General features: G+C 45.3%; 38 protein-coding genes (2 of these 38 only partly in view). 33 read left to right on the forward strand and 5 right to left on the reverse strand.

From position 1 onward, the window contains the following. Window positions 1–42: the beginning of a hypothetical protein gene (locus QF041_RS21005; protein ID WP_307415513.1), read on the reverse strand. It extends 585 nt beyond the left edge of the window; the window shows 42 of its 627 coding nt (coding positions 1–42); it begins with the start codon at window positions 40–42; its stop codon lies off the left edge, out of view. A 598-nt stretch (window positions 43–640) separates the two neighbouring features. Here QF041_RS21005 and QF041_RS21010 point away from each other — a divergent pair. From QF041_RS21010 to QF041_RS21045, 8 genes are all read left to right on the forward strand, one after another. Then, the gene (locus tag QF041_RS21010; protein ID WP_307415514.1) at window positions 641–2,764 is read left to right on the forward strand and encodes a 5'-nucleotidase C-terminal domain-containing protein; all 2,124 of its coding nucleotides are present in this window, start codon (window positions 641–643) and stop codon (window positions 2,762–2,764) included. A gap of 387 nt (window positions 2,765–3,151) precedes the next feature. Further along, window positions 3,152–9,124: a DUF7601 domain-containing protein gene (locus tag QF041_RS21015; protein ID WP_307415515.1), complete on the forward strand. Its 5,973-nt coding sequence runs from the start codon at window positions 3,152–3,154 to the stop codon at window positions 9,122–9,124. A gap of 23 nt (window positions 9,125–9,147) precedes the next feature. Further along, window positions 9,148–9,924 carry a class B sortase gene (srtB, locus tag QF041_RS21020; protein WP_307415516.1) on the forward strand — a complete coding sequence of 259 codons (777 nt, stop codon included), beginning with the start codon at window positions 9,148–9,150 and terminating at the stop codon, window positions 9,922–9,924. Window positions 9,925–10,299: 375 nt separating this feature from the next. After that, a complete protein-coding gene (locus tag QF041_RS21025; RefSeq protein ID WP_249913142.1) occupies window positions 10,300–10,845 on the forward strand; it encodes a 50S ribosomal protein L25 in 546 nt (181 codons plus the stop codon). Between the two features lie 416 nt (window positions 10,846–11,261). Next, window positions 11,262–11,879: a hypothetical protein gene (locus QF041_RS21030; protein ID WP_307415517.1), complete on the forward strand. Its 618-nt coding sequence runs from the start codon at window positions 11,262–11,264 to the stop codon at window positions 11,877–11,879. Between the two features lie 12 nt (window positions 11,880–11,891). Then, on the forward strand, window positions 11,892–12,170 hold the full coding sequence (locus QF041_RS21035; RefSeq protein WP_307415518.1) for a hypothetical protein: 279 nt from the start codon (window positions 11,892–11,894) through the stop codon (window positions 12,168–12,170). A 28-nt stretch (window positions 12,171–12,198) separates the two neighbouring features. Further along, the gene (locus QF041_RS21040; RefSeq protein WP_307415519.1) at window positions 12,199–12,759 is read left to right on the forward strand and encodes a DUF4303 domain-containing protein; all 561 of its coding nucleotides are present in this window, start codon (window positions 12,199–12,201) and stop codon (window positions 12,757–12,759) included. A gap of 271 nt (window positions 12,760–13,030) precedes the next feature. Continuing rightward, window positions 13,031–13,372 carry a hypothetical protein gene (locus QF041_RS21045; RefSeq protein ID WP_047841001.1) on the forward strand — a complete coding sequence of 114 codons (342 nt, stop codon included), beginning with the start codon at window positions 13,031–13,033 and terminating at the stop codon, window positions 13,370–13,372. 84 nt (window positions 13,373–13,456) lie between these two features. Here the strand turns inward: QF041_RS21045 and QF041_RS21050 are convergent, their stop codons facing one another. Further along, the gene (locus QF041_RS21050; protein ID WP_307415520.1) at window positions 13,457–14,179 is read right to left on the reverse strand and encodes a YheC/YheD family protein; all 723 of its coding nucleotides are present in this window, start codon (window positions 14,177–14,179) and stop codon (window positions 13,457–13,459) included. Window positions 14,180–14,377: 198 nt separating this feature from the next. On the opposite strand from QF041_RS21050, the gene QF041_RS21055 reads away from it, so the two are divergent. The 7 genes from QF041_RS21055 to QF041_RS21085 all read left to right on the forward strand — a co-directional run bounded on the left by QF041_RS21055 (window position 14,378) and on the right by QF041_RS21085 (window position 24,711). After that, on the forward strand, window positions 14,378–14,851 hold the full coding sequence (locus QF041_RS21055) for a DinB family protein (RefSeq protein WP_307415521.1): 474 nt from the start codon (window positions 14,378–14,380) through the stop codon (window positions 14,849–14,851). Window positions 14,852–15,024: 173 nt separating this feature from the next. After that, on the forward strand, window positions 15,025–16,119 hold the full coding sequence (locus QF041_RS21060) for a bifunctional glycosyltransferase family 2/GtrA family protein (RefSeq protein ID WP_307415522.1): 1,095 nt from the start codon (window positions 15,025–15,027) through the stop codon (window positions 16,117–16,119). Beyond that, complete coding sequence (locus tag QF041_RS21065) at window positions 16,119–18,410, forward strand: glycosyltransferase family 2 protein (protein ID WP_307415523.1); 2,292 nt, start codon at window positions 16,119–16,121, stop codon at window positions 18,408–18,410. Before QF041_RS21060 ends, QF041_RS21065 begins: the two co-directional genes overlap by 1 nt. Window positions 18,411–18,421: 11 nt before the next feature. Next, complete coding sequence (locus QF041_RS21070) at window positions 18,422–20,275, forward strand: hypothetical protein (RefSeq protein ID WP_307415524.1); 1,854 nt, start codon at window positions 18,422–18,424, stop codon at window positions 20,273–20,275. A gap of 200 nt (window positions 20,276–20,475) precedes the next feature. Beyond that, on the forward strand, window positions 20,476–21,615 hold the full coding sequence (locus QF041_RS21075) for a 5-methyltetrahydropteroyltriglutamate--homocysteine S-methyltransferase (protein ID WP_307415525.1): 1,140 nt from the start codon (window positions 20,476–20,478) through the stop codon (window positions 21,613–21,615). Between the two features lie 361 nt (window positions 21,616–21,976). Then, entirely contained in the window at window positions 21,977–23,920 is a 1,944-nt protein-coding gene (locus QF041_RS21080) for a DUF6242 domain-containing protein (RefSeq protein WP_307415527.1), read from the forward strand. A 26-nt stretch (window positions 23,921–23,946) separates the two neighbouring features. Continuing rightward, on the forward strand, window positions 23,947–24,711 hold the full coding sequence (locus tag QF041_RS21085; protein WP_307415528.1) for a leucine-rich repeat domain-containing protein: 765 nt from the start codon (window positions 23,947–23,949) through the stop codon (window positions 24,709–24,711). A 157-nt stretch (window positions 24,712–24,868) separates the two neighbouring features. On the opposite strand, the gene QF041_RS21090 is transcribed toward QF041_RS21085, so the two are convergent. Beyond that, window positions 24,869–25,960 carry a GntR family transcriptional regulator gene (locus QF041_RS21090; protein WP_307417022.1) on the reverse strand — a complete coding sequence of 364 codons (1,092 nt, stop codon included), beginning with the start codon at window positions 25,958–25,960 and terminating at the stop codon, window positions 24,869–24,871. 432 nt (window positions 25,961–26,392) lie between these two features. On the opposite strand from QF041_RS21090, the gene QF041_RS21095 reads away from it, so the two are divergent. The 7 genes from QF041_RS21095 to QF041_RS21125 all read left to right on the forward strand — a co-directional run bounded on the left by QF041_RS21095 (window position 26,393) and on the right by QF041_RS21125 (window position 36,314). Next, window positions 26,393–28,009: a xylulokinase gene (locus QF041_RS21095; RefSeq protein WP_307415529.1), complete on the forward strand. Its 1,617-nt coding sequence runs from the start codon at window positions 26,393–26,395 to the stop codon at window positions 28,007–28,009. Window position 28,010: 1 nt separating this feature from the next. After that, window positions 28,011–28,706 (forward strand): L-ribulose-5-phosphate 4-epimerase, encoded by a 696-nt coding sequence (locus QF041_RS21100; RefSeq protein ID WP_036611813.1) that lies wholly within the window; start codon window positions 28,011–28,013, stop codon window positions 28,704–28,706. Between the two features lie 253 nt (window positions 28,707–28,959). Next, complete coding sequence (gene araA / locus QF041_RS21105) at window positions 28,960–30,378, forward strand: L-arabinose isomerase (RefSeq protein WP_017691494.1); 1,419 nt, start codon at window positions 28,960–28,962, stop codon at window positions 30,376–30,378. Between the two features lie 160 nt (window positions 30,379–30,538). Next, window positions 30,539–31,309, forward strand: coding sequence for an AAC(3) family N-acetyltransferase (locus QF041_RS21110; RefSeq protein ID WP_307415530.1), 771 nt, complete (start codon window positions 30,539–30,541; stop codon window positions 31,307–31,309). Between the two features lie 338 nt (window positions 31,310–31,647). Then, a complete protein-coding gene (locus tag QF041_RS21115) occupies window positions 31,648–33,342 on the forward strand; it encodes a histidine kinase N-terminal 7TM domain-containing diguanylate cyclase (RefSeq protein ID WP_307415531.1) in 1,695 nt (564 codons plus the stop codon). Window positions 33,343–33,681: 339 nt separating this feature from the next. Continuing rightward, the gene (locus QF041_RS21120) at window positions 33,682–34,860 is read left to right on the forward strand and encodes a DUF262 domain-containing protein (RefSeq protein WP_307415532.1); all 1,179 of its coding nucleotides are present in this window, start codon (window positions 33,682–33,684) and stop codon (window positions 34,858–34,860) included. After that, window positions 34,857–36,314 (forward strand): ATP-dependent nuclease, encoded by a 1,458-nt coding sequence (locus QF041_RS21125; protein ID WP_307415533.1) that lies wholly within the window; start codon window positions 34,857–34,859, stop codon window positions 36,312–36,314. Before QF041_RS21120 ends, QF041_RS21125 begins: the two co-directional genes overlap by 4 nt. Before the next feature lie 89 nt (window positions 36,315–36,403). Here the strand turns inward: QF041_RS21125 and QF041_RS21130 are convergent, their stop codons facing one another. Then, window positions 36,404–36,745 (reverse strand): helix-turn-helix domain-containing protein, encoded by a 342-nt coding sequence (locus QF041_RS21130; RefSeq protein WP_307415534.1) that lies wholly within the window; start codon window positions 36,743–36,745, stop codon window positions 36,404–36,406. Between the two features lie 173 nt (window positions 36,746–36,918). Between QF041_RS21130 and QF041_RS21135 the strand changes: the two genes are divergently transcribed. The 8 genes from QF041_RS21135 to QF041_RS21170 all read left to right on the forward strand — a co-directional run bounded on the left by QF041_RS21135 (window position 36,919) and on the right by QF041_RS21170 (window position 46,562). Beyond that, window positions 36,919–37,722 (forward strand): DNA-binding protein, encoded by an 804-nt coding sequence (locus tag QF041_RS21135; RefSeq protein ID WP_307415535.1) that lies wholly within the window; start codon window positions 36,919–36,921, stop codon window positions 37,720–37,722. A gap of 185 nt (window positions 37,723–37,907) precedes the next feature. Then, window positions 37,908–39,065, forward strand: coding sequence for a WXG100 family type VII secretion target (locus QF041_RS21140; protein WP_307415536.1), 1,158 nt, complete (start codon window positions 37,908–37,910; stop codon window positions 39,063–39,065). Window positions 39,066–39,563: 498 nt separating this feature from the next. After that, entirely contained in the window at window positions 39,564–41,114 is a 1,551-nt protein-coding gene (nikA, locus tag QF041_RS21145) for a nickel ABC transporter substrate-binding protein (protein WP_307415537.1), read from the forward strand. Further along, the gene (gene nikB, locus QF041_RS21150; protein WP_307415538.1) at window positions 41,114–42,061 is read left to right on the forward strand and encodes a nickel ABC transporter permease; all 948 of its coding nucleotides are present in this window, start codon (window positions 41,114–41,116) and stop codon (window positions 42,059–42,061) included. Before nikA ends, nikB begins: the two co-directional genes overlap by 1 nt. Next, the gene (gene nikC, locus QF041_RS21155; protein ID WP_186327902.1) at window positions 42,058–42,912 is read left to right on the forward strand and encodes a nickel transporter permease; all 855 of its coding nucleotides are present in this window, start codon (window positions 42,058–42,060) and stop codon (window positions 42,910–42,912) included. The genes nikB and nikC overlap by 4 nt, the downstream gene beginning before the upstream one ends. Next, a complete protein-coding gene (locus QF041_RS21160) occupies window positions 42,909–43,709 on the forward strand; it encodes an ABC transporter ATP-binding protein (protein ID WP_036671813.1) in 801 nt (266 codons plus the stop codon). The genes nikC and QF041_RS21160 overlap by 4 nt, the downstream gene beginning before the upstream one ends. Beyond that, on the forward strand, window positions 43,706–44,677 hold the full coding sequence (locus QF041_RS21165) for an ABC transporter ATP-binding protein (protein WP_307415539.1): 972 nt from the start codon (window positions 43,706–43,708) through the stop codon (window positions 44,675–44,677). The genes QF041_RS21160 and QF041_RS21165 overlap by 4 nt, the downstream gene beginning before the upstream one ends. A 379-nt stretch (window positions 44,678–45,056) precedes the next feature. Beyond that, on the forward strand, window positions 45,057–46,562 hold the full coding sequence (locus tag QF041_RS21170; RefSeq protein WP_237178362.1) for a malate:quinone oxidoreductase: 1,506 nt from the start codon (window positions 45,057–45,059) through the stop codon (window positions 46,560–46,562). A gap of 252 nt (window positions 46,563–46,814) precedes the next feature. Here QF041_RS21170 and QF041_RS21175 read toward each other — a convergent pair whose 3' ends face one another. Further along, a complete protein-coding gene (locus QF041_RS21175) occupies window positions 46,815–49,904 on the reverse strand; it encodes a hybrid sensor histidine kinase/response regulator (RefSeq protein ID WP_307415540.1) in 3,090 nt (1,029 codons plus the stop codon). Between the two features lie 177 nt (window positions 49,905–50,081). Here QF041_RS21175 and QF041_RS21180 point away from each other — a divergent pair, with 177 nt between their 5' ends. The 3 genes from QF041_RS21180 to QF041_RS21190 form a co-directional block, all read left to right on the forward strand. Then, complete coding sequence (locus tag QF041_RS21180) at window positions 50,082–51,218, forward strand: response regulator (protein ID WP_307415541.1); 1,137 nt, start codon at window positions 50,082–50,084, stop codon at window positions 51,216–51,218. Between the two features lie 178 nt (window positions 51,219–51,396). Next, window positions 51,397–55,197 (forward strand): DUF8202 domain-containing protein, encoded by a 3,801-nt coding sequence (locus QF041_RS21185; protein WP_307415542.1) that lies wholly within the window; start codon window positions 51,397–51,399, stop codon window positions 55,195–55,197. Between the two features lie 318 nt (window positions 55,198–55,515). After that, on the forward strand, window positions 55,516–57,671 hold the 5' portion of the coding sequence (locus QF041_RS21190) for a DUF8202 domain-containing protein (RefSeq protein WP_307415543.1). 2,032 nt of this gene lie beyond the right edge of the window; the window shows 2,156 of its 4,188 coding nt (coding positions 1–2,156); the start codon lies at window positions 55,516–55,518; its stop codon lies beyond the right edge, outside the window.

Here is a 57,671-nt window from a genome sequence, read left to right on the forward strand (position 1 = left end):
CATAAGAATGCGAAAAGATCTGGGAAAAAGTCGTTTGTTCATTGGACACGCTCCTATTTTTCTTATAATGGTTAAAGTTAAATGCATAGAACAACAAATCCTTACAGCTATTGCATGTTTCTGCGTTGCATTCAGTCAGGAGCGGTGATGTAGATGTAACATGTCCCCATCTGGTGTAAAACGGGAACTACGATCTAAAATGCTCCCAACGGTCACCTCCTTTAATAGAAAGTGTGAAAATCTTTGATACATATTATGTAATGGGATGTGTGTTTTTTAGGAGATGGAAGCTAAGTGTTCTTTAGTAGAGGAGTTGCATCATCAGGTGAAAATAAATACTTTATTTTCCATTATAGCAACAAAAAATATAAAAGCCATATTTTTCTATATGGAATTTTGAATCTATCCCTCACGCCCATTGCGTTATAACTTTTCGTTTCCTGAGCTAGAAAAAAACCTGGTATTCGCTTGAATAAATTGAAGCTAAACACTAATTTTGGTGCAGGTCGAGACATAGGTAGTCATCTCCTCTATCAGTCTCTCAACTTTTTACATCAATTTTATATATTTAATGATTTTTATGAATTGAACTATGGTAAAATATCTCAGGATCTAAAATTGGAGAGGGGTTTTTTCATTCATGTTTTGGAAAAAAGTTTTGGGTAAAAGCACACTGCGTGTAGCTACCGCTGCACTATTACTCACGCAACTATTGGGCGCAGCAGGTTCTGTCTCTGCCGCAGGTAACGATGTAGAAGTACACTTGATTGGAATCAATGATTTCCACGGTCAGTTAGATACCACATCAATCGTGGGTGATAAGAAGGCAGGAACGGCTCCAATTCTAGCAACCTATCTCAAAGAAGCTCAAGCCAAATATGAACACTCCCTACTCTTCCATAATGGAGACTCTGTTGGTGCATCTGCTCCAGCCTCATCCTTGGATCGTGACGAGCCTACCATGGAATGGATGAATATGATGGGCTTTGATGTAGGTTCCTTAGGGAATCATGAATTCGACCAAGGTGTCGCTGCTTTAAAGGCACAGATCTTTGGTGGCCTTGATCCAAAAGAAGGTAAGGTAACGCATGCCGGTGCAAAATTTGATTACGTCAATGCAAACGTGATTGAAACTGCCACAGGAAAAACATTGATTAAGCCGTATGTGATTAAAGAAGTGGGCGGAGTCAAAATTGGATTTATCGGACTAGTCACGAAATCCACACCTGCCAAAGTATCTCCATCTGGGACAGCTGGCGTACGTTTCTTAAGCCCAGAAGAAGAAGTGGAAGCCGTTAATAAATATTCCAAAGAGTTGCAAGACCAAGGTGTAGAAACGATCATTGTTTTGGCCCATGATCCAGCAACAACCAAAGAAGGCGTAACCACTGGAGAAGCAGCTGATCTGGCAAAAGCTTTACCGGCGGACTCCCCTGTTGACGTTATCGTTGCAGGTGACAATCATGCATTGGCTAACGGTGTAGTGAATGGAAAGTTGATCGTTCAAGCTTATTCCTATGGTACGGCGTTTGAAGATATCAAGCTGATGATTGACCCTGCTACCGGGGATGTAACTGAAAAATCAGCGACTGTTACAACGACTTTCCAAGAGGGTGTAAAAGAAGACCCTGAATCTTTAGCTATTATTAAAAAATCATTGGACAAGCATCCTGAGCTGACGAAGCCAGTAGGTACAACGGATGGTTCTGTTACCCGTACAGATGCTTATAATAACGAAGCCCCTCTAGGCAACCTCATTGCAGATTCAATGCGTGAAGCAGACTTTGGGGATAAGGCAAGTGCTGCTGACTTTGCATTTATGAATCCAGGCGGTATTCGTGCGGATCTGCCACAAGGCGATGTGACCTTTGCTGATCTTGCCAAAATCCAACCGTTTGGTAATACTCTAGTAAAACTTGAGCTGACTGGCGAACAGGTTAAAACCTTGTTGCAGCAGCAATGGGGTACCAATGCTGACGGTACACCTAATACCAAAACACTCCAAATCTCTGGTTTGAAATACACTGCAGATTTCAATAAGCCAGTCGCAGAACGTGTTACTGGTCTTAGTCTGGAAGATGGAACAACGATTGATCCTGCAAAAACATATACGGCTGTAGTTAACAACTTTATGGCTGCAGGTGGAGATAACTATAAAGTGCTGCTGGATGCTAAGTCATCCCTGGCAGGTCCTATCGATCTGGATGTATTCTACCAATACATCGTAGACACGTATAAAGGCGGTAGCATCGAAGCTAAAAATGAAGGACGTATCACAAACCTGGCTGCATCTACCGAGCCAACAGAAACACCTGTAACAACAGAAGTCATTTCTCGTGCTGAATTTGTAAGTGCTCTGGTCGACATGTTGAAACTTAACGAAGTAGCTACAGCACCTGCATTCAAAGATGTTGCGGCTAATGCTGCATATGCAGATGCGATTGCTGAAGCTACGCATGCTGGATTCATTCAAGGTTATGGTGGAAACTTCTATCCTGATCGGGATATCACGCGTGAAGAAGCAGCTACCATTCTTGCTAAATTGGTAAAAGATCAAGCGACTGATAAAGACGCTGCTACAATTATTGCTAGTTTCGAAGATGGTAAATCCGTGTCTGCCTATGCAATTAAACCTATGGCAAAACTGATTGACAAAGGTATTTTTGCTGGAACAGATAAAAAATCACTTCAACCTAAACAAGGTCTGACTACTAACGATGCAAAAGCATTAATTGAAAAAGCTGTTGCAGCAAAAGCTTCATAATGTAGAAACTTATTCAAACTTTATATTAAAACAGAGAAACACATCCTATCGGGCGAATGAGCATTCCTCTACGGATAAACCCTCTCATCAAGTAATTCTTTAATTGGTGAAAAGGGTTTATCCAAGAGAATGCCATATCCCAATTTAGGATGTTTTTTTATGCTTAAAATCCACGATTCTATGGAGAAGTCCATGTCTGAATTGGCTCTATGCTCTGGTTACCGCTTAGTGTTCAGAATTTGGTAAGGGCTCTAAAGTAAAATGGTAAGGCAAGCCATATGAACTTGATGAATTTTATCAGTTTCTGTTGTAAGGGTGGAATGGCCAAAGGAAAGGAAAAAAGTTTCTGGTCGCTGCAAAAATTTTAGAAGTGGAGGAGATTTTCGTTTGAAACAAAAACGCAATATAGGTAAACCGTTATTGTCTTTATTTCTGGCAATGTTGCTCGTCTTGCAGACAGTGATATACTCCACCGCCGCATATGCGGAGAGTGTGCCAACCGATTCCGGAATGGAAGCGGTCATTGAATCTGACTCACCGAGTGCCGACGAACCACTTTCGGTACCTGAGGCAATGTACGAAGCACCGAGCAATTTCGTAGCGATAGCGGCAGTCCCAACGGACAAAACAGCGGTATTTATGGAATCTAATTCAACCTTCCCGCTGGAAGTGACACAGGGGAATGCTGTTATTAATCCGAACGGTATTATTCAGGGTAGACAGCCCTTTACGCTCAAATCGGAAGGTCTCAAGGTACCAGTGAATGGTGATGACCCAAATCCAACTAATGCAGATCCTGAGAAATACATCCAAAAGGGTGACTGGATCGAGCTGAAAAGAGAAGATTACTTCAAGGAAGTGATGCTGCCAACAGCTACTAAAACCTTGAATGCACAGACGGAATCAGGTGCAAAACAGCTGGGTACCGCGTATTTCACTCCAAATAGCATCAAGATTGTATTTAATGGTGATGATTATTTTTTCAATGGTGTTGGACGAGGTATTGCTTTCAGCTTTGAATCTACTGCCAATGCAGATATAACGGGACTAGCGTATGGCGATAAAAAGCCGATCAACATCTTTGGTGGTGCATATCAGCTAGAGAACCCAGATGTTACAGCAGAGTATAACATTACTTTAAGCTCGCCTGGAATGATCAGATGGGATCAGTATAGCTATCGCGGAATTCAACCAGCACAATTTGTTGAGGGAGCTGTTACCTGGCAGTCAACCGTATCTGCGTTTGATCAGTTTGATAAAACAATCAAATTGCCACTAGACGGAAAGACCTTTTATACGAATCCCTCAACGTACAATACCAGCCCTGGAAATGTCCGCGGCACCTATATGGAGGAATCATTTAAAGTAAATGACCAAAATGTAACTCCAGTCGTTGGTCCAGATGGATCGCTGACTTACACTTTTCCACAGGGAACAGGTCTAGATCCAAAGGTTGAATATAAAACATGGATTTCTAAGGAAGCTTATTATTACGAGTATCGGAATCCGCCAGCCAATCTTGGTCGCGGCCACCGGGATATGAATGGCAAGGTGGAACTGAGAAAAGACAATGATACGTTGGTGCAGTCAGGTTTGGAGATTTCCTTTGCTCCCGACTGGATTCAAGCCAGCGCTTCGTATGACCATGCGAATGAAACCATTACATGGAAGATCGCGGTTAACCAATATAACAAAAAAGGGTTAAAGGACTTTACCATCACAAATGTATTACCGGCTGGGCTGGAATTTGAATCAGCTGCATGGCAGACATGGGTAGATGGCGCTGTATCTGAAGAAACGCCAATTACACCAGATTCGAACGGCGTTTATTCCTTCGGGGATATTAATGGAAAAGTCGAATTGTTGATTAAAAGCAAGGCGATAAGTGGTTCCAGCTTCCAAATTGATCCTCGTGCCAACTGGAATTTGGATACACCAGGTGGTATACAGAACAACGATGTAATGACGGGTAAAAGACCTATTGCCGTGACGGATGAGGCAATCGTCAGCATTGGCGCACACACGTTTACAAAAACAGGCGCAGTATCACCCGAGGATTATAACCTGGGCAGTATCACGTGGACCGTTAATCTAGCACCACAGTATGCCTTACCTAACGCGGCAATATACGATGTCCTTGTGCATGGCGGTGACTTGAACGTCTTGGACAACGCTGTAGATGAAACCAGCGAGGTGAGTGCGGAGACAATTGCGAAAATTAAAGCAAATATCACTTCTGCGCAGCTTTGGAAGCAGTACAAAGCGGGAACTCTGAAGTCGAATGCAACCGGTTTGACGATGAAAGCTATTCCATTAACCGTGGACGGTAAAGTGGTGGCGGATTTGATCAAGGTGACCGGATACACCGAAGAAGCTGCATCCTTCAGCTTCCGTGCACTTGAGACCAACCCAAACATTCTCTTCAGACAGGATATTAACGCAGGGAAAATAAGCTCGAATCGGGCTTTGCTCATTGATGGCGAAAGCGTAAAAGAAGCAAATAGCAGTGCCAACCTACACCTGCGTATGTTGAACAAGGATATGCTCTTTGCTTCGAGGCCATTAAAAGTAGATGGTACTTTTGAAAATGTGACGCCGAATAACGTTAGCAGTTACATTAGAAATGATAACAATGAAGCATGGACAATTTCTGGCTATGACAGGACAACCAAAACGGTCACATTCCGTTTAGGGGTTAATATGCCTGGATATAACACAGAAGAAATGGCTAAGGATGGCGGTAATCGAGTCATTAGTAATATTAAGTTAGTGGATACACTTCCTGAAGGCTGGGAATTCGTTCCTTTCTCTGAAACTAAGGATTTTGAGCTTTGGAAAGGAATTTCGGACAATGGTTCAGGCAATGAATATGGTGTTAGAAACGATGCTAGAACTCTAATTGAACCAGGTACTAGTTCTCATGTAGTCCATTTTTCACACATTGGAAACGAGGGTACTTTCACCTTCTCCAAGCTGGAGAGTCCTTATATCATTCTGGTGAAGGCAAGACCTTCCAATGATGCTCTGCAGAAGTATTTAGAGGAATACACCATCAACGGCACAGACAAACAGGTGCTGTATAACAAAGCCGACCTTCATATGTCATGGGGTGGAGTGGAGAAGGTTGTCACCGAACAGCGCAAAGTTATTGTGCCTATTCAGACCCTTGGAAAGTCGGTAACTAAGCCAGTTCCAGGAGTGCTGGAATGGACAGTGAATTATACCCCGCCATTTAACATGAAGCAGGGTGTTTATTTGCAGGATACCCTGGGTGCAGGCATGAATTTGCGTTATGAAGAAAACGGAAAGCTTGTGCTGACATCACCTAGTATGGCAGTCTATCCTGCTAAATTGACCGCAAGCGGCACTCTTGAACGAGAGGGCGCAGCACTGGACCTCAGCGACCCGAATGCTGAAGTTCAAGTAGAAGCTGCACCAGGCGCGGGTGGCACTACGGTTCTAACATTTAAAATGGACGACCCTAATCAGCTTTACCAGTTTGTATACCAAACAGAAGTTGATCCATCTAAAGCGAAAGCTGGAGACACAATGGGCAACGAGGTAAAACTGGAGGGCGATGACAATCTGAAATCTGTAAGTGCCAGAAGCGAAAGCACACTGGACAGTTCGGACGTGGCTGGCAGTTCAAGTTCCAATGCTCTGTTGCCCCTGAAAAAGGTAGATCCCAATGGTAATCCGCTAAAAGACGTAGAGTTTACACTCTATAAGAAAGACGGCGGAACTATAATCACCAAAGGAAAAACCGATAGCGGAGGGAAACTTAATCTGCTATTCCCTGATCCAGGGTATTATGAGCTGAAAGAAACTTATATTGACACCAATACTTGGCTGCCAACTACAAGAGTATACCAAGTATATGTAGGGAATACGCCAGGGAAGCCCATCTGGGTAGACGGGGTGAAATTAACCCCTGATAATCCGCTGATCGTGCCTACACCGGCACAAGGCAAACTGACCATTACCAATAAGGTGGAAGGCAACGGCAGTGATCCGGACAAAGAGTTCGAGTACACCGTGACCATCACCGGCGAAGGTAAGGACAGAGAGTATACCTATAAGAAGTCGGATGATACGTTTGGCACGATCAAGAGCGGAGGCAAGATTGCCCTTAAGCACGGGGAATCTGTGACGTTCCCAGCATTGCCTGCGGATCTGGTCTATACCGTAACCGAGGCTGATTATACATCCGTTGACGGTTATACGACGATACCAGGTACGAGAGAGCTGTCTGGCTCAATCGTGAATAAAGGTGATCACAAGGCGGACTTCATCAATGAACGGACCGTTAACAAGCTGACCATCAGCAATACGGTCATGGGCAACGGCGGTGATAAAACGAAGGAGTTCGAGTACACCGTAAACTTTGAGGATACAGGCAAAGAGGAAAGTTACTCTTACTTGAAGACGGACGGTAGCACAGGTTCGATCAAGTCCGGCGGTACCTTCCGCCTCAAGGATGGAGAGACACTGGATATTTTGGGCCTGCCTAAGAATCTGAAATACACAGTTACCCAACAAGATTACACAACCGATGAATACATGACTACTCCTGAGGAACGGTACTATACCGGAGTCATGAAAGGCATTGATGAAGATGCCCCATTCACGAACGTGCGAGTTTTGAAGGGCGGCCTATTAATCAGCAACACAGTTAAAGGCAAAGATGAAGACAAGAAGAAGCTGTTTAAGTACACGGTTGCCTTCACAGGCGAGGGATCAGACGAATCCTACGTCTATGAGAAGTCAGACGGCAGCAAGGGCATGATCAAGAGCGGTGAGAGCTTTGAGCTTACAGATGGCCAGACGCTCATTGTCCAAGGGCTTCCAACCAATCTTCAGTACAAAGTGACCCAAGATGATTATACGCAAGATGGCTATGTGACTGATCCAGAAAGTCTCATTCACATTGGCACTATTCCAGAGAAAAAATGGTCTGAAGCACATTTTGCCAATACCCGACCGTATCTGGAAGGCGTGTTGCGTAACAACAACACAGGAGAAGTCATTCCGAATGCACCGATTACCATAACCGATCTGAAGACAGGCGAAGAGATTCAGACCCAGACGAATGAGAAGGGTGAATATTCAATTCCAGCCGTAGCGGATACCGACTATACGATCAGATATACGAAGATGTATCGGGTAGGCGGCAAGGATGTACCTGTTGAGTTTACGCAGAAAGCAAATGTGAACAGCAGTGTAACGGACGAGACTGTTCCAGCTGACATTACGGCCGTGGGGATCATTCTGTTCAAACAACTGGATGGAACAACAGTGCTATTCAATGATTTGTTGACTAGCCAGATGCATATCTATTTGAAAGACAAGGATGGCATTTATGTTAAGGAAAACGGCCAACCTAAAGCATTTCCTATGGCTTCGAATGGAACTTTCTCTGTGGAAGGGCTAAGCGAGCAGAAGTACACAATGGAAGTTCGCTATCAAGCTGAGACCGGCGAGGAATTGCTCCTCAAAGTGGCGCAACTTGACGTTAAAGCTAACGGAGAGCTGAATATTTCAGAGGAGTTAGTCGACCCTTACGGTACGGTCTATGATGAAACGACAGGAGATGCCGTCAATGGCAAGAAAATTGATGGAGCCAAAGTTACACTGTATTATGCGGATACGCAGCGGAATAGAGATAACGGCCGCATTCCGGGTACGAAAGTAACGCTTCCAAAGGTTCCAAATTTCCCACCGTACGACAATGAGAGCCCGGAGCAGAATAGTGATGCAGATGGCTTCTATGCGTACATGGTGTTTCCTGAAGCGGATTACTATCTGATCGTAACGAAGGACGGATACGAAACGCACACAAGTGGTACCATTTCAGTCGATTTTGACATTGTCAGGTACGATGTGCCAATGAAGCCGATTAGTTCTGGTGGCGGCACCGGTGGCAATGGTAACAACGGAGGCGGCACCGTAACGCCTGGTCCAGGGACCGTAACGCCAGATCCGGGCACCGTAACGCCAGATCCGGGCACGGTAACGCCAGATCCGGGCACCGTAACGCCAGATCCGGGCACGGTAACGCCAGATCCAGGCACCGTAACGCCTGAACCAGACACGGTAACGCCAGATCCGGGCACGGTAACGCCAGATCCGGGCACGGTAACGCCAGATCCGGGCACCGTAACGCCTGAACCAGGCATCGTAACGCCTGAACCAAGCAATGGTAACGATCAGCTTAAGAACGATAGCAACGAGTTGGACGATGCTCCGAAAACTGGAGATAACAGCGTATCGCCATTCTTGTATATGATTTTGGCGCTGATGTCCTTAATGACGATTGGGTTCTGTCTGCTCGGGTACAAGAAGAAAAAGCACATCCAGTAATGGAAGGGAAGGCGGTAAGAAAAATGAGCAAAACTAAAAAAATTCTTATCGCTGTTTCCTTGCTTGTATTGGTATTTTCACTTGTCAGTCTTGCGAGGACTTTCTTGCGAGATTATGCCGAGAAGCAGAAAATCGAAGAGTTAACAAAGGTTTGGAAAGAAGGATCAGAACAAGGTGGAGGGGATGCAATCCCCTCCCTTTTGTTCAATAAAGGCAATGAGCCGGTTATGCTTCCCGAATTTCGAGATCTTTACGAGAGGAACTCAGACATCGTCGGCTGGCTGAAGATTGACGGTACCCGAATTGAGTACCCGGTCATGCAGAGCCCACAGGATTCGGAGTACTATCTCAATCATGATTTTGATAAAAATGAAAACCAAGGCGGTCTTCCTTTTTTGGACGAGTCTAGCCGGGCTAATGGTTCGGACATTTTGCTGATTCATGGACATCACATGAAAAGTGGTTGGATGTTTAAAGATTTAATGAAGTACAAGAACGAAAGCTTCTATCAAGAACATGCTACGTTCCAGTTTAGTACGCTTTACGAAAAGGAAGAGTATGAGATTGTTGCCGTTATTCTGTCAAAAGTTTATCGCAAATCGGACGACGTGTTTAAATACTACCAGATTGAGAATGTAAATACGCCCGCCGAGTTCGATTCATATGTTCAGAATATCAAACAACTCTCTCTTTATGACACAGGCGTAACAGCACAGTATGGTGACAAGCTTATTGTGCTGTCCACATGCGAGTATTCGACCGAAAACGGTAGGCTAGCAGTGGTAGCCCGAAAGCGTTAATTGACGATGCTGAAACACAAAATCAATCTGCTTTATTTCGCGTTCTCTCCTTAGAGGACGCGATTTTTCTTGTCCCCGAAATAAGGTGCTCATGGACATGAAGGCCTGTTCCAGTCGTCAGAATGGGAAATGGCGGGTTAAATCGACAAATCTATGTTTCTATGATAGGGTTGAAGCATCCCATAGGCATTCTACTCTTCGGAGTAGAGTGCCTTCATGTATATTATGGGTGCTTACATTAAATGTATTTTAAAATCAATTGGATCGTATATGGAGGTGGTGATGCTATGTTTCTCTCTTTAGCCCCAACAGGGGATGGTTGGATGAGTATGAAAAATGTGAAAATATCATTTAATAAAGAGGAGCGAACATAGCATGACTACTAGTTTTCAGGCGGAGACCCGCATTCCATTAAATTCTTCTCGACTTAAGGATCTACGTAAATCCGGGCGTTTGCCAGGTATTGTTTTTGGCAGAAATACGGAGAATGAGATGATTCATATTCCAACAATAGAATTTCAAAAGTGGTTGAAGCAAGGAGCGTCTGGTTTTATCGAATTGCAGTTTGAAGAGAAAGGCCCATTGACCGTATTATTGGAAGACCTTCAACGTGATTCGGTTACACGAGATTTGATTCATGTGGATTTTCAACAGGTGCAGACCAATGAGATCATGCGCACTAAAATTCCTGTCAAGTTCAATGGCACACCGATTGGCACAAAACAGGGCGGAGTCGTGCAAGTTCAATTATCTTCTATTGAAGTGGAGGCATTGCCGAGACACTTGCCAACGTCGATTGAATTTGACATTAGTGCTATGGAACTTGGAGAAACGTTACATGTAAGTGATGCAACGTTTGCTCCAGATGTAACGGTGATCTCTGAGGGGAATGAGTCCCTTCTCTCTGTAGTTAAACCTTAACAATTCCAAATTCGCAAAGCTGAATAAGTCAAAATTAGCCGTACGGGTGATAATCCGTACGGCTAATTTGTGCTGATTACGAGATGTTGGCGTGCTCCCATCCTCACAAGGCGGGTAGTCTGGAATTCACCTCACGTATGTCTTTTGCTCGCGTACAGGCGCAATGATCCTGATATTTCGCTACCTTTTCAAAGTTCACTCGCAAAATTCAGGTGTAAAGTAGGTAGACTCAGGAAAGGTAATCACTATAATGGAAATAAGATACATATATAGTTGATATATAAGAATAGATGCGGGTGAATTAACGTTCAATATAGAGATAGAGATGATGAAGAGGAAGAGGAAGAGCGGTGGTAAACCTGAACCGCTAAGGTCATTGGCATAACATTTCTAAACAGGGCGGTGAGCGAAAAGAAATGGACAAATTAAAGAATAGCGGATTCTATAAACTGAGATTCTTCATCACTCCTGAAGAGTTTAAAAGCCTTTTGCAGCTTTTGGAGCATCGGCAAGCGCAATTCTATCGTACCAATGCTGCCCGAACAGAGCATGATTATAATCAGGTGTACGAGGAGTATCAGACGTTCTATCAGTATTTTGTGGCAGGAGAAAAGAGAGATGACATCCATCCCTTCTTTGTTTACTCTATTTCTATTGCATCAGATCAAGAAAGTTCAGGATTTTTTGTGAGAAATGAAGGAGTCTCTTTTCCATATCACGGACAATGGGCAGAGGATGAACTGCCGTGTATCTTGCTTTCATTTCCGAAAGGTTTTCAAGTTAATTTGGAAGATGAAAAAGGAAAGTACTATATATATGAGGATATCCGGGACCATAAGCCGCTGACCTATGCGTTTTTCGATGAAATAAGAGACTCTATCAAAAAAATGACCAAACCCCTTCGCTTCTCAGCCCTTGATGCAGATGCGATGAAGGAGCAAAAGCCCTCTGTGCGTATAAGCCATGATGCAATGCACGACTTGAGGCAATCGTGGATATTCGGAAAATATGGACTTGTGATTCATGGCAAATAGGAGGGGGACGAAATGATTTTCGCCCTAAAGCTTATCTGTACCTGGGTACTGCTAGTTGCCTCATGTTCAGCAGTATGGTGGAGTTTCAGAACAGAAAAGCTTATAACCGTCTCTTGGCTGGCGTTTTTGCTACCGGCTGTCTTCCAGCTTGTTACGGCTTTCCGGATTGGTCCAGGCCAAGCAAAGTCACTCATCGTGTTCGGCTGCATCAATCTGTTGTTTGCTGCCCTTGTGGGTGCGGGTGTCTGGTATCTAGTCCAAATAGCCAATTCATATCGAAGGGGCAAATGATCAACGAATGGAAAGGGGAACTCTAATCATGAAGCCAATGCAAGAAATAGAGACGCTGGCCATAGAGATCGCCGCTGCCGCCAGAACGTCTTTTTGCACACTTTTTGAAAATGGTGAACGTTACTATTATTGTACGTTATACACTACTGGTGAGGGACATGCGCCAAGCATCTCTGCCTGGTCGTGGGAAGCTTTGGCGTTGGAGTCGGCTAGGCAAGCAGAAGAAAGTGATACGCGGGTATCCACGATTGCGAATCTCATCAAATGGTCGTATGCGGATTCGCCCTATTGTTGTTTTGGGGATGATCACTTTGACGGTGTCAAACAACGATATAACGAGCGTCCTTTCATTGCGGAACTGGTGAATGATGATTGGAATCGGGAGTTGGATGTGAGGCTGAACGCCATGGAGCTGGCGATGAAAATGCTCGATGATGAAGGCGTGTTTGCCTTAAATCAACGGCGAGATTCCGTATGTGTCCTTGTTGAAGTCATGCCGCCAGATGAGATCAATACTGAAATCGCCTTACGTTTGAATCGGGCGGAATCTCCGGCTATGCAAGCATGGTTGGCGGAGGCGGCAGAATAGAAGCATCTGCATTTGGGGAGTTTTGACCGTCTATGATGTACCGTTTCGACTCAATTGGCCCAATAAGATGATACTGACAGTAGTTCTATAATTCGCGACCACCTTTGTACAGTAAAGGGTGGTTTTTTTCGTGCTTGAGTTTTGACATTAAGCTACCAGTTCCCCCCCACCACTGTACAAACACACTTTTTCTACCTTGTCCACATTTATACCTTACCAAAACAATTCAATTGCATTTAATAGACTATCAATAAAAAAGGAGGTTTTGAGAATGGGAAATAGAAGACCTGGAGCACCTAGAGGTGGTTATGACCCTGTTCAGATCTATAACTCTACTTCGTTTAATGCGAGTGGAGTAGTGGAGTATGCATCCATCTTTTGTAGCAACGATAGATATAGTGTTCAGCGTGACGAGACTTGGAGATCTTCCGACCGTGGTGTGTGCCTGGTAACTAGAATCACCGCGACGGTTAGAACACCGAGTGGAAATATTGAAGCCGAGCCGTATACCTCTTCAGGTACTTCGTACAGCCAGTTCGCCATTATACAGGTAGGGGTTAATCAGTTCCGAGTGACGCGTGTTACAAGTGCGATTAGAAAATGCCGGAAATAACCGAAAAGGGTTAATATCAAGCATAGGTACGAAATATGAAGAGACGACTTGCCCGGGATAACAGGCAGGTCGTCTCTTTTCGTTTTAATTTTTCTTGTACCATAATATTCTGCGGTGCATCGAGGAGTCTTTCATAAGTCGGAAAGGGCGCAAATCCGGTTGATAATTTCCTTCGATGATCCAAATTCGCCGTTTCTTGTCCACGGCTATGTCGAACCCGACTTGCCTAAGCATGGGGTAATGCTCTCCCAATCGTATGGCGGCTAATCGTGCAACTTGTTCCGCTTTGACAAGCAAGCGCCGGTCTCCAATTCGAGCTAGTCTCAGTGCCTTAAGCACTGGAATGGGTCGGTTACTCACGTTGGTGACTTGGTATCCCTGTGCGGCAACTTTAGCATAGGAACCTGTCACGTTCCAAGTGGACGAGGAGCCTTTTTTGCGCTGAACCATGATCCGAATGTCGAACGGCCTGTGTTTAATTTGAGCAAGCTGCAGACGCTTTTGGACAATATATTCATCACTTTTGTTTGTTTGTTCGAGCCAATCGAGTAACTGATCGTTGTCTCTCATGGTGACCGTGTTATTTTCATTTTGAATACGATAGGCTTTTGCGCCGTCTCGTCTAATGAACAGGATATCCCTTCCGTAACTCCCATTGCGAGGCTTCAGTACAACGCTGGGATATTGAAGAAGCATCTTCGTGAGCGTATCCTTCTCAAGCAACTGTGTTTCTGGCAACCGTTCTGCGAGAGAGGGCTCATCGCGCAGAATGCCATACTGCAACCATTTGTCTCTTTCGAATAACATTGGAATCACAGCCTTTTTCAATCGTCTACGGTAATTCTAATTCAAATTCGTGATCCGCATAAGTGGCCATCCGTCCAGATTTGTAAGTCGAAGCATGTCCAATCGGTCGATGGAGACAGAAGATAGTGATTGCATAAAAGGAACATATGTTCTATTATTGTGTTATTATGGATTTCCATAGAAAAGAGGAATGTCGGAATGAACGTATATTGTAAAGGCATTTTCAACCAGATGGATATGGCTGTAGAATCCGTCATCAACCTGATGAACACACTAAGTGACGAAGACCTGAGTAACAGACCGACGGCGGAGAAAATGTCTATTGGCGAGTTGCTCGCGCATATGGCCGTACTCTGCCAAGCAGACTTCCTGATCGGGGCAGGAGCATCTGAGGAAGAATTGGATCGTTTCTACGAGCAGTCCGAGCCGAAGGCGAACTTAAATGCAATTGCAGAAGCCTTAATGGAAAATTACAATGCTCTAAAAGAAGGTATAGCTGCTCTAACAGAAGATGAACTATTACGAGAAACGACTGCATTCTGGGGAGGCGTTCATTCACGCTTTGAGTGGCTTCTGGATACGCAGGCGCACTTCTATCACCACCGTGGACAACTGCATGCCATGCTGGTACATGTGCTGAAACGAGAGCCGAATGTGCAATTGTTTGAGTAGTGCTAGACTAACCCTCAACTAGTATTTTTCGCCTATAAACTAGCTTATAAAAGAGTGCAACTTTTTTACCAATATATATACAAGTTATTCGTTTACTGTATGCCTTTTCGATGTTATACTCACAATATTCAAAAAAGAATCTGTGAAAATATGTCGAATTGAGGCTTATCAGGATGATTATAGGTAGACAAAACGGCGAAACGATCATCCTCATTCCATCGCTTGAACCGGATGAGAGACTTCCAGCCTATGTAAGGCAATTGCGAGAGTATGGATTTACTAATATTGTTATTGTGGACGACGGATCTGGTGATGCCTACCAGTCGATTTTCGAGGAGCTTCGTGAGGACGGTTGTGCTCTGCTGACACATGCGGAAAATCAGGGGAAGGGTGCGGCACTCAAGACCGGATTTGAGTATATTGGTCAGCAATTCGACGCATCTTCCTTCGTCGTAACTGCTGATTCAGACGGACAACACGCAGCTGAGGATGTATACCGCATAGCCCAAGAAGCAAGGCTTCATCCGGATTCGTTGGTGCTCGGGGTAAGGAACTTCAGCGAGGGGAATATACCCCCAAAGTCCCTGTTAGGCAATCGGATGACCTCCTTTATTTTTGCCATGCTCTATGGTAAAAAACTGTCAGATACCCAGACTGGGCTTCGTGCCTTCGGTCCAGGGTTACTTGCGTTTATACAGGATGTTCGCGGTACTCGATTTGAATATGAGCTGCAGATGCTTATCTCTTGCATTCAGTCTGGCATACCGATTCATACGAAGCCAATCCAAGTCATTTATGAGAATGGCAATGCAGGCACTCATTTTAAAGCGATCCAGGATAGTGCTCGGGTCATGGGGGTGTTGTTCTCCAATTTCCTGCGGTTCATCTCATCGTCGGTGGCCAGTTCTGTTGTGGATTTGGGCATTGCCTGGTTTTTGATCGACGCGTTGCGGCCCGTGTTGGGTGAGCAGCACTATTTAAGAATTCTGCTTGCAACCGTGATTGCGAGAGTTATTTCCATTGTGGTCAACTATGTACTGAACAGACATTTTGTATTCCGCAAGGAGGATAGCCAGGGCAGTCTCTGGCGCTATCTGACGTTATGCGGAGTAGTGATCTTGCTATCCAGTACCGGTGTATATATATTCCATACCGTTCTCTTCGTAGATGAGAAATTGGCGAAATTCGTCTGTGATGCCTTGCTGTTCCTGCTCAGTTTCCAATTGCAGCGAAGATGGGTATTTGCAGCAAGGAGGAAGCAGTTGTAGTGCAAAACGAAAAAAGGCAGAATATCTTTTTTGTCATCACGATGATCCTGATGTCGATTTATTTGGTATGGCGTACGTTCTTTACGTTGCCATGGGGTGAAGGCATGCTGAACGTCATTTTTGGTATGCTGTTGATTGTGGCTGAAACGGTCACCGTACTAACAACCTTTGAATTATTCTTTCAAAAGATGCAAAAAGAACGTACACAGCTCGACTTTCCAATCGTTCCGCCGGAGTATTATCCGGATGTGGATGTATTTATTGCTACGCATAATGAGCCTGTTGATCTGTTATATAAAACGGTTAATGCCTGTACGTTCATGGATTATCCGGATAAGCAAAAGGTTCATATTTATCTCTGTGACGACGGAGCAAGACCTGAGGTAGAGGAGCTTGCCAGACAATTTGGTGTGGGATATCTGGGGTTCCCCGGAAACAAGGATGCCAAGTCAGGCAACCTGAACAATGCACTGAGCAAAAGCTCTTCTCCACTCATTGCAACATTTGATGCAGATATGATTCCACAGCACACCTTCCTGATGAAAACGGTCCCCTATTTCATGCTCTCCACGTTTATTAAGGAGAATGAGGTATGGCGTCCTCGCCGAGAGGACGAGATGGACCCTAAGTTCAAGCTTGGTCTGGTACAGACCCCGCAAAGCTTCTACAATCCGGATCTATTCCAGTTTAACCTGTATGCAGAGCAAGGTATTCCGAATGAACAGGATTTCTTCTCCAGAGAAGTGAACATCCTGCGTAATGCCTCCAATGCGGTAGCCTATACAGGAAGTAATACGATCATTTCCCGGCAGGGCATGGAAGACATCGGAGGTTTTCCACTCAATACGATCACCGAGGACTTTGAGACAAGCATCCGCTTGCAGCAGGAAGGTTATATTACCTATGCGACTCAAGAGGTTCAAGCTGCCGGGCAGACAACAACAACAGTGAAGAGCATGATTAAGCAGCGGATTCGTTGGGCACGGGGTATCATTCAGAGCCTGCAGAATACGCGTGCACCCTTGTCTGGGAAGCTTCCCTTCTGGACGAGAGTGACCTACTTAAGCAGTTTCTTATACTGGTGGTCCTTCTTTAACCGGTTGATTTTCATTTTGGCACCTATTTTATTTGCGTTATTCGATTTCCAGATTGTGAACACAACCTTCTGGCAAATCCTAATATTCTGGCTTCCATCTTATTTCTTCTATAGTGTATCCATGCGATATCTGTCCAGCAATATTCGGAATCAGCGATGGAGTCAGGTTATCGATACCATATTCATGCCTTACTTGATCTGGCCGGTTCTCCTGGAGACGCTGGGTATTCGTGAGAAAAAATTCAAGGTCACCAACAAAAGCAGAGCAAGCGGTCGACAATGGATGTCTGCTCTGTTATATGCACTTCCCCATATCTTCTTGCTGTTGCTATCCATTGCAGCCGTGATTCGGTATGTCAATGGCAAGTACGGCATTGCGCTGTTCTTTAGCAGTATCATTATTTTCTGGCTGATTCATAACATGATTGCGCTGTGTTACGCCCTGTTCTTCATGATCGGCCGCCGTGCGTATCGGGAGACAGAACGGATTCGGGCGCAGGAAGATGTCACGATTCACGACCAAGCCAACAATCTGCGATATCAGGCCAAAACGGTGGATGTATCTGAGCAAGGTATTGCCTTCTATGTCCCTTATCCCATTTATTTGGCTGAACAGAAAATCATCTCTTTGGTCGTCAAAACCGACCGGTATGAGGCCAATCTCGATGCAGTCATCGTTTATGTGAAACAGGATGGAGAGGGCTGGCGTTACTCCGCAACGGTTCAGCCGATTGATGAGAATGATAACCGCCAATACATGCAAATCATCTACGACCGTAAACACTCATTGCCAGAGCAGATGAATCTGTGGGATACGGCTTATGACGATATGTTACGTAATGTGAAAAAACGGATTGTTCAACCCAGATCGGATCAGCGAAAAATGCCGCGGCTTTCCCTTCAGCTTCCAGTTCATTTCACCAATGATGCTAGCTGTACGCTGCGCAGCTTCAATTATCGTTTCTTCTCCGCGACGGGTTTCGATGGTGATATTGCGGCAGGAGCGGTCGTTACCTTTTATACAAAGAGTAATATTGAAGTTATTTTGCAACATACGGGAAAAACGACAGCCCGTGAGCGCGAAATGCTTCTTTCGGTGGAGAATATCGATGATATTGTGGAGAAGGGCCTGATCGACCAATTGCTGACTGATTTGATTCAGCCACATTCCGATCGTTCCACCAGAGAGGGTTAGGAGAGATAGAGATGCTCATTGTGCTTCATTTTGTGATGGGAGTTTTATTGATATTCTCCTTTCTTGGTTATATGCAGTTTGTACGGAAGGCACTTTCACTACGTTGGGAGTTCATCCCTGTATTTGTGTTTTCCTCGATTGCCTGCCTTGTTTTTCTAAGTGGTTTGGCAGGGCAGCTCTTTACGGGCAGCCTTGTCATCCTGATTGCAGGTTTGCTTTTATATGGGGGAATGTTGTTTCTCAGGCTGCGCCGAGGGGCATCATTACGTATGTCCTTTTCCATATTCCAATTTTCATTCCTGGCAGGGACTTTTGTTTTCTTGCTGGTACTCTTTCAGAACCAATTAACACATTACGATAATTTCTCCCACTGGGCTATCGTATTGAAGCAGATGTTGAGTACAGATGCCTTTCCGACGCCAGACTCCAACCTGATTGATTTTAAAAACTATCCGCTCGGGACTTCGTCTTTTATTTATTATGTCTGTCGCTTCATGGGGCACTCCCAGTCCGTAATGCTCTTGGCACAGGGATTGCTTATCTTTTCCTGTTTTTATGCCATGTTTGGCATTGTTACGGAGAAGAAACGCTTTCTTCTGTACGCTTTTCTCGGACTCGGGTTATCTACACTTTCGTTTTTCAATCTTACGATTCGGATCACTAACCTGCTCGTGGATTTCTTGCTTCCGATCTACGCGCTCGCGATCTTGGCTGTGATCTACCAATATCGTAATGAAATCAAAAAAGCATGTATTGTTGTTCTTCCGCTTGCGGGATTACTGACCATTATTAAAAGCACAGGTATTATTTTCGCCGCGATCGGTCTGATTTTCCTAGTGTATACATGGCTAAAACATAAACAAAAGTTCGATTGGAAAACAGCGCTCGCTGTAGTGGGTACGATCTGCGGAGCGCTGATTCCCTACTTCGGCTGGAGCTGGCGAATGGCAACGGTGTTCCAAGGGATTGATAACAAGTTCGATGTGGCTACCTCGGGGATTCAAGCCGGCAAAACGCCAGAGCAGATGCGTGAGATTCTGTGGACTTTCCTGAAGGCCAGTACGGATCTGACGACACGGCCAGTGATCGGCATTGTTATTTTCCAGCTTATCGCAATTGCAGCATCTGTATTTGCCATCGTGGTGCTTAAGAAGAAGTGGAACTTGTGGAAAGCATTAATTGCTTTGGACGTTGTTCTGTTACTGTACTATGCGGGTATTCTGGCGTTGTATCTCTTCTCCATGCCATTGGATGAAGCAATTGTCCTGGCTGGATTTGAGCGTTATGCATCGAGTATCGTGGTGCTGTTCGCCGGTGGGCTGGTGTTGTGCGCTGCGATCGACCTGGAGCGATCATTCCACTATCGGATTGGTGAAGTACCAGATTATCAGTCCTTTAAGACGGTTGAGACAAAAGGTCATTATCAAAAAGGTATTATCGGCTGTATGGCGGTTGCAGCCACCATCCTTTTGTCCGAATACAATGGTATCGTGTCTATCGCCCAAAGTTATGATACAACGCTCCCTTACAAGATTCATGCGGTTACTGGTGATCGATGGTACCCAGGTGGGCAAGAGGATAATAACAGATATCTCTTCTACGCCTCAGACAGGGACCAACAGGTCACGAACTATTACATGCAATATGTAGGGAAGTATTTCTTGTATGCTCCTCATGTGGACGGAATCGTGTTGTTCTATGAGGATAATATGGACAACCTTCTGAGCGGCTACGATTATCTAGTGGTCGTCGAGACGGATCTCAACGCCAAGTGGTTGCTGAAAAAGCATTATGGCATCGACATGCAAGAGGGTATCTACAAAATCACCCGTTCCGGGGATCAGATCGTTCTTACGTTGACTTGAGATCATAGTTGTTGAGATCCTGTTCCGGACATTCGGTCATCCGGCCAGGTAAGATGGAATACATGATTGTATATAGAGTCTCCTTAAATATAGCCCGTTATAGCTAATACCTATAGCGGGCTATAACTCTTTCGTAGAACAGCTATTCCGATCGGATATGTTATATTTAATTCTATAATGATAAACGGGGAGATTAAACTATGAGCGTACAAACCGAACCTAAACAACGAACAGTCACTCCATTTCGATATGATATTGTGGGCAGTTTCCTGCGCCCGAGTGCGTTGAAGGATGCCCGATTAAAATACCAAAACGGCGAAATTACCACGGAACAGTTGAATGAAGTGGAGAATGCCGAGATTGTGAAACTTGTACAGAAGCAAAAAGAGGTTGGACTTCAGGCTGTAACGGACGGCGAATTCCGCCGCTCTTGGTGGCATCTGGACTTTTTCTGGGGACTGGATGGTGTAGAGCGGACAATCATTGATGAGGGATATCGATTCAACGGTGCGACATCCAGACCGGAAACAGCTCGCCTGACCGGCAAAATCAGCTATAGCAGTCATCCATTTGTAGCGCATTATGCCTTCTTGAAAGAAGCGGCTGGGGAAGACGTTGTTGCCCGTCAGTCCATACCAGCAGCTGCCCAGTTCCTATTCGAATTGGACCGGGCAGATAACAAGGAAAGCACACAGGCCATCTATCCGAACCGCCAAGAGCTTCTCTCGGACATTGCTGGGGCGTACAAAGCATCCATCCTGGCTTTTTATGAAGCCGGCTGCCGCAGCATCCAGATTGATGATTGCACGTGGGGTGCATTGTGTGACCAACAGTTCATCACAGTGATGGAGCAGATTGGCGTTAATGTGGAAGAGTACGCAAACGAACTTGCAAAACTGAACGAAGAAGTGGTATCTGGCCTGCCGGAAGACCTCGTGGTAACCACTCATGTCTGCCGCGGTAATTATGTTTCGACATTTGCAGGAGTCGGTGGCGGTTATGAGCCGATTGCGCAGACACTTCTGAGCATCGATAACTACTCTGGTTTCTATCTGGAGTTTGATACGGAACGGGCTGGTGACTTCAAGCCACTTCGTTTCCTGAAGGACAATCAGCAGGTTGTACTTGGCCTCTTCTCTTCCAAATTTGGAGAGTTGGAGAACAAGGAAGATATCCTGAAACGGATTGAGGAAGCTACACAATATGTTGATCTGGAGCGAATCTGCCTGAGTCCACAATGCGGCTTCGCTTCCACGGAAGAAGGCAACCATTTGACCGAGGAACAACAATGGCGCAAACTTGCTTTCATTAAGGAAATTGCTGAAGAGCTCTGGAAGTAACATTTGCAGCTTCATTCATCATTCACGCATATGTTGTGCATAAGGAAAAATTCGCTAAAAAGCCGTACGGACCATCATCCGTATGGCTTTTTGGTGTATCCTCACTTTTGAGTGGATGTTTGATCAGAGCTCACAACAGCCCAGAGAGTGAATCAATGGGTAGAGATGAGAATAACGGTTCAGCCCATATTATTATTAGGGTTACATTCCTTGATGAAAGTAGTCCATTATCCGTTTTTAACGGAACAGTTATAGGATGAGACCGATAGGGTTTCTATTAAATTAGGATGAAGATAATATCTATGTATTACATTCCAGATCATGGTATATTTCTAGTATTAAATTATGTAAGGAGATAACTATGAGTCGCACACTAGTTTTTTCACTAAAAGTAATACCTCTGCTGTTAACTACGATTCTGCTGTTTTCCCTAATTTCTGTATATCCTGCCCAGGCAGAGGGTGAAGGTGCTAACATTGAGGATTCTGCAGTAAACAGTCAGTTGAACCTTAATTGGTCTTCGTTGGATGAGTTAAATAGTGGAGTTTCCCATTCCATTGCCTATGGTGGAGGGATTTATATGATGCCAGCTGCCGGAGGTTATGTGAAAACCTCTAAGGACGGAGTTACATGGAAGACAATCTATACCGGGAATCCAGTAGATTTTAGTTTGATTATTCGTGGAAAGTCAGAATTCATGGGTTTTCGTGAGGAAGCAGATATCGTAACCGTATGGACATCCACTGATGGTCTGTCATGGGAGAAGTTAAATAATTCAATACATATAAGATTTTTAAAAGACGCCGTATGGAACGGGAAACGATATATTGCAGTTGGTGGAACAACATATGAAGGAAAGATTTTCTCTTCAGAGGATGGATTAACGTGGACCGAGCGAAAAACAGGGATCTCCACCAATTTTACAGCCGTAGCATGGGGCAATAATACCTTAGTGGCTCAAGGTTATGAAGGCGGAGTCGTAGCGGTATCCAAAGACGGAATCACCTGGAAAAAGGTGAAGACCAATCAGCCTAATTATGAGCAAGTTTGGGATATGACCTATGGCGGTGGAGCTTTTGTTGCTGTAGGGGATGCAACGATCATGACCTCGAAGGATGGACTGAAATGGACATACGTATCATCCAAAGCCTTTTGGTCCAAGGTGTACTGGGCAAAGGACAGGTTTTATATTTTTGGATTTGAATATGTGAATAAAGCCAATCATGTCTTGAAGGAGGTCAACTGGACATCCAAGGATGGTAAGAGCTGGAGCGATGCTGGGTTTGCAACTAGCCCTAAGCAGAACCCGTTTTTTACCATTCACAACGGCAAACAGTATATAACGATTACGGATGCTGGTATTCAAACATCTGCGGATGGGCGCAAATGGAAGCTGACAAAGCGATATCCTTTTGTGCTTCCAAGTAACGTATATGAAGCAGCAGTGAGCAAGGATAGGCTGGTGCTGGTGGGTGGGTATCGTAGCCAGCTTAACTTCCTTTCCGTCAGCTCGCAGGGTTCTGCAAAGATGAACACGGCTGGCAAATGGCAATCTTCTTATGTGAATCAAGCGTATCCACTTCGGGGAGTTGTATGGTCAGGGAAGGACTTTTTTGCGGTAGGAGATAACGGGAAGATGATGTCCTCTGTTGATGGGGCAAAGTGGACGGACATTAAATCCCCGACAACTCAATCACTTACGAGCGTGCTGTATGCTAAAAATACGTATTACGTGGCAGGCGAGGCCGGCACGATTCTTTCTTCCAAGGATAGGAAGACGTGGAGGACCCTAAACACTAATGTAAAGAAAAAAATCAATGCGATGGCATCAAACGGCACAACACTGGTAGCCGTTGGAGAAAAAGGGCTTTTGCTCGTCTCCGAGGATGGTCTGAAGTGGAACGAAATCCCGGCACGGTTTCCTGGACATAATTTCGATGTGGTATGGGGTGACGGAAAATTTGTCGTGACCACTGCCAGTTACTATGGGAATGCACAGAGTGCGGTTATTTTGACTTCAGAGGACGGTAAGAAATGGGCGAGGACAGAGTTCCGTGACGAATTATATGCTCGTGGAATGAACACTGGATTCTTTGGCATCTCATACGTGGGCAATCTCTTCATTGCTGTTGGCAGTGAAGGTTCCATCTTCCTTTCCGATGACGCTGAGAAATGGACCAAGCAGGATGTCTTAACGGTAGACGATTGGTACGATGCGGTGGAGTTTAAAGGGAAAGTGTACGTCTTTGGAAATACAGGTAAAATCGTTACGGCTGACCTCAACTCCTTGAAACGGAGCCACTAATTAAGATGCTTAAAGGGAGATTCTATATGCGTAATCAATTCATCAAAAGTATGATCGTTTTATGTTTGGTTTTTGTACTATTACCGGCAACGAGCGTTTTGGCTGCGTCGTCGCTTATTAAGGACCCGGTCTTGGCCAAAGTTATTCGAGCAGATTTGAAGATGTCGGCTAAGAAGGAAATAAAGGCTGCCGATTTGAAAAAATTAAAATCTCTATATGCTATGGAAACAAAAAGTAAGATTTCTAACCTGCAAGGTCTTGAACATGCCGTTAATATGACGGATTTATTCTTGCCTGGTCAAAATATAAAAAATATTAAGCCACTCAACAAGTTGAAAAAAATGACGTTCTTAGCTGTTGAAGGCAATCAGATTGCAGATATCTCACCACTTTTAGGTCTGACTGATCTGCAAAATCTGGTTATGGACGATAACAAAATCAAAAGCCTGGCTCCATTAAAAAATATGCGTAAGCTGACCAGTCTGCTCGCCAGTGGGAACCAGGTGACCGATCTAAGTCCTCTTCAGAAATTAAAGTTGGAATGGGTCATTATGAATGATAATAAAATTCAAGATCTGACACCTTTCAAAAACCATCCAACCTTGGAGTATCTATATGTAGAAGATAACCTCATTGAGGATATTGCAGTGCTCGAAACCATCCCACATCTAACAGAGGTATATTTGGCTAACAATCCGTTGAATGATCGAGCAGAGCAGGTTGTGAAAAACTTGGAGAAGAAAGGCGTCGTTGTAAGTCTGGTAAGCGAAGAAGCGGATCAGTCGAAGTAGTTTCGATTAGAGAAGATGTATAAGTATATGTAAGAAGAAGTTAATCCCTCATTATAATGAACAAAAACAAAGAAGGCCGCAGATATTCTGACGGCCTTCTTTAAGTATGTTGGACAGAAACGCTCGGTAACAACTTAACTCCTGTCCCACAACAATATTATTCCACTACGATCTCCTTCACCGTCTCCCCCTCAACCAGCACCGGCTGATAGTAGGTGTTCGTGGGCAGATCCTTTTTGCCTTGCAGATTCTTGATCACCCAGTCGGCAGCATCGCGGCCCATTTGCTCTTGGGGATGGGTTAACGTTGTAAGACGGATATTGGCGTTCTTAGCAATATACGAATTGTCCTGTCCAATGATGGATAACTCATCCGGGATCGAGATGCCCAGTTGCCTGCAGGCGTGCACGACCTCCAGTCCTACCTCATCGTTATAACAGACGATAGCGGTGAGCGAATCCCTGTTTTCGTCCAGATACGTTGCTACATTAGAGGATAAATCCGGTTTCGATGCGGTATCAAAGGAAAGCACTTGCTCAGGATGGAACCGTAACTTCGCTTCACCCAGCGCCTTGATGTACCCTTTCATCCGGTACTTGCCCTGTAGATCATCCATTTTGGCAATAATGCCGATCTGGGTGTGGCCTTTGGCGATCAATTCCCGTGTGGCAAGATAACTGGATTGCACGTCATCCAGACAGAAGAACGGAACCTCCAGCTCCTCGTAGAACGCATTAATCATCGTAAACGGCACATCCTGCTCCTTGAACGACAGGTAGTATGCAATGTTTGGGTTGTAGAGATTACTTTTGGTCGGTTCGACAATCAGGCCATCCACGCCGTAGGAGAGCATCATTTCGAGGGCTTTTTTCTCCTGTGCTACATCATTATTAGTACTGGCCAGCAGTAACGAGTAGTTGTCCTCATTCAGACGACTCTCAATACCGCGGATGATGGACGGAAAAATGTAATCCGAGATGTATGTCGTGATCACACCAATCGTTTTCTTCGACGTATTGCCACCTGATCGTGATCGATACTGATTGCTAACGTAGGTCCCTGACCCCTTTTCGCTTCGTAAAAATCCTTCATTAGATAACTCTAAAATAGCCTTCCGCACCGTCTGGCGACTTACGGTGTAGCTTTCCTGTAAAGCCAACTCGGTGGGGATCTGTTCGCCTATGCTATATGTCCCCGAGAGGATATGACTCTTTATATCATCAATGATGACCTGGTATTTTGGCTTCACGTAATCCACTTCTTTCATCGTTACTCATCTATATCAACGTTGTTGTTCAAATAGTTGTACGTACATATTCTAGCATGATTCAGATAGGATGAAAATAAAACCGAACATTTTTCGGAATAAACCGTACATATCCAGCTTTTTTGGATAGAGGTGTACCTTACAGCATAGCCATTTTAGAGACGTTCAAGTCCTTTTAATGATCAAATAGAGCACAATATGTGTCCTTTGTAAGTATAACTATTATATATTATTGACAAATGTACGTACAAAAAATATACTAAGGCTGTCAGAAAAGGAAAGCGCATTCTTTGAAAACACAACAGGAAGCATTTATACAATTTATGATTAGCCACTGCCATAAGTAAGAGTTTCACCTTATATATGCATCCTTAGGGATGTGAAATCGCGACCGGAGAGGGGATACACGTGATTATGAGTCAATTGGACTTGAAAGAAGCCATTACCAATGGCGCTACTTCGCTCGGAATAGAATTTGGATCAACGCGGATTAAGGCGGTGTTGATTGACGAACGTTTTGATACCATCGCGTCAGGCAGTTATGAATGGGAGAACCTCCTGAAAGATGGATATTGGACGTACAACCAGGAGGATATCATCACAGGTCTGCAAACGGCTTATCGTGAGATGAAGCAAGATGTGGAACAGAAATACGGAATTACGCTGCGAACGGTCGGTTCCATCGGATTCTCGGCCATGATGCACGGATATATCGCCTTGGATAGCGCGGGCGAACTGCTGGTACCTTTCCGCACCTGGCGTAATGCTACTACAGGAGCAGCTGCAAGAGAGCTAACGGAACTTCTGCAATTCAATATTCCTGAACGCTGGAGCATTGCCCACTTGTACCAAGCTATTTTGAACGAAGAGGTGCATGTGCCACAGATCGATCACCTGACAACCCTGGCTGGATACATCCACTGGTTGCTGACAGGCAATAAGGCGATTGGGATCGGCGATGCTTCAGGCATTTTCCCAATTGACGAGTCTACACATAATTATCACCCATCTATGATCCAACAGTTCGATGAACAGATCGCAGGCAAAGGTTATCCGTGGAAGGTCGAGGACCTTCTGCCCAAGGTATATCTCGCGGGTGAGAATGCAGGTGAGTTGACGGAAGCGGGAGCCAAGTTGCTCGACCCTTCGCAAGATCTGCAAGCAGGCACTCCGCTCTGCCCGCCAGAAGGCGACGCCGGAACGGGTATGGTGGCAACAAATAGCGTGCGAAAACGTACGGGGAACATCTCCGTCGGCACATCCGTATTTGCGATGATCGTACTGGAGAAGGAATTGTCCAAAGTGTATCCCGAGATCGATATGGTCACCACGCCGGATGGTAGCCCAGTAGGGATGGTTCATGCCAACAACTGTTCCAGTGATATCAACGCATGGGTTGGACTGTTCCGTGAATTCTCTCAAGCAATGGGATATGAAGTGGATAACGCCAAGTTGTTTAGCGTTTTGTTTAACAAAGCTTTGGAGGCAGACCCTGATGGTGGCGGCTTGCTCAGCTACGGTTATTACTCAGGTGAGAACATTACGGGACTTGAGAAAGGCCGTCCATTGTTCGTCCGCTCCCCTGAAAGCAACTTCAATCTGGCAAACTTCATGCGGACACATCTGTTCAGTGCCTTCGGTGCACTCAAGCTGGGTATGGACATTTTGACGGAGGAAGAGAATGTAGCCATTGATAGCATTTTGGCTCACGGTGGGCTATTCAAGACCCCTGTGGTCGGACAACGGATTGTAGCTGCTGCGATGAACGTACCGGTGTCGGTGATGTCTACTGCTGGTGAAGGCGGCGCATGGGGCATGGCGCTTCTGGCTTCCTACATGATCAACAAGGATCAAGAGGAGAGCCTGGATGTGTTCCTGGAGCAGAAAGTCTTTAACGATGTTGAGGGAGTCGAAGTGGCGCCGGATGCATCGGATGTGAAAGGGTTTGAAGCATTTATCGAACGCTACCGGAATGGGCTCACAATTGAGCAATCAGCCGTAGATCATCTGGTAGAGAACGGGAGGGAATAACATGTTAGAACAACTGAAAGAAGAGGTATTCCAGGCGAATCTGGAACTGCCAAAGCACGGACTTGTGAAATTCACATGGGGTAACGTCAGCGCAATCGATCGGGAAAGCGGTCTGTTCGTGATCAAACCAAGTGGCGTCAGCTACGATACGATGAAAGCAAGCGACATGGTTGTGGTTGATCTGGACGGTAACGTGGTGGAGGGGGAGATGAGACCTTCCTCGGACACCGCAACACATGCTGTACTATATAAGCATTACTCGGAGATTGGTGGCATCGTGCACACGCACTCTACGTGGGCGACCATCTGGGCACAAGCCGGATTGGACGTACCTGTAATGGGAACAACACATGCGGACACGTTCTATGGAGCGGTGCCTTGTGCACGTTTCCTGAACCAGGACGAGGTTGATCGCGGATACGAAGCGGAGACAGGACGCGTCATTATTGAAACGTTTGAACAGCGTGGGATTGATGTTATGGCGGTTCCAGCAGTACTGCTCCATGGTCACGCACCGTTTACGTGGGGGAAAGATGCCAAGTCTGCGGTGGTGAACAGTGTCGTACTGGAGGAAGTGTGCAAAATGAACCTGTACGCGCGGCAGTTAAATAACTTCGCGAAGGAACTGCCACAAGGCATTCTGGATAAACACTATCTGCGAAAACACGGAAAAGACGCGTATTACGGACAGAAGTAATTAGTACTGAGGAATCGAATAGGTCTTGTGCTACTACTGCCAACGAGGTTGTATAAAACTTTTACACGATAACGGAGAGTGCAGAACCAATCTGAAGAAGCGAAGCGCTCGCGTTTATCACAGGATTTTCCCTTTGCAAAAAGGGAATCAAAAAATCCGGGGATAACCAGCGAACGGAAGATGGTACTGCAATCGGAGTGGTAAGTGTAAACCCATTTGTTCAACTATAAAATAATGAAATGAGGATGATTATATGTCAGCAGCAAAAGAGTTCTGGTTTGTGGTCGGTTCACAGCACTTGTACGGAGAAGAAGCATTGGGTGAAGTAAAAGCCAACGCACAGAAAATCACGGATGCCCTTAATGCAAGCGGCGTACTGCCGTACCCGCTCGTATTGCAGGATCTGGCGGTAAGCGCAGATAAAATCACGAGCACGATGAAGGAAGTCAATTATCGCGACGAAGTAGCAGGTGTCATCACATGGATGCATACATTCTCCCCGGCGAAAATGTGGATTCGTGGTACAAAATTGCTGCAAAAACCTTTGCTTCACTTGGCAACGCAATTCAATGAAAGCATTCCTTGGGCAACCATCGATATGGACTTCATGAACTTGAACCAAGCGGCACATGGTGACCGCGAATATGGCTTCATTAATGCCCGTCTGAGAAAACAAAATAAAATCGTTGTTGGCTACTGGGAGCGCCCAGAAGTGCAGCAACAGGTTGCTGACTGGATGGACGTAGCGGTAGCTTATAATGAAAGCTTTAACATCAAAGTAGCGCGCTTCGGTGATAACATGCGTAACGTGGGCGTAACCGAAGGTGATAAAGTGGAAGCACAGATCCAATTCGGATGGACGGTTGATTACTTCGGCATTGGCGACCTCGTTCAATACGTGAACGCTGTAACAGAGCAGGAAATCGATGATTTGATCGCTCAGTATGGAGACCTCTACGAATTCGATTATGGCACGAATAGCAAGGAAGCTTGGGAAGCCAGTGTACGTGTGCAAGCGAGTTATGAAATTGCGATCAAACGTTTCCTGGACGAAGGTGGTTACAGTGCCTTCACTACAAACTTTGAAGATCTGCATGGCATGAAACAACTTCCGGGTCTGGCTGTACAACGCCTAATGGCTCAAGGGTACGGATTTGCCGGTGAGGGTGACTGGAAAACAGCTGCGCTGGATCGCTTGCTGAAAATCATGGCCCATAACGAGAATACGGGCTTCATGGAAGATTACACATACGAGATGGCCGCTGGACAGGAAGCGATCCTTCAATCTCACATGCTTGAAGTAGATCCGACACTTGCCAGCACGAAACCGAGAATCATCGTGTCCCCACTGGGTATTGGCGATCGTGAAGATCCTGCACGTCTCGTGTTCGATGGCAAAGCAGGCGAAGGTGTCGTGGTATCCATGGCAGACTTCGGTACCCATTACAAACTGCTGATCAACGAAGTATCCGCATTTGAACCAACCGTTCCAGCACCTAACCTGCCGGTAGCGCGTGTTCTATGGAGCGTTAAGCCGAACTTCCAAGATGGAGTGAAAGCATGGATCGAAAATGGTGGTGGTCACCATACAGTTGTATCCTTGAACCTGACTACAGATCAGATCGTAACGTATGCGAAGCTGGTGAATCTGGAGTACGTTATTATTAAGTAAAAGTGGATTGGCAGCTACTGCCTGAACTCATACAATTTTTTTCTCTGTGGCCGGGGGTTAACCCTCGGCCCTTTGTTTGTTATGCTGAGAAGCATGATGTGAAGCTGAGCAAGGATTTGCTTTTTCATCGAAAAGAGACAAGAAATGAAGGAGGAATGACATGTACACAAAAGAAAGCTTGATACAGCAATTAGAGCAGCTTGGTATGGATGGGCAAGGTACGTTGCTTATTCACTCTTCAATGAAAAGTATAGGCGAGGTTGAAGGTGGAGCAGACACGGTGTTGGATGCCTTTAGCGACTATATGAAAGAGGGATTGTTGGTGCTTCCCACTCATACGTGGTCTACCATTAATGCGGATAACCCAGTGTTCCACGTGGAAAATTCTACCTGTTGCGTGGGCATTCTGCCTGGACTTTTTCGTAAACGTCCGGGCGTAGTTCGTTCGTGGCACCCTACGCATTCGGTAGCGGCACTGGGAAGGGACGCAGAGGCATTTACGAAGGATGATCATCTCTTCGATACACCGTGTGCGAGAGGTTCAGCATGGGGGAAACTACTTGATCGGAAAGCGACGATCTTGCTAGTAGGCGTTGACTTGAAGCGGAATACATTTATCCACGGGGTCGAAGAGTGGGTGGACATCCCTGGCAGAATGACAGACGAGCATGAGATGCTGTATACGGTTTTACCGGATGGAAGTCAGATTTCAGTACCATCCCGCAGACATTGTGGGTTGCCATGGTCGGAGCATTTCTGGAAAGTAGATGAGGTATTGGTTCGCGAAGGTGCAATGCGTAAAGGAAAGCTCGGCGATGCGGTCGTAAGAGTGTGTGATGCGGCTAAGACAGCAGAGGTAATTACGGAGATGCTCAAGCATAACGCCGATCTATTCACGGACAACCTCCCTCTACATGCAGTAACCGAATGATACAAGGGCCGTCCGGTAGCCGGATGGCTCGATATCGACCACTTGATGATAGCTGAATAACTCCCGAGCAGATGATCTTCCTCTCCTGTTTGTACTCTAAACCTTCAAAAGCATTCATAAATAATCAGAAATAGATCAGCATTTCAATCAGAGGTTGGTCGGACTTCCAGTGTATGGGCTACTCACCCTTTTGGTGGTGTGATAAGATATGGTTTAATTAACCAATAAGATTGGCATAGCAGTATAGAATATAAGTGTTTATTGAAGTTTTAAATAAATGTCACATAGAATCATGAACAACCACGTTGTCATTGTAGCATCTAAGAAGGAGAAGATTCGTGAACCCATTAGTATGGTATGATCTCTTTTTATTCGTCCTATTGTTCGGTGTAGGTGTGTATGTGTTTGCTACTGTTAGAATTACGAACTTACATAAGGTGTACTTTTTGTTTCACGGGTTGATGATGCTCTGGCCTTTCTGCCAATTTGCGAGTACGCTCACGGATGATTCCGGTCTGCAGTTGTTCTACGTTACGTTATCATTCGTTGCGGTCTCCTTGCTTGGGAGCGGATGGCTTCTACTGACGATCTTTATTACCGGCTATTCAGAGCGTTTGAGTGCAAAAGGAACGTTCCTGCTATTTGTCCCAGCGGTGATTGGGGCTATAGGTGTGGTCGCAAATCCATGGAATGAGTTCGTCATCCCGCTGGAGGGCGGGTATATCGAGCGGGCTTACGGCCCTTGGTTCTGGGTTGTGATGATTATTCTGGTGAGCTATTTCGTGACGTCTCTCGTGGTTCTATTCGGGGCAGTGTATTCTTCGCAGACGTCTGCCATGATTAAAAAACAGGTGAGGATCACCCTATGGGGTATCTTGGTCTTGGCTGTTTTTGCAACGATTGATGCGATTCTGAATGTCGTTCTAGCCCGCTGGTTGCCGATCATTCCTGGCATGACTTCGCTGGGGATCTTTCTATCGGACCTGTTCTTTGTCTATGTGATCAAAAGATACAATGTGTTCGATCTGGTCTCCATCGCCCATGAGGACGTGATCAATACCATTCCATATGGCATCCTGGTACTGGATGAGAATGAAGTTATTGTTGAAGCGAACAAAGCCTCGCGATCCTTTATGGATCTGCATGTGGGGGATTCTTTTGATATGGAGGTATTCCTGGAGTCTGTTCATGTTGTGGGCAGCTGTCGGGAGTTCGTGAATCACTATAAGAAAAAAGAAAATACTCTCTCCCACATTGAAGTGATCGTGGAGCGGGACAACAATATCCGGCACTATATCCTGCAATCTTCTCCGATTGTGGATTCGGCTCTTGTGCCGATTGGTCATATTCTCACGTTCCAAGATGTCTCGCAAGAGCGCTTCTATGTGAAAGAGATGAATCGCCAGAACGTAACGCTTCAGGAGCGCAATCTGGCGCTAGACCTGATCCGTCAGGAGTTATCCGAGGCCAATCGCAAACTGGAAGAACTTGCGCTCACGGACAGTTTAACCAACTGTTACAACCGTCGTTATCTGACCCAACATTTGAATCATGAAGTTATTACCAATATTCAATACAAAACACCATTCTCACTCCTGCTGCTCGATATCGACTACTTCAAAGCGATCAATGATCGCTATGGGCATGTCATCGGGGATGAAGTGCTCGTTCGCACGGCGGAGGCTGTCAAACAATCGATTCGCAGTACCGATATCCTGACGCGTTATGGCGGGGAGGAGTTCATGATCTATCTTCCGCACACGGAGCATGACTTGGCTAATCAAATTGCGGAGCGTGTGAGAACAGCTGTGGAGTCCAACCGCATTATGGTGGATCACGAAATTATGCAGGTGTCCATTACGATTAGTATTGGGATTCTTTCCTTTGAGGATTTTGAAGTTGTGCATGTACCGGACAATCCGGAGGGGTATTTGACCCAGCTGTTCGCTGCGGTGGATAAGGCCTTGTATCAGGCGAAGCAGAATGGGCGTAACCGGATTGAGTTTGCGGAGTTTGAGCGGGAAGTTATTTGATTAGTGGTTTCGAAGCAAATGGATAACAATAGATCAGATCCCTTAAAAACGCTTTTAAATGTCAAAATACTGATACCAAAGCTGTTTGGGACGATTAGGGAGTTCTATCAGATACTGAACTATTTGAGGCTATTCGATATCCCCGATGCTAGTGAATACCAGCAATGGAATGATTGTTGGTTGGGATATGAGAAGAGTCCTATTGTGAAATACCATTTTAATGTGAAGTGCTCTCTACGAAAAAAAGTGATATTTCTAAAGAGTGTCTGCTGAAAGTATATTTTATCTAGATCGAAAGTTATAATAATCATATATATATTGCCTATGGAGGAGATTGTAATGAGGCTTATGCCTTCAGACCCAGATATAAGCACAATAGTAAATCGAATAATAGATGGTGATATAAATTTACAACCTAACTTTCAAAGGGGAGAGGTTTGGGGAGATACTAAGAAAATTAGATTAATAGATAGTATTTTAAGAGACTGGCATGTTCCTCCTATTCACGTGGTTGAGATAAAGGAAAGTGGGCGACAGGACGTACTTGATGGTCAACAGCGCTTAGTGGCTATAAGAGATTTTGTTAACGGGTTGTTTTCAATAGACGGTACAATCGAACCCATAAATGATGAAATTCTTAAGCTCGATGGAATTAAATACAATCAACTTCCACCCTATTGGAAAAGAAAATTCGATAAATTTACCATTAGGGTATACAGTATCACTGATTATTTACCAAGTGAACCTGGAGAATTATTCTACAGATTAAATCAGCCAACGAATCTTACATCGGCAGAACAAAGAAACGCTTTCTATGGTCCTGCACGTGAACAAGTTAAAATGATAGTCGATTTATTAGCAAAATACGGATTAACTAAAAGAGAGATAGGTTTTTCAAACTCTAGAATGGCATACGATGATGTAGTTGCACGTTTATGTTTATATTTAGATGCTGGGATGCTAAGAGATAAAATAACTGCAAGTATTTTGGCTGATAAATTTCGGGATGAGGACGGATTTACGAGTAAATCCATTAACCGTGCAGAGCATACAGTAATTATGTTTTCAAAGGTAGTAGGTTATTTTGATGAAAATATTAAATTTAATAAGGCTACTCTATTGAGTTGGTTGTTATTTTTAACAAGGGTTGAGGATCAAGTAATAGATGATATTGGACGTTTTATCTATAGCTTTGAAAAATCACGCAACACATATATAAGTGACTACAGAGGCTATGAAATTTCTATTAATAAATTTTTAAGTCTATATAATATTTTTTCTGATAGATCAAGTTCGAGAGTTGCCGATGTTTCATCGGTACTTATACGAGATGTAATAATATGGATAAATTATTATATATATTCTCTAGAGAATAATCATAGTCACTTAATTGAACAGAACTCAAATCTCATGAAAATAAAAGATTTAATTAATCTAATAAATAATAACAGTGAGTTTGAGATGGAAAATATCCTTCTCAATTTTATCGAGTTTTCTGGGTGGGGAAAAAGCATATGAGAACTGCTAGAGCCGGAGATTATTGGAGAGAGCTGTATAATAAGCCGTTTAAATTTAAAGTTTCAAAGGTGTTTTTCCAGAATTTAAAAGGTGTCGGGTCAGGAAATGTAGATTTTTTAGGTGGAATAACAGCAATTTGCGGTGGGAATGGAGTTGGAAAGAGTACTTTATTGAATGCAATATCAAGTGTACTTTCATCAGAGAGATTAGCAAGCGATAAATCAATCAGTGTAAAACTAGAAGGAGCCGAGCTGGTTGGTGAATTTATCGATTCAGGTAGCTCCTTAACAAGAAAAGTAAATGTTATATCTAATAAAGTAGAAGCAGAGCCATCTGCTATAAGTGTAGAGTCTGTATGGATAGATGGATCAATTCAAGCACCAAAATTAATTGAAATCTTTTCTAATATGCCGAATTTGAGTGAATTTTTGGAATCAGAAGAAGCAAGAGTAGCTTCTGAAGAGGAACGGGCATTTCTATCTTATATTGTTGGAAAGGACTACAGTAGATGTGAGACATACGAATTGGACTTAGAAACCTATGGAACAGTACCGTATTTTAAAGTTAAGTCTGATGGTGTTGAATACGGATCTGAGGCAATGGGATTAGGGGAGATTTCATTACATTATATTTTATGGAACCTCCATAGACTAGATAAAAATTCTGTAGTATTAATGGAGGAGCCGGAAACTTATTTGGCCCCACGTTCGCAAGAAGCCTTACTTGATGTAATAGCTAAAATTGCAGCTGATAAACGTCTTTGGATAATACTTACTACCCACTCTCCGAGCATAGTTAAGAATATTCCGATTGAACACGTAAGGATTCTTAGTAGGGTTAATGAATCGGTAGAGATATCTACTCCGAGTAATGGTTCCCAGTATATGTATTCTCTCGGACTGAAACCTCAAAAGCTAGGGGCAATTCTAGTTGAAGATAGGTGTGCAAGGGAATTAACAAAATGCTGGTTAGCTAGATTTAACCCGAGTATAATTCAGGAATATGAGATAGTGGATATAGGATCAAAAGGTAAAATAATACAACAGGTAAAGGAGTTTCCTTTTATAGGGCCATGGTTTAAACTCGTTGGTATGTTTGATGGAAATGAACGTGGGAAAATCAATATGGAGGACAACCATTGGAATTATTCATACTTACCGAGTGAAGTTGCTCCAGAACAGTTATTGAAAGAAATAGCGAAATCAATGAGGAGACAATTAGCTGAAATTTCAGGTCGTGAACTCCAAAGGATAAATAGTGCAATACACAGTCTGGACGGTAGGGATCATCATGACTGGATAGTTGAATTTCCTAGACAAATAGGTTTAAGTTACGAGCAATTAATTGCATTTTTATTCGAAATTAGTATGGACAGTGAATCGTACAGAGAACTATATTCTGTTTCGTATCAAGATTTCGTTGAAGTGCTCGAAAAGTCTTTCAATAAGAATTAGATCGGATGCTGATTAGACGTATACATTAATCTTTTAGGTTTAAGGGACTTAAAAGAATTGGCTGTAAAGTCCCATTCCAAGTTGATTCTCTATTCTGAAATTAATATGAATAATTCGTGGTTCAACTTCTGAAAGGCCTGTACTTTATCGTCGCTCAGCCTACTTAAAACTAGAAGAAAATCATCTATAGCCTTTTGCCTCACACCATCATGATCTTCACCTGAAGAAAGCATTAATTCACTAATTTCAACATTCAAGGCGAGTAGAACCTTCTCCAACGTATCAATGGAAAAGTTTCTTTCGCCTCTTTCCAATGCCCCGATATATCTATAATCTAATCCAGCAATATCAGCCAGCTTTTGTTGAGTAAGTCCTTTAGCATTTCGCATTGCTCTAATTCGGGTGCCTATTAATTGGCGTAACTCTGACATCTAAATCACCTCATACATAAGCTTAGATAAGATGAGTCATAAAAGTCAGGTTAAAATATATAGCAATAATGGTGTTATTTACGTATTTTAAGTAGTATAATAAACGGATATCATTACTTCACAGGAGTAATTAGAAAATTTGTTCACCTATACTATTAAAGGAGGACTTCTCTTTGCGTAAATCTATCCTAAAATCACTCAAACCGGACATCATTGTTGAAATGTTGGAGATGGCTGTAGCCTTTGAAAGTTGGAACAAGGTGATGGAGAGGGCAGACATGTTATATCAATGCGTGCAGTCGATCCATGAAGAGCGGCAGGAGCATCATTCAAAGGGAATGCCGGCACCACATATACACATCGAACGGCCTTTGATCTATTATTACGGGTTCAGTCACCTAATGCGGGGTATGGCTCACCAGAAGATGGGACAGGTAGATCTGGCGAGGGCATGTATCGATCAATATGCAGAACTGGGATGGTTGGAGGATCTGGATGAGTTAGGCATGCAGGTGGTACAGGAGTTCAGGCATAAGGCACAGGTGAATCGGTATGCTCTGGAAGTTGAAGCCGGGCAGGGGGAACTGCTGGAGGAGTTTGTGAACTTTTTGCTTGAGCATCCGGAGGAATGGTTGGCAGGTCTGAAGGTAATTACGGAAGCAGCAGTGCGGCATAGGTGGCAGATTGATCGGGTTTTACATATGATTGAGGATCAGATGCAGGGTGTTGGCAGAGAAATAGATTCTTCAAACAACGATGATATGTACCATTACTGTTATCAGCGGGCTTTGTATGAACAGTGGATGGGAAGAGCACAGAAGGCCGTGGAGTTCATTTTGCAGGCGATTCGGTTAGCGGATAAGCTTGGGTTGGATCGGTTTTTTATAAGGTGCATAGGATTGTTGGAATCATTGCGGGAAGAGGCGACAGCGGAGCAGATTGGACTGTATCGTGGGATGTTGGAGGAAATGAAGTAGGAAAGGTATTTACTGAAACTGGTAGGATATGCCTTGAAGTGGGTATATGCATATAGGACCATAGCACCGATGAGGAGCACGGCTTGTGTTTTTACCATGGTGAAATCAGGATGTTAGCCGGATAGTTTACATATTACACTTCTGCTAACATAGGATAATCCTATTTCGAATGAGCGGAGAAACGTATGAGTACAATCAAAGTTACCCCTGAACAACTACATCACGTATCGAATCAGGTGGATCAAGCAAGACAACAGTTGGAGAGTATACGAAGTGATCTGACGAGACAGATCATGTTTGTTCAGATGATGTGGATGGGCGCGACGCAGGAGCGATTTTACTATGAGTTCGAGCAGTCACGACCTATACTGGATAAAGCGCTGGAGAGTATGGTGAATACATCCAAGGAATTGAAGGATATCGCCACGCGTTTCCAAGATGCAGATGCTCAGAAGGGAAGTCTGGGTGGTGCGTTTGGAGCAGTCGGTGCCGCAGCTATGATAAGCAAATCATCAGGTGATTCAAATTCGGGTGATAAGGGCTATCGGATGGCGCAAATCAATATGTTTGGTAAGTGGGTATGGATGCCTGTCAACGAGAATGGTGTTGCGGATCAGGCTTCTCTTCAGGCTTATCAGAGGGATCAGGAAAATCTGGACTTTAATCGCATGCAAGCTGTGAACGTTGAACCGCCTGGGGAAGATATTTTTGCGTTACAGATCAAGGCGTTTGAGATGGGAATTCATCCTACGACGGGAGAGCCTGTATCAGATAAGTATGCTCAGATGATGGTGACCTCTCTGAAGTTTAGTCAGATATTCATGGCGATTCAGATGGTTCGTGGGAGTATGCCGGGACGTTCAGGATTATTTAAAACGTCGTCATCTGGTTTGGCATCTAAGATTCAGAATAATATAAAGAAGGCTGAACAAAAGGCAGATATAAGCAATAACAGTGGCAATGACTTATATCGTAGAACTTCCAATACGGGAGCCTTTAAGGAATTATCTGAGCCTATGCAATTAAGACATGTTGATAAGGTAGCGGGGGATGCAGGAATAGGACTCAAAGGGGTAAAGATAGAAATAGTCCGGGATGCTGAGCTAGTAGGGAAGGATTTATATGGATGGGCTGATCCGAAAGGTAACAGGATAGTTCTCTATCCGGATGCATTTAGTAGTAAAGAGAATCTAGTTAAGACCCTAGGGCATGAGAGAATTCACATATATCAGACTAAGGTCTTTGGTAAGCCTCAAGATCCGGAAACATTGCTTGAGTATGAGAAAGGAGCCTATGGTTCAGAGAGCTCTTGGTGGGAGTATTATCAACGAAGGGAAAGATAACTATGACGAACTCTAAATTTAAAGATTGGATCAAGGTAAATACAGAGATCATTGAGAACTATCAAAATATATCTACTATTAAATGTCCTAACTGCCAAGAGACTAAAGTTAATTATCAGTATGTGGGAGACACACGTTCAAGAGTAGGTTTTTTAGACATATGGTGTAATTCTTGTCTTCAAGGAGTCCACATTTCTCGAACGAAAGTACCTGAACGCTTAAGTATGATTTCATTTGAAGAGGTAGATGAATATAAAAGAAGAGTGCCGAAGTATACTGCAGTAGAGCCTTTCTAACAATATTGAGCTAGAAAGCAAATCGTTAACAAGATAAGCCCTCATATGTAACAAAAAACATGAAGAATCCGCTCTCATCCGAGAGTCGGATTCTTTCTCGTTCTAACACCAATATAACTCTTGTCAAAACGTAATCATTACGATATGATAATACTCATTGTTTAGATCATAATGATTACGATTAAGAGAGAGGGGCATTACCTTGAATAAAAAGACGCCACTGCTAGCGCTGGTCTCCTTGGCCTTGAGCGCTGGACTGTTGAGCGCCTGCGGATCATCTGAGTCCAGTCCCGCTGCGCAACCATCCACTGATAATAAAAATGTTCACTTCCTATATAACTTCTCCACGAGTTCGCTAGATCCACATGTGGATTCCAGCTATGTGCCGCTGCGCGCGGGCATTACGGAAACGCTGCTTCGTCTCGATGAAGAGAATCTAACGGTTGCTCCATGGCTCGCCGAGAGCTGGGAGAGCGAAGACGGTCAGCATTGGACGATCGACCTGCGAGATGATGTGACCTTCCAGAATGGCAAACCAATGACGGGTGAATCCGTTAAGGCATCCCTTGAGCGGGCACTGGAAGAGAATGTAGCCATCCAGAACGCGCTGAAGATCGATACGATTGAAGCCGAGGGCGACAAGCTGGAGATTACCACAACTCAGCCGTTCCCGGAATTTGCTTCAGAGCTGGTGAATCCGAACACGGCGATTATCGACGTGAGTGAGCCGGACATTGTGAACAAACCTATTGGTACAGGCCCGTTCAAGCTGACCTCTTTTACCCCAGGCAGCAAGCTGGAGCTGGACCGCTATGATGAATATTGGGACGGAGCATCGCCTCTGGATTCCATCACGTTCTCATTCAATGAAGATGCCAATGCCCGCACACTAGCGCTTAAATCTGGACAGGTTGATATCGTATACCGTCCAGAGGTCGAGAGCCTCGAATCGCTCAAAGCAATGGATGGCATGACTGTGGAGTCCACGTCGACGTTCCGTGTGCATCAGATGACGACGAATATGCAGCGGGAGAGTATGAAGGACATTAACGTCCGTCGTGCGGTGGATGCGTTGATCGACCGTCAGGGTATCGTGGACACGATCCTGCTCGGCTATGGGGAACCGGCCATTGGACCGTTCTTGCCATCGCTGCCATTTGCACCAACCTATACGGATACAGCAACGGAATCCGGAGCTGATGTCGCTGTAAAATATCTCAAAGAAGCAGGGTACACGCAGCAAAACGGCGTGATGACCAAGGATGGCAAACCATTGCAGCTGACGCTGCTGACATATTCAGCCCGTGCTGATCTGCCACTGATTGCTCAAGTGTTCCAATCTGATGCGAAGAAGATCGGTATCGACGTGCAGATTAGCCAGATTGACACGCCGGAAGATTATATGGCGTCCAATCGTGATTGGGATATTGCAACGTACAGTAATTTGACGGCCCCGCGTGGCGATGCTGGATATTACCTGAATGCAACGTACCATCCGAAGGGTGCTCTTAACTTCAGTGGATCGGAAGATCCGGAACTGACCAAGATCATCGATGAATTGAATCTCACAGTTGCACCGGAGAAGCGCGCAGAACTTGCCGAGAAGGCGGCCAACTACGTGCATGACAACGTGCTAAATTCATTCGTGCTGCATCCAGGTACGATCGTTGCCTACAACGGCAAGAAGATCAAGAACTGGGTTACCACTCGCAGTGAATATTACATGATTACCAATAAGCTGGATGTGATGTAATGTTTCGCATTTTGCTTCGGAAGTTCCTTGAAGTATTTATCTTTCTGTTGTTCATTATGTTTGTGAGCTTCCTGTTCATTCGTCTGGCTCCGGGTGATCCCGTGCTGACGATCCTGAATGTGGACGAACTGTCTGTTAGTCAGGAGCAGGTCGAAGCTGTACGCGAGGAGATGGGATTCAATGATTCGCTTCCTGTCCAGTTCGGCAACTGGTTGCTCGATTTTGTTCGTCTCGACTTCGGTGTATCGTATTCAACAGGCCAGCCAGTTATGCAGACCCTGATGCGTGCGCTGCCTGCTACGGCTGAACTGACGATAGGCGCACTGCTGGTCATGCTCGTCATAGCGATCCCGCTCGGCTCGCTGTCAGCGCTCCATCGTGGCAGTTGGATTGACCGCGGCAGCCGGATGCTCTCCATTGTGGGTGCGGCGGTGCCAAGCTTCTGGCTGGGTCTAATCCTGATCGATATGTTCGGCGTACGCTTTGGCAATCTGCCGACCATGGGCCGGGATGGATTCATCTCACTTATTCTGCCATCTCTGACGCTGGGACTTGCCATCTCCAGCGTTTATGTGCGTCTTTTGCGTTCCAGCCTGCTAGATTCACTAAGTCAGGAGTTCGTTCGGTCCGCCAGGGCAAGAGGGATATCTGAAGGCCGGATCTTCATGCTTCATGCGTTCCGGCACAGTCTGCCGCCTGTCATTACGGTATTCGGCGTGAGTCTTGGCAGCCTGATTGGCGGAGTTGTCGTGATTGAAGTGTTGTTCGCCTATCCGGGTATTGGCAAGCTTGTCGTCGACGCCATCCGCCAGCGTGATTATCCACTGATCCAGGGTTACATCCTGATCATGGCTATCGTGGTATTCCTCGTGAATACGGCGGTTGATCTATCTTATCGTTATTTGAATCCTGAAATGAAACTCAAGGAAAAGGAGGCCCACCGATGAAAACCATGCCCCTGCCCATTTCAACGACAAAATCTAAAAAACATAGCTGGCAGGCGATCGTTGGTTTGCTATTTGCACTTCTAGTCATCGCGGCCTCCTTGTATGCCTTTTTAGTTCTGAAACATGATCATACCTTAACCGATCTGCGCGGACGATTGCAGGGCGCAAGTGCTCTCCACCCGTTTGGTACGGACCATCTGGGCCGCGATGTACTGACACGTCTGCTGCTTGGCGGCGGCCAAACACTGGGGTATAGCTTGCTGGCACTCGGTGCTGCATTGCTGATCGGTATTCCATTTGGTTTGATCGCGGGTTACAAACGTGGCTGGGTCGATAAGTTGTTCATGCGGATTGCTGATGCCTTTCTTGCTTTCCCTGATACCATCGTAGCGATTGTGCTAAGTGGCCTGCTTGGCGCGGGAATCGGTAATCTGGTATTGGCGATCGTGATTGTGAAGTGGGTCAGCTATGCGCGTCTTGTTCGAAGTACGGTTTTATCGGAGTCACAAAAGGATTACATTCGCATCGCCCGGACCAACGGACTGTCGGACGGTCGAATCATGAGAAAACATCTGCTTCCGCATATCGCAGGCCATGTGCTCGTGTTAGCCAGTCTTGATCTGGGCAAAATTATCCTGCTCATCTCTTCCTTGTCCTACATCGGGCTTGGCGCACAGCCGCCAACACCTGAATGGGGTGCGATGCTGAACGACTCGCGGCCTTACTTCCAGTCTCGGCCAGAGCTGATGATCTATCCGGGCCTTGCCATTGTCTCGGTAGTCCTGCTTGCCAACATGCTGGGCGACTATCTAAGAGACCGGTTTGACGTGAAGAAGGAGGTGCAACCATGATTCTCTCCATTGAGGAACTGAGCATCTCCAGTCGGGATCGGACTATTGTAGATCAAGTCTCTCTGGCTGTTCGCGAAGGTGAGTTCATGGCATTGGTTGGTCAGAGTGGTAGTGGCAAAAGCTTACTCTCGCAAGCGATTGGTCGTCTGCTGCCGCCCAACCTGCATGCGTCGGGACGAGTCATGTTCGAGGGCAGCAACCTGCTCGAACGGAAGCCAAAGGAGATGCGCGCCCTGCGGGGAAGCCGCATCTCGTATATTTTTCAAGACTATCAGGGAGCATTTACTCCATTTCGCAGTATTGGCGGGCACTTTGATGAATACCAGAAGGTACATGGGGAAAAGTCTTCTGCTATCCGCAAGAAACGAGCGGAGGAAGCGCTGGAATCGGTTGGCCTTGGCGCTGAATTGCTGCGCCGCTATCCGTTCCAGTTGAGCGGTGGACAGCTTCAGCGGGCATCAATCGCCACATCGCTGATGCTGTCTCCTCGTCTGCTAATTGCTGACGAAGCAACAACGGCACTGGACAGTGTGTCTGGGCATCGCGTGTTGGAACTGCTGGCACGCAAACAAGCGGAGACGGGATGTGCTATTCTGTTTATCACACATGATTGGCGCCATGTACGTCGCTATGCCAACCGCTTGGCTGTGATGAAGGAAGGGCAGATCGTCGAATCTGGCGGGAAACATCGCATTCTCGATCATCCTCAGCATGAATATACGCGTCAGCTGATTGATGCGGCTCCCGTTCTGAGTCGCTCGCTGAAGTCGGGATTGAAGGAGGCAGGAACGGAATGAAGACAACCACAAATGATGAACGCCGTGGACTTGAGCAGTCCGAAGAAGAATCTGGTGTGCGAAGCCACGATTTTGCAAAAGACGTAAACCATGTAGACATAGACAATGCAGGCATAAATACTACAGAAACAGATCATGCAGTTACAGATGCAGATATAGATACCACGGGTACAGGCAATGCTTCATCGCTCAGCACCCTTGGCAATCCTGTGCTTCACGTGGAACATCTCAGCCGAACGTATGCAGGTGCAGACCGACCGGCTGTGAATGATATTTCCTTCACTCTGAACCACGGTGAATGCCTTGGCCTGGTTGGCGAGAGCGGCTGCGGCAAGAGTACACTCGCACGTTGTCTGTTAAGGATTGAAGATGCAGATACAGGCTCGATTACACTGGGTGGACAGGATATTGCACGGCTGAGCGGTCGACGGTTGCGACCTTATCGCCGGAAGATCCAGATTGTATTCCAGAACCCGATGGCGGCACTGAATCCGAAGCTCAAGATTGCTGATTCGCTGATCGATCCGTATGAACAACTTGGACGGAACGCCGAGCTGTCCCACTTTACCTACACGTCGAAGGATGCTTACGTCCAAAAGCTGCTTGAAGCTGTCGAGCTTCCAAGCGATATGGCTGGACGATATCCGCATGAGCTAAGTGGTGGACAGCGTCAGCGCGTCACGATCGCGCGTGCCATTGGCATTGAGCCTGACGTTGTCGTTCTGGATGAACCGACGGCCAGCCTGGACGTGATCTCGCAAGGAGCAGTTTTGCAGTTGCTCACCGATCTCCGGACATCGCTTGGTCTTTCATACGTGTTCATCTCGCATGATCTGGCTGCTGTACATCGCATGAGCCAGCGTATCATCGTTATGCGGGAAGGTCAGATCGTTGACCGCTTTGGCGCAGATGCGTTGTTCGCTGAAGAACGCCATCCGTACACGAAGGAACTGATTTCAATTTTCTGAGTACTCCCGGAGACGCCGGGGGTGGTAATCGTTAATCTTAAATATAAAGCCGCCTTACGAAGAGATTCGAGAGCGGCTTTTAGTGCATCCATTTCATCACCAAAGTTCCCCTAAAACCGGGTTCCTTTCTTTGTTTTGAACAAATATATCTTTCAGGCCTATAACCGGGCTAACGTTCCGATGTAAACTAGCGTATACTGATGGAATAGCAAATATCTTGAAATTGCATATTTAAATTGCTCTATATTATTGATACACTAGATCAAGGTTATAATCATTCAGAGAAGGTGCGATCCCGTTCAAGAATGGGCTTGCTGCAAATGCCAAATCGATAACGCTTACATCCTTTTGGCAAATATAGGATATAAGGACGGTAGACATGAGCCAGGGACAAACGAGTACAGATGTTATCTTGATTGGTGCCGGAATTATGAGTGCAACTTTAGGAACTTTGCTAAAAGAATTGGCACCAGACTGGAATATTAAGGTTTTCGAAAAGCTAGCCACTGCAGGAGAGGAAAGCTCCAACGAATGGAATAATGCCGGAACCGGGCATGCTGCATTGTGCGAACTTAACTATACCGTTGAACGACCAGACGGAACCGTAGATATTAGCAAAGCGATTAAAGTGAATGAACAATTTCAGATCTCAAAGCAATTTTGGTCCTATCTCGTCAATAGCCGTCTGATTCGTAATCCGCGGGACTTCATTATGCCGATTCCCCATTTGAGTTATGTACACGGAGAGAGCAATGTCCAGTTTTTGAAAAGACGTTATGACTCCTTGTCGAATCACCCGCTGTTCGCAGGCATGGAATTCTCGGATGACAAGAAAGAGCTGGCGAAATGGATGCCGCTGATGATGAAAGATCGTACCAGTAATGAACCTGTTGCAGCGACCAAAATTGACTCCGGTACGGACGTTAACTTTGGTGCTTTAACGCGTATGCTGATCAAACATTTGAAGGAACAACACGTGGGCGTCCACTACCAACATAGCGTGAAGAATATGAAACGCACCAGCGATGGACAATGGGAATTATCCGTGAAAAACCTGAAGAGTGGTGCAGTCGAACGCCATAAGGCAAAATTCGTCTTCATCGGCGCGGGCGGCGGAAGTCTGCATTTGCTCCAGAAGACGGGCATTCCGGAAGGTAAACATATCGGCGGATTCCCGGTCAGTGGGATCTTTATGGTGTGCAAAAATCAAAAAGTCGTGGAACAGCATCACGCCAAAGTATATGGCAAAGCTTCGGTAGGGGCTCCGCCGATGTCCGTTCCTCATCTGGATACCCGTTTTATCGACAATAAGAAGTCGCTGTTATTTGGGCCGTTTGCCGGTTTCTCACCGAAGTTCCTGAAGACGGGTTCCAATGCCGACTTAATCACGTCTGTTAAGATGCACAATCTGCTTACGATGCTCGCGGCAGGTGTCAAAGAAATTTCTTTGACCAAATATCTGATCCAGCAACTGATGTTATCTAAAGAACAACGCATGGCTGAGTTGCGTGACTTTGTTCCGGGTGCCAAGAGCGAGGATTGGGATATGGTTCTGGCGGGGCAGCGTGTCCAGGTGATCAAGGATACCGTCCAGGGTGGCAAGGGTACGCTCCAATTTGGTACAGAAGTGGTCACGTCTGCAGATGGAACGATTGCGGCTTTGTTAGGTGCATCACCGGGTGCATCCACTGCCGTTCAGGTCATGCTTGAGATTCTTCAGCGGTGCTTCCCGCAGCATATGGAGGCATGGGAGCCGAAGATTAAGGAAATGATTCCTTCCTACGGCATATCCCTTGTGGAGAACTTGGATCTCCTCAAAGAGGTTCATTCTTCAACAGCCAAGGCGCTGGGGTTATCGGATGAAAAACATGTCATGCACGTATAACGTTTAGCTTATCGTGTTAGATCATAATGAAGTCATAGAAAAGAGAGCTAAGCCGGGTCGAAACCTGTGCTTAGCTCTCTTTTGGTTTATTTGGTATATCAGAACCTGAACTTGAACTCGAGCCTGGGTTTGGAATTGAACTTGAACATGTCCGCTATCATCGCGTTCCCCGTAGATCTTACACTTAAGCGGACGGATACGGATACGGATCTTACAGTATGCCGTTGTAGAGTCATATATCGATCTTATCGCTCAGGCTCTCATGCTGCGGTCCAAAGGGATGACAAAGGAAACTTTCGTACCTTGGCCCGGCGAGCTGACGATGGTCAAACCTTGTCCGTACATCTGGGTCAACCGGCGATGTGTATTGGTTAATCCAATGCCTCCGGTACCGCCTGGACCTTTCTTGGGCCATGCCAGTGCTCGTTCGATCTGCTCGGGCTGCATCCCCACACCGTCATCCTCGATCTCAATCAAGGTGGACGCTGTTTGGTTGATGATTCGGATATGCACGGTTCCACCCTCCACTTTGCTGAGAATACCATGTCGAACAGCATTCTCAATGAGCGGTTGAATGGTGAGTGGCGGCAAGGATAGATCAAGATCATCGGGAATATCCCAGATGACGTTCAACCGATGCATAAATCTTTCTTTCTCAATGTAAAGATAGGCGCGGGAGAGATCCAACTCATGAGTGACCTCAACCATTTTCTCCGAATTAACAAAATGAAAGCTAGTCTGAAGATACTCGATAAAAGCATCACCCAGTTTCTGCATTCGCTCCGTGTCCATCTCACTAAGAACCATAATTGAATTGAGCGTATTAAAAAGAAAATGGGGCTGAATCTGTGCTTGTAAGTAAGCAGCCTCCATGCGCAGTCGCTCATCAATAGATTGTTTCAGTACGATCAGAGACCCGATGCGATGCCTTAATTCAACGGCATCCACGGGCTTGGTGACATAGTCCGTAGCACCTGCCATGAATCCGGCGTATACATCCGCTGGTTCGTTACGGGCCGTCAACAACAGGATGGGAAGCTCCGATACCGAATAACGCTTGCGTACGTTCTCGGTCAGTTCATAACCGGACATATGAGGCATCATGACATCGGCAATCAGTAAGTCCCAAGGCCCCTTATCCAGCAATTCAAGTGCTTCAAGCGCCGAGGCTGCAGGTTGAATATGGTAAGGTTCATTCGCAAGCATGGAGATCAGTACTCGCAGGTTTACAGGATCATCATCGACGGCAAGAATTCTTGCGGCAGTCTTATCTTGAGAAACGGTCTGCTGCTGCGGCTCTGCAATCGCAATTTCATCGAAGCTGTGAGCGTCCCATTGCTGCTCAGTCTGGTCCGATAGCGATGCGGTGTCTTCCCGTGGAAGCGAAATCTGGAAGATCGATCCTTTCCCGGGTACGGATTGCACGGTGAGTTGGCCGCCATGGAGTTCTGTGAGCTGCCTGCTGATATTGAGACCGAGGCCGATTCCTCCGCTTAAACGAGCCTCTGGGGTGCCCTGTTCATACGCCTCGAATATTCGCTGTTGTATCTCTTCACTTATACCAACCCCTGTATCTGAGACTTGAATTAATATGCTCTCTCCATGTTCCCGGACAGATACGGTAATCTTACCCTCATCGGTAAATTTCAGTGCATTATGCAACAGGTTGTAGAGCACCTGAACAAGTCTTCTCTCATCCGCTTGAATCAACGGCAGTGATTCTGGAATATCCACCTGCATATGGATGGGCTTGCCCTCTGCCATGAATCGGAACATACCGATCACGCCTGGAATGACAGATGCAAGAGATAAAGGTTTCTTCTGAAGCGTAATGCGTTTTTCCTTCAAACGAATGACATCAAGGAGATCATCAACCAGTTGGGACATGCGTCGGCCGATGGTAACTAACAGCTTCATGTCTTCTGCCTGCTGCCCACCTGATTTACGACGTTCACGAACCGCGATACTCTCGGCGATATTGATGATCCCGTGCAGCGGTGTACGCAATTCATGAGCCGTATTCACAAGAAACTGATCCTTCTGGCGATCCTCTTCTTTGAGCTGTTCGTACAACTTCTCGATCTCACTTGAATTGCGGAAGTATTTTCTGAACCAATAGGCGGAGAAGCCAAACATGGCCGCGATCACATCGATCGGATAATACACGTTGGTAATTTCGCTATGTGAGTTCACAATTCCCCATAATACGCTTGATAGGCTGCTAGTAGCCGCAAAGAGCAAAAAGCTTGCGTCGCTTCGTTTCTCGGCTGCCATTCGGAAGAATAGGTACACAGACCAACCGATGGCAAACAGATAGAGGAAATCAGAAAGCCCAATCTCAAGTACATGATAGATCAGGGTCACTGGTGCGACGAGCAAAAATAAACAGTAAACGCCAAGCACGCTGGCATAGATACGGAACAGTTTACGCCCTTGTAGACTATGGGAGAAGCTTCTAGCCATCTGTAAAAGAAAGAATGCGAACAACGGATAGGATAACGCTTTGGCCTTAACGATCCAAGTGAAATTGAGTGGAATCCAACTCAATAACAGATTGTCATGGTCGGAAGCGACCGTTAGGGCAGCTACCAGTGTTAGCATCGAGAACGTCAGCAGAGCTCGTTCCTTTCGGATAAACAGAAACATGACAAAAGCGTATAGGCTGTGCAAAATCAGTATGGCGAACGTGATCTTTTGCAAATCAATAGACAATCCTCGTTCACTGCCAATGGCTTCTGGAGAACCAAAATAGAGAGAGCGTGTGATCCCTCCGCTATAAGGATCGTCAAAATTGGCTGTTTGCACCAAAAGATTGAGTTCGGTAGAACCGTCAAGCACATAGGAAGTCGTAAATGCAGTCCTTTCTGGTCGATAGGCTTCGGCATGAGTGGCAGGTTGGCCGAATTCGGCAACAATGGTCCCGTTCATCTCGATAATCGATGATGTCTGGATTTTCTGAGCCCAGAGAGAGACTTCCTCCACAGATGGATCTAAAAGTATGCGAAGACGGTACGTTCCATATCCGAACGACGATGAGGATTGTGGTAATGCATTACGCCAGTCACCAGGAACTTGAATCCGTGTGGATGGGTTATCTGCTATTTTCGCGTCACGATTAGAGATTAACGTCTGGGGATAAAACTCCCATTCTCCATCCAGGGATATGGGTGAAGTGTTGGCGAGGTCCCAGCCTCGAAGGTCTAATAAGCCTTCAATGGGTTCAGGATGTGCGGGTATAGTGAAAGTCTCGGACCATATCCAGCGAAAGCCAAGCAAAATAGTCAGGAATAGAATCGACAGCACTACATATCGGGGTATCTTTTTATAGGTTATTGGTTTCATGGCAGACTTTAGTTTTCGACAGTTTACTTCAAATTCCTGCATGCCTTTTGAAAGTGAAGAACATTTTTTTGAATACCGGAACATAAATTCTATATTCAAATGATAGCGGTCCCACATCAGGATTTATGGTAAAATTATAGATTAAAGGGTGATCAGTGAGCCAGAGGAGTTGTGCATATGAGAGTGATTTTGGTAGATGATGAATATCTCGCTCTGAGCAGGTTGAACAAACTGTTGCAAGAGAGAGAGGATTGCGAAGTTATCGGCTCTTTTCTGACGGCACAGGAAGCCATAGATCAGATCGAAATTCATCTGCCGGAAATCGTCTTCATGGACGTTCAAATGCCGGGGATGAACGGGATCGAGGCGACCGAACGTATCCATGAGGTTTCTCCTGGAACAGAAGTTATTTTCACAACCGCATATAACGAACATGCACTGACGGCTTATGGGCTTGAAGTGCTGGACTATATTATGAAGCCTGTAACGCGTGACCGTTTGGAAAAAACGATGAAGATGTATCAACGCCGAACGGTGTCAGCAAGTCTGAATATAGCAGAAGGGCCATCCATGTTGATCCGTTGTCTGGGGATGCTCCAAGTCCAAGTGCACCCAAATGAGCCGCCAAAACATATGAAGTTCAGAACAACCAAGATTAGAGAGTTATTCGCCTATTTGCTTCACCATCGAAACAAACCGATTAAGCGGGATACGTTACTTGAACTGTTGTGGCCAGAGTTGGATGAGCGGAGAGGTATATCCAATCTGCACAGTGGCATCCATCGCTTACGCAGTATGATGAACGAATTCATGGGCGAGGACAAGATGGTCATTCGTTATCAACAGTTTGGATATCTATTGGAAACAGGAGAGTTCAGGGTTGATGTGGAAGAATGGGAAAGTCGTCTTAACCGAGTGCCTCTATTATCTTCGTCTACAATAGCTGAACATCGGCAAACCTCAGATCAATATGAAGGCAAATATTATAGCGAAGACGATTATGTATGGGCTGAGTTGGAGCGCGAGCGATTGCATGCACTCTGGCGTAACCACGCCATGCAACTCGCACAATATTACATCGAACTGGGACAGGATACGGAAGCACTCACGGTATATCACCGGGTACAGCAATTCGAGCCATCATTGGAGCAAGTCGGATTGGCCTTAATGAAGACCTATGATCGATTAGGCAATAAAGATCCTGTAATCGCACAATATAATCAGTTGGTCACTACGTTAGAACAAGAGGCAGGCATACGTCCTGGCTTGGAAGTTGAGTTGTGGTACCAGCAATGGAAACAATCAAATATTTAATTGAAAATATTCAGCCTTGCAGCTTCATTTGCAGGGCTGTTTTTTTGTTGTATTTGCGAGCAAAAGGTTTGGTAAGAGTTTGGTAAGAGGCTATGTGTAGAATAAGCAAGATGAGGGTAGATATGATGTTTGAGTCAGTAAGCAGTCCAAAAATAACATATTAAATTAGGAGGAAACTATGTACACAGCAGAAATCCGGAAGAAATCATGGCAAAGAATTTCCATGCTGGTTCTTTCCTTTATTCTGGCGATTGGAACGTTGCCCATGAGTTTGGCTCAAGCGGAGGCGACTAACGAGAATCCTGTGGGTCCGGGTGGAATTGGTGCCCCTGCACTATGGCTACGACCAGAGCGGGTAAACGGAGTTGCCAGCGGCGAAAAGGTGAGTATCTGGGAAGATCAAGGCAGTAAACTAAACAATGCAACTCAAAGTACGGAAGCGAATCAACCGACCTATTGGGATGATAAAAATCACAATATCAATTTCAATCCGGTATTGGAATATAACGGCAAGAGTAGTTTTATGAATCTGGATGTAAGTAAGCTTCCTCAAGGGAAGAGCCCCAGATCGATCATTACCGTGAGTAGAACCAATAAAACGGGAGGCCTCAATTATATTATTTCATGGGGAGTACAAACGGGTGGTTATACGGGTATGGGGATGCTTCAAGTTGACGCAAGGGGCGGCTTGACGACATTTAATAGTGACAGTAATCAGACTTTATACACTCCCGACAAGTTTATGGGAATGACATTCCCGACCGAGCTATTTGTTACTTGGACAGGTGGGGATACTGGAACGAATATAGCTAGATTGTACAGTAAAATGAAGCAGGTACAGGAACTGGGTGGTTGGGGAAAAGATAATGCTAAGGCGTGGAATACTGGTAACTCGGACGGAGCCGTAGTTGGTAAGCTAATTCCGGCAACTGCGGCCAATAGTGGGCATTGGGAGGGTACGATTGAAGAAATCATCGTATTTGACCATGCTCTGACGGACGCAGAACGCCAAAAAGTCAGCACATATTTGGCGATCAAATATGGTTACACGCTTGATCAGGCGACAGCCAATTCATATGTCGATTCAAACATGGCTACGATCTGGGATGCCCAGGAGAACGCAGTCTATACCCATCGCGTTACAAGCATCGGTCGAGATGACCAGAGCGGTTTGATGCAGAAACAAGCCAAAGCGCAGGAACTGGGGTCCATAATGACAATTGCATTGGGCAACAGTATCGAGGATACCAATTCTGCAAATGAAAATGAATTCTCAAAGGATTCTTCTTTCTTTACGTTTGGTGACAATGGAGCAAGTACTGAATTCAAAACACCAATTACGAAAGATGGGAAAAAACTGCTTGGGATGGAGCGTGTCTACAAGGTACAGAAAGCAAACTGGACTGAATCACAGATTACACTTCAGGTAGACGAAGCGGGAGCTAACCCGGCTTTGCCTCAATATGTTGTGATCAGCGATGATGCTCAATTTGATGGACAAGACTCATTCCATTTAATTGAGAACGGCCAAGTAACTCTTAATACCTCAAATTTTGGTCCGAACTCTTACTTTACCATTGCAACTGCTGCTACTCCTTTGACGGTACCAGACGTCACACTGACCGACGATGAGTTGACATGGGAAGCAGTTGCGCATGCAGACAAATATGAAGTAACAATCGAACTGGAAGACGGCACGAAGCGGACGGTGGAAGTAATCGGAACGGCGCTTAACCTGTCGCAATTGGTACCATCGCTAGAAGTTGGCACCTACAAAGTGACAGTAACAGCGAAGACGGACAGTCCAGCCTATGCAGATTCAGAAGCATCAAATACGAAAAGTTATGTTGTTATTGATAAGGCGAAGTTGAAAGCCAAAGCCGATGAGATTAAGGATAAGATCGAAACAGGCGAACTGGACAAAGAGGAGTACACACCAGCGAGTTGGGTAGCACTCGAAGATGCGATGAATGAAGCAGAGCGAGTGTTGAATGAACCGACAGCGACTCAAGCGCAGGTAGATAAGGCGCTTTTGGATCTGACTGATGCAAGAACGGGCCTAATCCCTACAACATCTGTACCAGTTGTAGATAAATCAGCTTTACAAGCGAAAGTAACTGAAATTACAGGTGAAAGCTTGGAAGAGTCAGCGTACACACCAGCGAGTTGGGTAGCACTCGAAGATGCGATGAATGAAGCAGAGCGAGTGCTGGCTGATTCGACAGTAACTCAAGCGCAGGTAGATGAGGCGCTTCTGGGTCTAACTAATGCGAGAACGGGACTTACGAAAGTGAGTGGTACTGACACATCAACACTGCAAACACTGATCCCTTCCGTGGGAAGCTTATCCCCGGCCTTTGATCCGGCTAAAGATACGTACACCATCTCTGTGCCGAATAGCGTATATCAATTCCAGCTAACGCCAACGGCACTTGATCCACTTGCTAAGATTGAAATAGCTGTTGGAGATGGAGAATGGAACGAGGTTTCAAGTGGCACTGTAAGTGAGAATCTACCGCTTCAAGTCGGTGGAAATAAGATCGTTGTTAGAGTAACGGATTCACTTGGAAATGTTACGGAGTATAAAATCAACGTGACTAGAGCATCCAATGACAATGGTAACAACAGTGGAGGCAACAATGGCGGCGGTGGAAATACGGGAGGTAACAGTGGAAGCACACCAGCACCTACACCTGCGCCAGTACCAACGCCAACTCCGGCACCCGTGAAGGATAATTTGGAAACAACTCGGGATGGTAGCCATCAACCATTCGCTACATCCAAACCATCTGACAACAAAGAAACGTTGGTTCAAGTTGATCCAGCCAAGCTGAATGTTGCCATGTCACAAGGCACAGGACAGCAGTTCGCCATTCATTCACCGAATGATTGGGATATGAAGGTGGATGGTTTAACCCTCGAAACACTGAAACAATTAGTAGATCAAGGTTCCAAATTGAACATTAGCAATCCGTTAGCGATCTATCCGGTACCTGGTGGCAAAATGGACCTGAATGGTGTATCCAAACAGCTGGGTAATGTGGCCATGAAAGATGTTGCTGTACGAGTCGACATTGCCCGCTCATCGGACGCTTTGATCAGTAGCGCAAAAAGCAAGGCTGCAACGGAAGGGTACGAGCTGTTGGTGAGTCCAGTCGATCTGGATCTCACCTTTACGAAAGATGGACAAACGGTTCGATCCGGGCAACTGAACGGTTATGCACCGAAGTATATTGCGCTTCCGGAAGGTATCGATCCGAACCGGATTACAACAGGCGTGATCATCAACCCGGACGGTAGCATTTTCCATGTACCAACGGTTGTCACTAAGATCAATAGTCGTTACTACGCGCTTATTAATGACTTGCGTAGCAGCGGAAGCTATTCGGTCATCTGGAACCCGCAGGATTTTGAAGATGCCAGATCCCATTGGGGTAAAACCGATGTGAACAACATCGCTGCGAGATTAGATCTGAAAGGTAACGGAGATAACACATTCTCACCGAACCGTCAGGTTACTCGTTCCGAGTTTGCCGAGATTGTTGTGCTTGGACTGGGCTTAATGCGTCAGGATGCACCACAGAATCTATTCCCTGACGTTAACGAATCCGCATGGTTCCGCTCCGCGGTAGCCCTTGCGAATGAATTCGGTATCGTTCGCGGTTACGATAATGGCAACTTCTACGGTAATCAGGAGATCACACGTGAGCAGGGATTTGCCATGGTTGCTCGTGCGTATCGTCTGATTGAACCGGAAGCGGCAATTAGCCCGGATCAGATGAACTCTGAACTGGAACGTTACAGTGATGCAGCGGATGTATCAAATTGGGCGAAAGAAGATGTAGCCCAGTTGATTGCAGCCGGAATCATCCAAGGTAACGGGCCAGAGGTGCTGAGTCCGAAGACCACGATGACCCGTGCTGAGGTCACTGCATTGATTGCAAGAATGTTAAAAGTAACAAACTTGATTGATCAATAAACACAATTTAAAACGAAAAGCCTTTGCTGACATTGGGGGTCGGCAAAGGCTTTTTATTTTTTGAACTGACGTTGGAGTACTGAACTCTACTTGTCTCCTGCTAGAGGATATGTTCAAAGATTATCCACCCCCATATCCTCCTTTCTATCGATTGTATTCATTATCGTATAGCTTGGTAAGAGTTTGGTAAGAGGCTCAGTGTAAAATAAGCGGTGAAGCATTTCAAAATTAACACAATCTAGTAAATCAGACATCCTGAAAGGGATTATGAGAAGAGAATTTACAAAATTAGATATAATCGAAAGGTGTGACAAGTGTTTGAAGAACAATAAGAATTTGCACAACAGCAAAATGACAAGAGTATGGTCAAGGGTGCTTTCTTTGGTGATGGTTGCGAGTATATTGCCTACACCAATTTTGTTTCCAGCCATAGAAGCTCATGCAGATACTGAAAATCCTGCATCCAACAGTACCGCGATTACCGCAGGGGGATATCCGGGTGGTGTAAGCGACGGACTCATATCATGGATTGATGTTGAGCGAAGTATGAATCTGGCAGCTGACGGCAGTAAAATTACTTCTTTGACCGATCTGGTAGATCTGGACCCCAATGTAGAACATGATAATGTATGGAGTATCGTAAATCCTAATACCTTAGTTACAGGCGCCATTAACTTTAACAGCGGTATATTAATTGATGGTAACAAAGGATACTATGTCAGGGCGCCTTTCCATACAACGGATGTCGCTCGTGAGGCATTTTCCATTCAAGGAGCTGCTGCGAATGGTTTCCCATGGCATTTTGGCGGCCAAGGAAGCACCGACACGTACAGTACAAGTGTAATCAGATCTTCATTTGGCAATGCAGGGAACGACGAATTGATTCGAAATAATGCAGGTAACCCGTATCAGTTAGGGCAAGCAGATATTTTCAATGTACTTCGCACTGAGGATTACTTTGGGATGTATTTAAATCATACGAAGTTAATCGATAAAACAACTGCAGGAACAGCGAGCTTTAATAGTGCCACGAGTGCTACGGGTTACTACTTCGGAGCAGGGCATAATCGAAGGTTTAATGGACTAATATCGGAAACGATATTATATAATCGCGAGTTACAGGACGTTGAAAGAACTAAAGTGTACAGTTACTTGGGGTTAAAATACGGAATCACTCTGGCAGACAACTATGTTTCCAGTGATTGGAACGGAGAAGAAGGTACTGTTTTCTGGAATTCGTCGAACCAGGCAGATTACAAGAATCGCATTACCGGGATTGGCCGTGATGACTTAGGTGCCCAGAACCAGAAACAATCCAAGTCACAAGGAGTCGGCTCAAATGTAGCCATTGCTCTTGGAGATACGATTCATTCAGATAATGTCGACAATGAGAATACGATGGATAACAACTCCTTCTTTATGTTTGCAGACAAGAGCGCGAACGATACCGTATCTTATGTAAGTGCACCCATCGTGAAAGATGGCTTTCGTGTAAAGATCATGGATCGTTCGTATCAGGTGGACAAAACAAACTGGAATGATCAAGATATCACACTTCAAGTGGATGATGCTGAAGGCTTAAAACCAAGCTACATCATTCTTAGCCAAGATGACTCTTTTGACAACAATGATACCTTTTATCCAGTAACGGATGGAAAGGTTACATTAAACAGTTCCAACTTTGCGGACGGTTCTTACTTCACGTTTGCAGCTGCTTATCCGGAACCTAAAGATGCTCACTTGCTAACATCGCAAGTCAATGACGATGGAACTTTGAATCTAACCTTCAATCGTGACGTGAATTCGGATGATTTGAAGGGCTTCACCGTCACAATTGGAGGTACCGTGTATGATAGTCTGAGTCAATTTATAGCTAATGGATCTACGATTTCCATCCCTCTGACGGAAGCTCAGCTTGAATCGGGAGAAGAAATTACAATTAACTATGACGGTAGTGGAACGTTGAGAGACGCGTTAACCGGACTCAAGGTTGATGAATTCGATCAGGCTATTCATGCAGTCAATACAACGCCATTAGCGAAAAAAGTGAAAGAAGCCTTAGCTTTATCGAATGGTGATTACACGACTGACTCATGGAATGCATTGCAAACCAAAGTCCAAGAGGCACAGACACTTTTGAGCAATCCTTTGGTAACACAGACCCATGTAAATGACCTGTTAAGTGTATTGGATAACGCAATCGATGGATTGGTCAAGAATCAACCCAAAGCGGACAGCGGTAGCTTCATCGAGGGCGAAAGCACGATATCCATTCATTTTGATAAAAGTATCGAAGTAGTTTCTGAAGTGGATCTAAGTAGTGCATTTACAGTTACGGTAGGTGGGCAAACCGTAGAAGTTGTCGGAGCTGTCATCGATGGATCTGATCCTACAAAATTGATTTTGACCTTGCCCGAATCGGTTAAATTATCAAGTGATGAGAAGGTTAACGTTGCTTACAATGGAACATCTGG

The organism is Paenibacillus sp. W2I17, assembly GCF_030815985.1.
Lineage (GTDB): Bacteria > Bacillota > Bacilli > Paenibacillales > Paenibacillaceae > Paenibacillus.

What these genes read in the sequence shown, in the direction of transcription:
- QF041_RS21175 (WP_307415540.1), bottom strand. Translation starts at nt 49,904, where the DNA reads ATGAAACCAATAACCTATAAAAAGATACCCCGATATGTAGTGCTGTCG.
- QF041_RS21085 (WP_307415528.1), top strand. Translation starts at nt 23,947, where the DNA reads ATGCGTAATCAATTCATCAAAAGTATGATCGTTTTATGTTTGGTTTTT.
- QF041_RS21070 (WP_307415524.1), top strand. Translation starts at nt 18,422, where the DNA reads ATGCTCATTGTGCTTCATTTTGTGATGGGAGTTTTATTGATATTCTCC.
- QF041_RS21110 (WP_307415530.1), top strand. Translation starts at nt 30,539, where the DNA reads ATGTACACAAAAGAAAGCTTGATACAGCAATTAGAGCAGCTTGGTATG.
- QF041_RS21010 (WP_307415514.1), top strand. Translation starts at nt 641, where the DNA reads ATGTTTTGGAAAAAAGTTTTGGGTAAAAGCACACTGCGTGTAGCTACC.
- QF041_RS21170 (WP_237178362.1), top strand. Translation starts at nt 45,057, where the DNA reads ATGAGCCAGGGACAAACGAGTACAGATGTTATCTTGATTGGTGCCGGA.
- QF041_RS21160 (WP_036671813.1), top strand. Translation starts at nt 42,909, where the DNA reads ATGATTCTCTCCATTGAGGAACTGAGCATCTCCAGTCGGGATCGGACT.
- srtB (WP_307415516.1), top strand. Translation starts at nt 9,148, where the DNA reads ATGAGCAAAACTAAAAAAATTCTTATCGCTGTTTCCTTGCTTGTATTG.
- QF041_RS21025 (WP_249913142.1), top strand. Translation starts at nt 10,300, where the DNA reads ATGACTACTAGTTTTCAGGCGGAGACCCGCATTCCATTAAATTCTTCT.
- QF041_RS21095 (WP_307415529.1), top strand. Translation starts at nt 26,393, where the DNA reads ATGAGTCAATTGGACTTGAAAGAAGCCATTACCAATGGCGCTACTTCG.
- QF041_RS21080 (WP_307415527.1), top strand. Translation starts at nt 21,977, where the DNA reads ATGAGTCGCACACTAGTTTTTTCACTAAAAGTAATACCTCTGCTGTTA.
- QF041_RS21075 (WP_307415525.1), top strand. Translation starts at nt 20,476, where the DNA reads ATGAGCGTACAAACCGAACCTAAACAACGAACAGTCACTCCATTTCGA.
- QF041_RS21045 (WP_047841001.1), top strand. Translation starts at nt 13,031, where the DNA reads ATGGGAAATAGAAGACCTGGAGCACCTAGAGGTGGTTATGACCCTGTT.
- QF041_RS21165 (WP_307415539.1), top strand. Translation starts at nt 43,706, where the DNA reads ATGAAGACAACCACAAATGATGAACGCCGTGGACTTGAGCAGTCCGAA.
- QF041_RS21060 (WP_307415522.1), top strand. Translation starts at nt 15,025, where the DNA reads ATGATTATAGGTAGACAAAACGGCGAAACGATCATCCTCATTCCATCG.
- QF041_RS21130 (WP_307415534.1), bottom strand. Translation starts at nt 36,745, where the DNA reads ATGTCAGAGTTACGCCAATTAATAGGCACCCGAATTAGAGCAATGCGA.
- nikC (WP_186327902.1), top strand. Translation starts at nt 42,058, where the DNA reads ATGAAAACCATGCCCCTGCCCATTTCAACGACAAAATCTAAAAAACAT.
- QF041_RS21030 (WP_307415517.1), top strand. Translation starts at nt 11,262, where the DNA reads ATGGACAAATTAAAGAATAGCGGATTCTATAAACTGAGATTCTTCATC.
- QF041_RS21040 (WP_307415519.1), top strand. Translation starts at nt 12,199, where the DNA reads ATGAAGCCAATGCAAGAAATAGAGACGCTGGCCATAGAGATCGCCGCT.
- QF041_RS21140 (WP_307415536.1), top strand. Translation starts at nt 37,908, where the DNA reads ATGAGTACAATCAAAGTTACCCCTGAACAACTACATCACGTATCGAAT.
- QF041_RS21185 (WP_307415542.1), top strand. Translation starts at nt 51,397, where the DNA reads ATGTACACAGCAGAAATCCGGAAGAAATCATGGCAAAGAATTTCCATG.
- QF041_RS21055 (WP_307415521.1), top strand. Translation starts at nt 14,378, where the DNA reads ATGAACGTATATTGTAAAGGCATTTTCAACCAGATGGATATGGCTGTA.
- nikB (WP_307415538.1), top strand. Translation starts at nt 41,114, where the DNA reads ATGTTTCGCATTTTGCTTCGGAAGTTCCTTGAAGTATTTATCTTTCTG.
- QF041_RS21125 (WP_307415533.1), top strand. Translation starts at nt 34,857, where the DNA reads ATGAGAACTGCTAGAGCCGGAGATTATTGGAGAGAGCTGTATAATAAG.
- araA (WP_017691494.1), top strand. Translation starts at nt 28,960, where the DNA reads ATGTCAGCAGCAAAAGAGTTCTGGTTTGTGGTCGGTTCACAGCACTTG.
- QF041_RS21100 (WP_036611813.1), top strand. Translation starts at nt 28,011, where the DNA reads ATGTTAGAACAACTGAAAGAAGAGGTATTCCAGGCGAATCTGGAACTG.
- QF041_RS21035 (WP_307415518.1), top strand. Translation starts at nt 11,892, where the DNA reads ATGATTTTCGCCCTAAAGCTTATCTGTACCTGGGTACTGCTAGTTGCC.
- QF041_RS21120 (WP_307415532.1), top strand. Translation starts at nt 33,682, where the DNA reads ATGAGGCTTATGCCTTCAGACCCAGATATAAGCACAATAGTAAATCGA.
- QF041_RS21050 (WP_307415520.1), bottom strand. Translation starts at nt 14,179, where the DNA reads ATGTTATTCGAAAGAGACAAATGGTTGCAGTATGGCATTCTGCGCGAT.
- QF041_RS21180 (WP_307415541.1), top strand. Translation starts at nt 50,082, where the DNA reads ATGAGAGTGATTTTGGTAGATGATGAATATCTCGCTCTGAGCAGGTTG.